General features: G+C 56.0%; 54 protein-coding genes and 1 tRNA gene (2 of these 55 cut by a window edge). 38 read left to right on the forward strand and 17 right to left on the reverse strand.

Features of this window, described 5'->3' with window-relative positions:
- From RUESEDTHA_RS15820 to RUESEDTHA_RS15830, 3 genes are all read right to left on the reverse strand, one after another.
- On the reverse strand, window positions 1-1216 hold the 5' portion of the coding sequence (locus RUESEDTHA_RS15820) for a TRAP transporter large permease subunit (RefSeq protein WP_170486367.1). 149 nt of this gene lie to the left of the window's left edge; 1216 of the gene's 1365 nt are visible here — the first part of the coding sequence; the start codon lies at window positions 1214-1216; its stop codon lies beyond the left edge, outside the window.
- The gene (locus RUESEDTHA_RS15825; protein ID WP_170486366.1) at window positions 1209-1817 is read right to left on the reverse strand and encodes a TRAP transporter small permease subunit; all 609 of its coding nucleotides are present in this window, start codon (window positions 1815-1817) and stop codon (window positions 1209-1211) included. The genes RUESEDTHA_RS15820 and RUESEDTHA_RS15825 overlap by 8 nt, the downstream gene beginning before the upstream one ends.
- Window positions 1818-1898: 81 nt before the next feature.
- Window positions 1899-2993: a TRAP transporter substrate-binding protein gene (locus tag RUESEDTHA_RS15830; protein WP_170486365.1), complete on the reverse strand. Its 1095-nt coding sequence runs from the start codon at window positions 2991-2993 to the stop codon at window positions 1899-1901.
- Between the two features lie 231 nt (window positions 2994-3224).
- On the opposite strand from RUESEDTHA_RS15830, the gene RUESEDTHA_RS15835 reads away from it, so the two are divergent.
- A complete protein-coding gene (locus RUESEDTHA_RS15835; protein ID WP_170486364.1) occupies window positions 3225-4058 on the forward strand; it encodes an IclR family transcriptional regulator in 834 nt (277 codons plus the stop codon).
- Window positions 4059-4176: 118 nt separating this feature from the next.
- Here RUESEDTHA_RS15835 and RUESEDTHA_RS15840 read toward each other — a convergent pair whose 3' ends face one another.
- Together RUESEDTHA_RS15840 and RUESEDTHA_RS15845 are read right to left on the reverse strand one after the other, a co-directional pair.
- Window positions 4177-4977, reverse strand: coding sequence for a glutathione S-transferase family protein (locus RUESEDTHA_RS15840; RefSeq protein WP_180887714.1), 801 nt, complete (start codon window positions 4975-4977; stop codon window positions 4177-4179).
- A 4-nt stretch (window positions 4978-4981) separates the two neighbouring features.
- On the reverse strand, window positions 4982-5425 hold the full coding sequence (locus RUESEDTHA_RS15845) for a cupin domain-containing protein (RefSeq protein ID WP_170566140.1): 444 nt from the start codon (window positions 5423-5425) through the stop codon (window positions 4982-4984).
- 43 nt (window positions 5426-5468) lie between these two features.
- Here RUESEDTHA_RS15845 and RUESEDTHA_RS15850 point away from each other — a divergent pair, with 43 nt between their 5' ends.
- The 10 genes from RUESEDTHA_RS15850 to arcC all read left to right on the forward strand — a co-directional run bounded on the left by RUESEDTHA_RS15850 (window position 5469) and on the right by arcC (window position 17070).
- Entirely contained in the window at window positions 5469-6470 is a 1002-nt protein-coding gene (locus RUESEDTHA_RS15850; RefSeq protein WP_255431783.1) for a LysR family transcriptional regulator, read from the forward strand.
- A gap of 376 nt (window positions 6471-6846) precedes the next feature.
- Window positions 6847-8265 (forward strand): circularly permuted type 2 ATP-grasp protein, encoded by a 1419-nt coding sequence (locus RUESEDTHA_RS15855; protein WP_180887715.1) that lies wholly within the window; start codon window positions 6847-6849, stop codon window positions 8263-8265.
- 2 nt (window positions 8266-8267) lie between these two features.
- The gene (locus tag RUESEDTHA_RS15860) at window positions 8268-9209 is read left to right on the forward strand and encodes an alpha-E domain-containing protein (protein WP_180887716.1); all 942 of its coding nucleotides are present in this window, start codon (window positions 8268-8270) and stop codon (window positions 9207-9209) included.
- A gap of 3 nt (window positions 9210-9212) precedes the next feature.
- On the forward strand, window positions 9213-10010 hold the full coding sequence (locus tag RUESEDTHA_RS15865; protein ID WP_180887717.1) for a transglutaminase family protein: 798 nt from the start codon (window positions 9213-9215) through the stop codon (window positions 10008-10010).
- 11 nt (window positions 10011-10021) lie between these two features.
- Window positions 10022-10771, forward strand: coding sequence for a peptidase (locus tag RUESEDTHA_RS15870; RefSeq protein ID WP_170654239.1), 750 nt, complete (start codon window positions 10022-10024; stop codon window positions 10769-10771).
- A 202-nt stretch (window positions 10772-10973) separates the two neighbouring features.
- Complete coding sequence (locus RUESEDTHA_RS15875) at window positions 10974-12461, forward strand: YfcC family protein (protein WP_180887718.1); 1488 nt, start codon at window positions 10974-10976, stop codon at window positions 12459-12461.
- Window positions 12462-12470: 9 nt separating this feature from the next.
- Window positions 12471-13850: an amino acid permease gene (locus RUESEDTHA_RS15880; protein WP_171125955.1), complete on the forward strand. Its 1380-nt coding sequence runs from the start codon at window positions 12471-12473 to the stop codon at window positions 13848-13850.
- Window positions 13847-15073: an arginine deiminase gene (locus RUESEDTHA_RS15885; protein ID WP_180887719.1), complete on the forward strand. Its 1227-nt coding sequence runs from the start codon at window positions 13847-13849 to the stop codon at window positions 15071-15073. Before RUESEDTHA_RS15880 ends, RUESEDTHA_RS15885 begins: the two co-directional genes overlap by 4 nt.
- A gap of 56 nt (window positions 15074-15129) precedes the next feature.
- On the forward strand, window positions 15130-16128 hold the full coding sequence (gene argF, locus RUESEDTHA_RS15890) for an ornithine carbamoyltransferase (protein ID WP_170654231.1): 999 nt from the start codon (window positions 15130-15132) through the stop codon (window positions 16126-16128).
- Between the two features lie 3 nt (window positions 16129-16131).
- The gene (gene arcC / locus RUESEDTHA_RS15895; protein WP_180887720.1) at window positions 16132-17070 is read left to right on the forward strand and encodes a carbamate kinase; all 939 of its coding nucleotides are present in this window, start codon (window positions 16132-16134) and stop codon (window positions 17068-17070) included.
- A gap of 246 nt (window positions 17071-17316) precedes the next feature.
- Here arcC and RUESEDTHA_RS15900 read toward each other — a convergent pair whose 3' ends face one another.
- The 3 genes from RUESEDTHA_RS15900 to RUESEDTHA_RS15910 all read right to left on the reverse strand — a co-directional run bounded on the left by RUESEDTHA_RS15900 (window position 17317) and on the right by RUESEDTHA_RS15910 (window position 21991).
- Window positions 17317-20055, reverse strand: a complete 2739-nt coding sequence (locus RUESEDTHA_RS15900; RefSeq protein ID WP_180887721.1) for a cation-translocating P-type ATPase — start codon at window positions 20053-20055, stop codon at window positions 17317-17319.
- Between the two features lie 452 nt (window positions 20056-20507).
- On the reverse strand, window positions 20508-20957 hold the full coding sequence (locus RUESEDTHA_RS15905) for a hypothetical protein (RefSeq protein ID WP_180887722.1): 450 nt from the start codon (window positions 20955-20957) through the stop codon (window positions 20508-20510).
- An 8-nt stretch (window positions 20958-20965) separates the two neighbouring features.
- Entirely contained in the window at window positions 20966-21991 is a 1026-nt protein-coding gene (locus RUESEDTHA_RS15910) for an SEL1-like repeat protein (protein WP_180887723.1), read from the reverse strand.
- A 507-nt stretch (window positions 21992-22498) separates the two neighbouring features.
- Here RUESEDTHA_RS15910 and RUESEDTHA_RS15915 point away from each other — a divergent pair.
- Window positions 22499-22801, forward strand: coding sequence for a hypothetical protein (locus tag RUESEDTHA_RS15915; protein WP_180887724.1), 303 nt, complete (start codon window positions 22499-22501; stop codon window positions 22799-22801).
- A gap of 602 nt (window positions 22802-23403) precedes the next feature.
- Here RUESEDTHA_RS15915 and RUESEDTHA_RS15925 read toward each other — a convergent pair.
- Window positions 23404-24276 (reverse strand): amidohydrolase, encoded by an 873-nt coding sequence (locus tag RUESEDTHA_RS15925; protein WP_171124874.1) that lies wholly within the window; start codon window positions 24274-24276, stop codon window positions 23404-23406.
- On the reverse strand, window positions 24273-25274 hold the full coding sequence (locus RUESEDTHA_RS15930; protein ID WP_255431784.1) for an ester cyclase: 1002 nt from the start codon (window positions 25272-25274) through the stop codon (window positions 24273-24275). The genes RUESEDTHA_RS15925 and RUESEDTHA_RS15930 overlap by 4 nt, the downstream gene beginning before the upstream one ends.
- Before the next feature lie 163 nt (window positions 25275-25437).
- On the opposite strand from RUESEDTHA_RS15930, the gene RUESEDTHA_RS15935 reads away from it, so the two are divergent.
- The 15 genes from RUESEDTHA_RS15935 (at window position 25438) to RUESEDTHA_RS16005 (ending at window position 39908) form a co-directional block, all read left to right on the forward strand.
- Window positions 25438-26484, forward strand: a complete 1047-nt coding sequence (locus RUESEDTHA_RS15935; RefSeq protein WP_180887727.1) for an ABC transporter ATP-binding protein — start codon at window positions 25438-25440, stop codon at window positions 26482-26484.
- Window positions 26485-26558: 74 nt separating this feature from the next.
- Window positions 26559-27770 carry an ABC transporter substrate-binding protein gene (locus tag RUESEDTHA_RS15940; RefSeq protein ID WP_171124868.1) on the forward strand — a complete coding sequence of 404 codons (1212 nt, stop codon included), beginning with the start codon at window positions 26559-26561 and terminating at the stop codon, window positions 27768-27770.
- Between the two features lie 67 nt (window positions 27771-27837).
- Window positions 27838-28860, forward strand: a complete 1023-nt coding sequence (locus RUESEDTHA_RS15945; protein WP_171124866.1) for a carbohydrate ABC transporter permease — start codon at window positions 27838-27840, stop codon at window positions 28858-28860.
- A 1-nt stretch (window position 28861) separates the two neighbouring features.
- Window positions 28862-30016 (forward strand): carbohydrate ABC transporter permease, encoded by a 1155-nt coding sequence (locus RUESEDTHA_RS15950; protein ID WP_171124864.1) that lies wholly within the window; start codon window positions 28862-28864, stop codon window positions 30014-30016.
- A 127-nt stretch (window positions 30017-30143) separates the two neighbouring features.
- Window positions 30144-30674 carry an ester cyclase gene (locus RUESEDTHA_RS15955; RefSeq protein ID WP_171124862.1) on the forward strand — a complete coding sequence of 177 codons (531 nt, stop codon included), beginning with the start codon at window positions 30144-30146 and terminating at the stop codon, window positions 30672-30674.
- Window positions 30675-30684: 10 nt separating this feature from the next.
- Entirely contained in the window at window positions 30685-32016 is a 1332-nt protein-coding gene (gene hisD, locus RUESEDTHA_RS15960) for a histidinol dehydrogenase (RefSeq protein ID WP_171124860.1), read from the forward strand.
- Entirely contained in the window at window positions 32013-33068 is a 1056-nt protein-coding gene (locus RUESEDTHA_RS15965) for an ester cyclase (protein WP_171124858.1), read from the forward strand. The genes hisD and RUESEDTHA_RS15965 overlap by 4 nt, the downstream gene beginning before the upstream one ends.
- Window positions 33065-33829: an SDR family NAD(P)-dependent oxidoreductase gene (locus RUESEDTHA_RS15970; protein ID WP_171124856.1), complete on the forward strand. Its 765-nt coding sequence runs from the start codon at window positions 33065-33067 to the stop codon at window positions 33827-33829. The genes RUESEDTHA_RS15965 and RUESEDTHA_RS15970 overlap by 4 nt, the downstream gene beginning before the upstream one ends.
- On the forward strand, window positions 33829-34872 hold the full coding sequence (locus tag RUESEDTHA_RS15975) for a LacI family DNA-binding transcriptional regulator (protein ID WP_180887728.1): 1044 nt from the start codon (window positions 33829-33831) through the stop codon (window positions 34870-34872). The genes RUESEDTHA_RS15970 and RUESEDTHA_RS15975 overlap by 1 nt, the downstream gene beginning before the upstream one ends.
- Window positions 34869-35858: an ester cyclase gene (locus RUESEDTHA_RS15980; protein ID WP_171124854.1), complete on the forward strand. Its 990-nt coding sequence runs from the start codon at window positions 34869-34871 to the stop codon at window positions 35856-35858. Before RUESEDTHA_RS15975 ends, RUESEDTHA_RS15980 begins: the two co-directional genes overlap by 4 nt.
- Before the next feature lie 154 nt (window positions 35859-36012).
- A complete protein-coding gene (locus RUESEDTHA_RS15985; RefSeq protein WP_171124852.1) occupies window positions 36013-36972 on the forward strand; it encodes a cupin in 960 nt (319 codons plus the stop codon).
- Window positions 36969-37325: a trans-aconitate 2-methyltransferase gene (locus tag RUESEDTHA_RS15990; RefSeq protein ID WP_180887729.1), complete on the forward strand. Its 357-nt coding sequence runs from the start codon at window positions 36969-36971 to the stop codon at window positions 37323-37325. The genes RUESEDTHA_RS15985 and RUESEDTHA_RS15990 overlap by 4 nt, the downstream gene beginning before the upstream one ends.
- Before the next feature lie 74 nt (window positions 37326-37399).
- Entirely contained in the window at window positions 37400-38524 is a 1125-nt protein-coding gene (locus tag RUESEDTHA_RS15995) for a cobalamin-independent methionine synthase II family protein (RefSeq protein ID WP_180887730.1), read from the forward strand.
- Entirely contained in the window at window positions 38521-39216 is a 696-nt protein-coding gene (locus RUESEDTHA_RS16000) for an alpha/beta fold hydrolase (protein WP_171124848.1), read from the forward strand. Before RUESEDTHA_RS15995 ends, RUESEDTHA_RS16000 begins: the two co-directional genes overlap by 4 nt.
- Window positions 39213-39908: an RraA family protein gene (locus RUESEDTHA_RS16005; protein ID WP_171124847.1), complete on the forward strand. Its 696-nt coding sequence runs from the start codon at window positions 39213-39215 to the stop codon at window positions 39906-39908. The genes RUESEDTHA_RS16000 and RUESEDTHA_RS16005 overlap by 4 nt, the downstream gene beginning before the upstream one ends.
- Window positions 39909-40287: 379 nt before the next feature.
- Here RUESEDTHA_RS16005 and RUESEDTHA_RS16010 read toward each other — a convergent pair whose 3' ends face one another.
- Entirely contained in the window at window positions 40288-41883 is a 1596-nt protein-coding gene (locus RUESEDTHA_RS16010; protein ID WP_180887731.1) for a GMC family oxidoreductase, read from the reverse strand.
- 107 nt (window positions 41884-41990) lie between these two features.
- On the opposite strand from RUESEDTHA_RS16010, the gene RUESEDTHA_RS16015 reads away from it, so the two are divergent.
- The 4 genes from RUESEDTHA_RS16015 (at window position 41991) to RUESEDTHA_RS16030 (ending at window position 46110) form a co-directional block, all read left to right on the forward strand.
- Window positions 41991-43229, forward strand: coding sequence for a TRAP transporter substrate-binding protein (locus RUESEDTHA_RS16015; protein WP_170778352.1), 1239 nt, complete (start codon window positions 41991-41993; stop codon window positions 43227-43229).
- Between the two features lie 66 nt (window positions 43230-43295).
- Window positions 43296-43961 (forward strand): TRAP transporter small permease, encoded by a 666-nt coding sequence (locus RUESEDTHA_RS16020; RefSeq protein WP_180887732.1) that lies wholly within the window; start codon window positions 43296-43298, stop codon window positions 43959-43961.
- Window positions 43961-45319: a TRAP transporter large permease gene (locus RUESEDTHA_RS16025; RefSeq protein WP_171120860.1), complete on the forward strand. Its 1359-nt coding sequence runs from the start codon at window positions 43961-43963 to the stop codon at window positions 45317-45319. The genes RUESEDTHA_RS16020 and RUESEDTHA_RS16025 overlap by 1 nt, the downstream gene beginning before the upstream one ends.
- Window positions 45320-45330: 11 nt before the next feature.
- Complete coding sequence (locus tag RUESEDTHA_RS16030; RefSeq protein ID WP_180887733.1) at window positions 45331-46110, forward strand: IclR family transcriptional regulator; 780 nt, start codon at window positions 45331-45333, stop codon at window positions 46108-46110.
- 378 nt (window positions 46111-46488) lie between these two features.
- Here RUESEDTHA_RS16030 and RUESEDTHA_RS16035 read toward each other — a convergent pair whose 3' ends face one another.
- Window positions 46489-47436 (reverse strand): alpha/beta hydrolase, encoded by a 948-nt coding sequence (locus RUESEDTHA_RS16035; RefSeq protein ID WP_180887734.1) that lies wholly within the window; start codon window positions 47434-47436, stop codon window positions 46489-46491.
- A 117-nt stretch (window positions 47437-47553) separates the two neighbouring features.
- Between RUESEDTHA_RS16035 and RUESEDTHA_RS16040 the strand changes: the two genes are divergently transcribed.
- On the forward strand, window positions 47554-48144 hold the full coding sequence (locus RUESEDTHA_RS16040; protein ID WP_180887735.1) for a TetR/AcrR family transcriptional regulator: 591 nt from the start codon (window positions 47554-47556) through the stop codon (window positions 48142-48144).
- 401 nt (window positions 48145-48545) lie between these two features.
- Here the strand turns inward: RUESEDTHA_RS16040 and RUESEDTHA_RS16045 are convergent.
- A tRNA-Ala gene (locus tag RUESEDTHA_RS16045) sits at window positions 48546-48621 on the reverse strand.
- Between the two features lie 143 nt (window positions 48622-48764).
- The gene (locus tag RUESEDTHA_RS16050; protein ID WP_180887736.1) at window positions 48765-49091 is read right to left on the reverse strand and encodes a TIGR02300 family protein; all 327 of its coding nucleotides are present in this window, start codon (window positions 49089-49091) and stop codon (window positions 48765-48767) included.
- A gap of 100 nt (window positions 49092-49191) precedes the next feature.
- Between RUESEDTHA_RS16050 and RUESEDTHA_RS16055 the strand changes: the two genes are divergently transcribed.
- The 3 genes from RUESEDTHA_RS16055 to RUESEDTHA_RS16065 all read left to right on the forward strand — a co-directional run bounded on the left by RUESEDTHA_RS16055 (window position 49192) and on the right by RUESEDTHA_RS16065 (window position 51804).
- The gene (locus RUESEDTHA_RS16055; RefSeq protein ID WP_180887737.1) at window positions 49192-49887 is read left to right on the forward strand and encodes a M48 family metallopeptidase; all 696 of its coding nucleotides are present in this window, start codon (window positions 49192-49194) and stop codon (window positions 49885-49887) included.
- 30 nt (window positions 49888-49917) lie between these two features.
- The gene (locus tag RUESEDTHA_RS16060) at window positions 49918-50565 is read left to right on the forward strand and encodes a GntR family transcriptional regulator (protein WP_171125422.1); all 648 of its coding nucleotides are present in this window, start codon (window positions 49918-49920) and stop codon (window positions 50563-50565) included.
- A 111-nt stretch (window positions 50566-50676) separates the two neighbouring features.
- On the forward strand, window positions 50677-51804 hold the full coding sequence (locus tag RUESEDTHA_RS16065; RefSeq protein ID WP_180887738.1) for a lytic murein transglycosylase: 1128 nt from the start codon (window positions 50677-50679) through the stop codon (window positions 51802-51804).
- Between the two features lie 5 nt (window positions 51805-51809).
- Here RUESEDTHA_RS16065 and RUESEDTHA_RS16070 read toward each other — a convergent pair whose 3' ends face one another.
- On the reverse strand, window positions 51810-52772 hold the full coding sequence (locus RUESEDTHA_RS16070) for an acetyl-CoA carboxylase carboxyltransferase subunit alpha (RefSeq protein ID WP_180887739.1): 963 nt from the start codon (window positions 52770-52772) through the stop codon (window positions 51810-51812).
- Window positions 52773-52884: 112 nt separating this feature from the next.
- Complete coding sequence (locus RUESEDTHA_RS16075; protein ID WP_180887740.1) at window positions 52885-53481, reverse strand: LysE family translocator; 597 nt, start codon at window positions 53479-53481, stop codon at window positions 52885-52887.
- Between the two features lie 73 nt (window positions 53482-53554).
- Here RUESEDTHA_RS16075 and RUESEDTHA_RS16080 point away from each other — a divergent pair, with 73 nt between their 5' ends.
- Both RUESEDTHA_RS16080 and RUESEDTHA_RS16085 read left to right on the forward strand, forming a co-directional pair.
- A complete protein-coding gene (locus tag RUESEDTHA_RS16080) occupies window positions 53555-54007 on the forward strand; it encodes an Lrp/AsnC family transcriptional regulator (RefSeq protein WP_180887741.1) in 453 nt (150 codons plus the stop codon).
- 116 nt (window positions 54008-54123) lie between these two features.
- Entirely contained in the window at window positions 54124-54702 is a 579-nt protein-coding gene (locus RUESEDTHA_RS16085; RefSeq protein ID WP_180887742.1) for a PA14 domain-containing protein, read from the forward strand.
- Window positions 54703-54735: 33 nt separating this feature from the next.
- Here RUESEDTHA_RS16085 and RUESEDTHA_RS16090 read toward each other — a convergent pair whose 3' ends face one another.
- Window positions 54736-55698 (reverse strand): L-malyl-CoA/beta-methylmalyl-CoA lyase, encoded by a 963-nt coding sequence (locus tag RUESEDTHA_RS16090; protein WP_180887743.1) that lies wholly within the window; start codon window positions 55696-55698, stop codon window positions 54736-54738.
- A gap of 295 nt (window positions 55699-55993) precedes the next feature.
- On the opposite strand from RUESEDTHA_RS16090, the gene dgcN reads away from it, so the two are divergent.
- Window positions 55994-56624, forward strand: the 5' portion of a protein-coding gene (gene dgcN, locus RUESEDTHA_RS16095; RefSeq protein WP_180887744.1) for an N-acetyltransferase DgcN. The gene runs 371 nt beyond the window's last position; only the first 631 of its 1002 coding nucleotides appear in the window; its start codon is at window positions 55994-55996; its stop codon lies off the right edge, out of view.

Below are 56624 nucleotides of genomic sequence, written 5' to 3' on the forward strand. Positions count from 1 at the left end.
CCCCTTTTAGGTAGTACGCTGACATGGCCATCGGCGGCGTCAGAAACGAGGTCTGCAAGTTGAGAGCAACCAGCATCGCGAAGAAATACGGGTTGACCCCAAAGGTCTCCAGCATAGGCAGAAAGATCGGCACGAAGATGATGAGGATCTCGGACCATTCAAGCGGCCAGCCAAGCAGGAAGATGATCAACTGAGCTAGTACCAAGAACTGCCAAGGTTGCAGATTCATGCCAACGACCCAATGCTCGATAACGTCATGTCCACCGAGATACGAAAAGATCGACGCAAAGGTCCATGAACCCACGAACAACCAGCACACCATTGCGGTGGCCTTGGCAGTTAGGAAAACGCTTTGTTTAACCTTGTCCCATGTGAGCGACCTGTAAAGCATCGCTAGCACCAGTCCGCCCAATGCGCCCATTGCAGCTGCTTCAGCCGGGGTCGCCAAGCCTCCTAGAATTGAGCCAAGTACCAGCATGATCAAAACGGTTAAAGGTACAAATGATACCAACAGGTCCATATAGATCTGGCGTTTTGGAGGAATGTCGTCCTCTTGCGGCTTCGGTGCCAGCGATGGATTCAACCAAACGCGTACCATCACGTAGACGATGTACAAACCCGCCAGCAGCAATCCCGGAAAAACCGCCGCAGCATACAAACGCAATGGCGAAAGCTCAGCAATTGCGGCATAGACGATCAACATAATCGAAGGCGGGATCAGAATGCCCAAAGTACCGCCCGCGCAGATAACGCCAGAAGCGAAGCTACGTTGATACCCTGCATTTGCCATCGCTGGATAGGCCAGCAGGCCCATCAGGGTAACAACCGCGCCAACAATCCCGGACGCCGTTGAGAATACAGCACAGGTCAGAAGTGCGGCGATTGCCAGTGACCCGGGTAGGTTTCGGGCAGCCATATACAGTGAGAAGAACAGACGATCGACGATGTTCGCTCGCTCAACCACGTAACCCATAAATAAGAATAATGGGATTGCAACAAGCGTGTCGTTCTCCATCACCGAGTAGGTGTTTTGGTTGAGAAGATAGAAGATGTTGTTGTTGAAAATATCCGCGATGCTCTCTGGCGCGGACTGGTAATAGGCGTAGTACCCAAATCCAACACCCATAGCGAGCAGTGTGAATGCGATTGGAAAGCCCAGCAGCACCAAAACAATGAAGAGGCTGAGCATCAAGATGGCGACCTGAGGATCAGTCATCGTTGCGGCCTCCTTCTTCGGTGCCCGTAGTCCGAATTTTGTCGATAGTCTCTTCCATCAACATGTCCTCGGTCTCGCGCACGTCATCTAGCCGCTCAAGCCAGACACCATTTCGCATTGCCAGCCAGCATCGCGCCATTTCCGCAAGTCCTTGCAACATCAACAAGAAACCAGCAACTGGGATCAGAGTTTTGAAGAAGTAGATTTGGATTCGGGCGGGGCTGTTCCAGCTGACCTCTTCATAGCGCCAACTGTCTTTCGCTATCTCCCATCCGTACCAAAACAACGCGAACATGCCGGGGAAGAAGAAGAGGATGTAAAGAACGAAATCGACACGGGCCTGCCAGCGGACAGAGAACAATCGATACAGAACGTCGCCCCTGACATGAGCATCTTGAGCCAATGCATATGCCCCGGCCATTAGGAACAAAGCGCCGTACATTTGGACCATCATATCGAACGCCCAGACGGTTGGCTTGTTAAGCACATAACGGACGAACACTTCGTAGGACACGGAAAGTGTCAATATTAGGATGCACCATCCGAAGGCTTTGCCGACCCATTGGCTTAGCCCTTCGATGGCGTGGATTGTCTTGATCAAGGTCAGTTCCTCGCCTGTTCTGCCCGGAGTTTAGGAAGCCGCACAGCTGCGCGGCTTCCAATCTTCAGAGATCGTCAGACCTCAACCGAAATAGTGCTTGTAAGCCAGTTTGTAGTCCGGCTGGTTCAAGTTGAGGTAGTTCATCACTGTTTTTGCGTAGGCCTTCTGGCTATCGACAACTTTGGCAAAGAATGGATCTTCATTTGAGATCCGATCGACCACAACGTCCCAAGCCTCCAGTTGCGCCTGCATCACACTGTCGGGCGTGCGATACACGTTCACTCCTTGCTCTTCGGCCAGCGTTACCAAGTCATCTGCGTAACGCTTTGTGTTGTTCCAATAGAAGTTGGAGTTTTCGGCCTCTGAAGCATACTTAAGGATTGCTTGAAGCTCGGGCGCCAGAGCGTTGAACTTGTCTTTGTTGAAGGTAACTTCGAAGAACTCCTGACTTTGGTGGAAGGATGCCAGGTGATAATGCTTCGACACGTCCTGCATGCCAAAGTCGCGGTCGGATGTCGGGTTGTTGAACTCGGCCGCGTCGATAAGGCCAGATTTCATTGCGGGCTGGATTTCGCCGCCAGGAAGCTGCACTACCGACATACCCATCTCAAGCAAAACATCCGCCGCAAGTCCAACGGTACGATACTTCAAGCCGTTCATTTGATCAGAGCTTGTGATCTCTTCTTTGAACCAGCCCAACGGTTGTGCCGGCATTGGCGAGTTAAAGAAGGACACGACGTTCAATCCGAGGATTCCCATCAACTCGTCGAACAGTTCCTGCCCGCCGCCGTAGTTTACCCAACCCAGGACTTCTTGGCTTGACCATCCAAAGCACGGACCAGTCCCAAACAGCGACGCTGTCTTGGATTTAGAGTACCAGTAAGCCGGTACATAGTGCGCTGCATCCAGTACGCCGCGATGGACCGCGTCCTGCATTTGACTAGTTTTCACGACCGAGTTCACAGGCAGTAGCTCAATCGTCAGCTTGCCGCCGGACATTTCGTTGACGCGATTTACGTAAGACTGTGCATTTTCAAGAAAGATGCCGCCGCCCCAGGCAGCTTGCATCTTGAGGTTTGTTCCTTCCTGCGCATGGACCGCCGGGGCCGCGAGCGCACCAGCGCCCACAACAGCAGAGCCACGCAGAAAATTTCTGCGGTTCAAAGATTTTGTCATGTTTCCTCCCTTGACTGCGCCATCTCCGTTTTCTGCTTCGGTGCTGGCGCCAATCCGCTGTTAAGCGAATGAGGACAACGATAAATCAGATTCCAAAATTTTCAAAATATTTTGGAATAACCTTCTTTTTTCAGTTTAAACTGCTATTAAACTACTGAAATAAATTGATTAATATTTTTCATTTTTTTACTGTTACTGCCGAGCTAGAATCTTAAGCTAAGAAACAGCGCATTGGTTTCACTGATTATGAACGAACATAAAACTGCCAATCGTCGAGGACGTCCGCGACTGAAGTCGAATGAAGAGAACATCGGCGCACCACCTGTTGGGGCACTTGATCGCGGTATTCGTGTCTTGATCTACATAGCCGACACACGCTCTACTACGCTTGCTGAGATTTCAAAGGTTACACAGATACCGCCTGCAACGGCACACAGGCTTCTGACAACACTTCAGCAGCGTGGCATGGTTACTCATGATGTTGAGCAAGGCAAATGGCGTATAGGCCCGCAAGCTTATCGCATTGGCAGCACCTTTGAAGAAGGGTCAAACTTGCTGGAAGTTGCACCGCCAGTTATGAGGGTGCTGTCAGAAGAAACTGGAGAGACTGCAAATCTAGCAATCGAGGAAGGTGGGCAATTGCTCTACCTTACCCAAGTCGAATCCGACAATCCGATAAGGGCCTCTTTCAAGAACGGGACAGCGGCTTTTTTTCACACATCCGGTGTGGGTAAAGCCATCATGGCCTTTATGGACAAGGATGAGTTAGAGAGTATTTTGACGCCGCTAACACTGGTAAGTCAGACACCAAATTCAATTACTGACATAAAGGAGTTACAGGAAGAGCTCCGTAAATCCAGGCATCGGGGCTGGACGTTGGACGACGAAGAACGTTTCCCAGGCATGCGTTGTATTGCAGCACCTGTATTCGACTCTTTGGGAAAGGTTGTGGCTGGCGTTTCGATCTCGGGACCAATTACAAGATTTCCAGACAGTAAGCTCGAAACTCTGGCGGCATCGGTCGTCAAGGCAGCGACAGATATCTCAGAAAGACTGCAAAGCTAGTCTTTGGGAGATTAACTTCCCGCTAATGAGCATCCCTTTTTTAGGTGTCTGCATTGAGCCCATTTTGTCCGATGCCGCGCGGCGCATGAATTTCCGGTACTGGGCATTTAATCGATGGTTAGGCGACAAGGCCCAGCTCTTTGTCGGTGGCTGTCGCTGCATACTTTTCCCTTGGGGGCATGGGTCTCGATTGCCAAAGCGGTTCGAAGGTGAAACTTGAAACGCTGCGACCGTCAGGTAGGGCGCCGTTTCCGGCCCCGAGCGCGTAGTCGTAGTAGAGTTTGACGATCTCTTCTTCAGTCACCTGCGATGTTTCTGGATGCGCCATGCATGCATCACGCCACACTCGTACCCGGTCATAGTCTTTGCCAACGGGTAATTTGAACCCTTCGTAGTAGTCAAGGAACCAAAACCGCTTGAACATCGGGGTAAAAACTGCCTCTGCCAAACCGAAGTCCTCGAACAGGAATGGGCCAGTCGGATTATGATGACGTAGGAAATCATCAAGGTCTCGATAGAGCGCGAGGAGTTTATTCAAATGCTCATCTCGGCGCGCCTGATCCTGATTCATGACAAAGAGATAGCCCGCCATTGTGAAGGGTCCTTCGCGGGCGATCAGCATCGACTCAATGGCATGTTCGGCAGGATCACTGCGGCGTAATGGTGCCCCCGGCAGAGCCTCGTCAAGATAGCGCAGGATCACGAGGCTTTCTTTCAATATACGACCGTCGCTGGTTTCCAGCACCGGCAAGGCTGTCGTCCCCCGGGTCTTGGCCAGCAATTCCGGATCGCGTGGCTTGGTGATGTCTACGACACGAAATTCTACGGCATCCGGCAGTCCCCGCAAAGCCAGTAGGATTTCCAGTCGCTGCGAGAAGGGACAGACGGGGATATGATAGACGATGTGTTTCTTAGTCATGTGTTCAATCCAACGGCGGGCCGGTGAAGGCCATGTTGTGCCGCTTGGCGCTCTCCTCAATGGCGGGCATGTCCTCTGGGATACGGCACTGACCGGCTGCCATGTCGAAAAAGAAACCTTCGAATCCGCCGGGCGTCAGGATCACGAGATGGCGGCAAGGTTCGTCGTCTGTCACCTTGAAGGTATGTTCCTTGCCACGTGGGATGAATACGCTTTCGCCGACCCCTGCGGAAAACTCCTCGCCTTCCAACCAGAACCTGCATGTGCCGGTGACGATTACGAAGGTTTCGTCTTCGTTTTGATGCACGTGGCGTGGAGGGCCGCTACCAGCAGGAGACCAGCTGTCCACAATAGACATAGTGCCACCCGTCTGTTCTGAGGCGAGGATGGTTTTGTATTTTACGCCGAGCCATTCGATGGCTCCGTCGATTTGGGCCAGGTCCTTCATCGTTTCTCTCCATTAGCATTGGATTGAAACGAAAGCGCTTCCGTTGACAGAAGCCTATCCGAAGGCCAACCTATCAGGCAAACCGCAATATCTAATAAAGGATATCGGCCAAGTGAATTTCGCTACACTGGACCTCAACCTTTTGCGCGTGTTGGACGCCCTCTTTAGCGAAGGCTCAACTGTGAAGGCGGCCGACAGGCTAGCGATGTCGCAATCCGCAGTTTCGGGTGCATTGTCGCGTCTTCGTCATGCTTTGGACGACCCCCTTTTTGTCCGGCAGGGAAACCGTTTGGTTGCTACCGATTATGCATCCAATATTGAATCCGGTTTGCGGGAAGAACTCGAACGTCTTGAGGCTTTGCTAGCTCCGCCAGCTACCTTTGATCCGCGAACCGCTGAAGGCACTTTCCGGATCGCTGCCAGCGATTTCTTCGCGGAACTCCTGATGCCACCTTTGGGTGATCGCCTGCAAAAGTCAGCGCCCAATCTACGAGCGCAGCTGGTTGATCTGGTTCCGAATGACTATGTGGCCAGTCTAGAACGACGTAACGCTGACATTGCGCTGATCCCAGATTTGCTCCTGCCGGACTGGGTCAATCGGGAGCCACTCTTCCATTCGCCGTTCCACGTGATAGCTCGCAAGGGAAATCCAAAGCTTGAGGGGCTTCAGGAAGAAACGCAGATGCACATGGATACGTTCTGCGCACTCCACCACGTCTTGTTTTCCCCAGAAGGGAACCTGGCTGCGATGGGTGATGCTGCCCTTAATCGCGTCGGAAAAGAGCGACAGGTTGCTATGACAGTACCGGTCTTTAGTGGCGTTTGCCGTGCGGTGAGCGAAAGCGACCTCATCGCGCTTGTACCCGCTCAGCTTGCAAGGAAATTGGCCAAGACATTCGAACTGAACGTGTTCGAACCACCGATGCATATTGAACCAGCGTTGATCATCGGCATCTGGCACAAGCGTTCTGACAACGCCCCGATGGCGGCTTGGATGCGTAGCCAAGTCTTTGAATTAATGAAGGGTCTGGAGTTTGACAGTTAGTTAAACTTTTCCACGTAGAACCCGTCGGATAAATACAAGTTGATGTTTGAAAGACTAAATCGGATTACACGAAACAGCCAATGCAGACATTCGCTCAGCCGCAACGAACGACAGCTTTGTCCGCAGAGCGGTCATTAAATCGGAACGCAGCGAACGGCTGCTCTGAGCCCAATGCGGACGTTCAAATGCAGCAAAAACCAGTTACTGTTGAGCGCAAAACATTGAATGTGACTTCAACTGGAAACACAAATAACGCCATATTGTTAAGATCATCACGTTATCCAGTTAGCCTGAAAATTAGACGCTCCTTCCAAAGGCAGTTTTTAACCAAGCCTGAATGACTTGAAAAATCTGATCTATGCGTAAAACTTAAAGAATGAGTGAGTATTTTGACGAAATGTTCAATGGCGATGGATCACTCAGAGGTCCATACGAAGAGATCGGCCGCTGGTTCAACGCGGAAGACGTATCACGACTGAGGGCGAAACAGCGCGAAGCCGAAAAAGTTTTTAGGCTGACGGGCATCACTTTTAACGTTTATGGCAAAGCCGAGGCCGAAGAACGTCTGATACCTTTTGATATCGTGCCACGAGTTATTTCAGCGCGGGAATGGCAGCGGTTGGAACGCGGTATCGAACAGCGGGTGCGGGCAATCAACGCATTTCTACATGACATTTACCACCGTCAGGAAATTGTCCGGGCCGGGCGTGTACCTGCTGAAATGATTGCCGGAAACGAGGCCTTCCTGCCGCAGATGCTTGGGGTCTCACCACCCGGTCAGGTCTATACGCACATTGTCGGCGTCGATCTGGTGCGAACCGGCCCAGACGAGTTTTTCGTCCTGGAAGACAATGCTCGTACGCCATCCGGGGTCAGCTATATGCTGGAGAACCGGGAGACGATGCTAAAGATGTTCCCCGAGCTTTTTAGCGCGACAAATGTTCGGAATGTTTCCGACTACCCCCGCAATCTGAGGCGGTCTCTTGCGGCCTGTGCGCCAGCTTGCGCAGACGGAGAACCCACTGTCGCGGTGTTAACCCCCGGCATCTATAACTCAGCCTACTATGAACATGCGTTTCTTGCTGATCAAATGGCCGTGGAATTGGTCGAAGGCCACGACCTTCGCGTTGTCGACGGGCGCGTCTGCATGCGCACCACCAGAGGCTATAAACCCATCGACGTGCTTTATCGCAGGGTTGATGACGACTTCTTGGATCCATTGAATTTCAACCCTGACAGTGCATTGGGTGTGCCAGGCATTCTGGACGTTTATCGCGCAGGCGGCGTCACGATCGCGAACGCACCCGGAACGGGTATTGCCGATGACAAGGCGATCTATTCCTACATGCCCGAGATCGTCGAATTTTACACGGGCGAAAAGCCTCTGCTTCAAAATTGTCCAACCTGGCGATGCAGCGACCCTGTCTCGCTGTCTTACGTCATGGACAACCTGTCCGAGCTTGTTGTGAAAGAAGTGCATGGGTCTGGCGGTTACGGTATGTTGATTGGCCCGACCGCCAGCAAAAAAGAGATTTCTGCTTTCCGGGACAAGCTCAAAGCGCGGCCAGCGAACTATATCGCTCAGCCGACACTGTCTCTTTCAACGGTTCCAATCTTCGCACGTTCAGGGCTGGCCCCCAGACATGTCGACCTTCGGCCGTTTGTTTTGGTGTCTCCTGACGGGATCAAAATCACACCCGGTGGATTGACCCGCGTAGCGCTGAAAAAAGGCTCGCTGGTCGTAAACTCGAGCCAGGGCGGCGGGACCAAAGACACCTGGGTTCTGGAGGACTGACCATGCTGGGAAAAACTGCTGGCGGGTTGTTCTGGATGTCCCGATACCTGGAGCGCGCGGAAAACACGGCCAGGCTGCTGGAGTCAGGTCAAAGGATGGCGTTGACCCGGACTAAGAACTCCGCCGAGGAATGGGGGTCAGTTCTGAAAACGGCCGGAGTTCTGGATGGATACCACGCCAAGTACGATGATATTACCAAGGACAACGCTGTTGATTGGGTGCTGCGGGACGCGGACAATCCATCCTCGATCAAGTCGGTTATCAAGCAGGCACGAGACAACGCGCGCCTTGTTCGGACAGCACTGACCCACGATGTGTGGAGTGCTGTAAACGCGACTTGGATGCAGATTGACGAGGTCATGAAGCGCCGCGTGAATGAGCGGGATTTGCCTGCGACGCTGGAACTCATTCGTCAACAGGCGGCTCTGGTGCGCGGTGCCACCTTGGGGACGATGCTGCGCAATGACATTTTCGACTTCACCCGCATTGGCACTTTTGTCGAGAGGGCAGACAATACCGGGCGCATTCTGGACGTGAAATACTATGTTCTTCTGCCCACAGCCTTCTCGGTTGGCTCGTCACTGGACAACATCCAATGGGAAAGCATCTTGCGTTCCGTCGGCGCTGGTGGAGGGTATCGAATGACCCATGGTGAGAAAACCCGGCCGTCTGACATTGCGCAGTTTCTGATCTTGGATCAGCGGATGCCTCGCAGCCTTCACTTTTGCTGCAGAAAGATTCAGGAGAACCTGTCATACCTGAAGAAAGACTACGGCTTTGCCGGGCCTTCGGGCGAGGCGTCTAATGCTCTCTACGAAAAATACCTGGATCAGAAGATCTCAGATATCTTCGAAATCGGACTTCACGAATACATTCAGGACTTTCTAGCCGACCTCGGCAACTTAAGCCGTCAGATCGAGATTGATTACCGGTTCTACGAGTAGACAATGAAACTGCACATTCGACACGAGACACGATACGATTTCGACGCACCAGTTCCCTTCGGGTTGCAACAGCTCAGGAAGACACCAAAGTCCTTTCGCAATCAAAGCATCGAAAGTTGGAACACAGAAATCACCGGCGGGCGAAAAGAACTGACGTTTGAAGACTACCACCGTAACACCGTGGAATTGATCAGTTTCGACGCAGACACCCAAAGTATTTCGTTGATCTCTGAAGGCGTTGTTGAGGTGGAAGACATCCACGGCGTCTTGGGGCGTCACGAAGGGTCGACACCCTTGTGGCTGTTCAATAGGGGTACCCCGCAGACAACGCCGGGGAAAGGGGTTGCTGAACTGATAGGCGCGTTACCCAAAGGCGAGCCGCTGGAACAGATGCATGCCCTGTCCGAAAACATTCGAACTCAGGTCGCGTATGAAATTGGAAGTTCGCAACCGAGCTGGAGCGCAGAAGATGCCCTCAAAGCTGGGCGTGGCGTGTGTCAGGACCACACTCATATCTTCATTACATGCGCGCGACAGATCGGAGTGCCAGCACGCTATGTATCGGGTTACTTGATGATGAGCGAAACGGAACTGCAGGACGCGACCCATGCCTGGGCCGAAGTGCATTTGGACGGGCTTGGCTGGGTCGGGTTTGACGTTTCAAACGGGATCTCGCCTGACGATCGATACGTCCGCGTTGCAACCGGGCTGGACTATGCCCAAGCCGCACCGGTAATAGGGAATAGAATTGGGACAGCGGGCGAGCAATTGACAGTGCAGTTGCAGGTCGCACAGCAGTAACGGAGAAATTGATGACCTATGCTGTGGGCATGCGGCTGAATCGCGGGCTGGTGTTCATGTCCGATACGCGCACGAATGCAGGCGTGGACAATGTTTCGACCTTCAACAAGATGTTCAATTGGACGGTAGAAGGGGACCGTTCGATCACAATCCTAACGGCTGGAAACCTTGCGACTACTCAGGCCACAATAAGCCTTTTGGAAGAACGAACAAAAGCGCCGGCAGATCGTTCACCATCGATTTTAGAGGCACCGACAATGTTTCAAGTTGCGCAACTGGTCGCGGCTACTCTGAACGACGTCATCGAGGAGCATGCCCGGTCCGGTCAGCAAGCTGACAGCGCTTTTCACGCGACGCTCATTGTTGGAGGCCAGATCAACGGCGGCCCGTCTCGCCTGTTTTTGATCTACCCTGAAGGCAATTTCATCGAGGCCGGCGACGACACCCCGTTCTTTCAGATCGGTGAAACAAAATATGGCCGTCCTATTCTGGTGCGAGCCTACGATCCGGAAATGAGTTTTCCAGAAACCGTGAAACTCTTGCTTGTCAGTTTTGACTCCACGATTAAGGCCAATCTGTCTGTCGGTGCTCCGCTCGACCTGCTTCTCTACGATGAAGACAGCCTTGACGGCGGTACGCGGTCAAGATTCGAGTCCGACGACCAGTACTTTCGCATTGTTTCCGACGGATGGGGAGATGCGTTGAAGTCGGCCTTGGCCAAACTTCCAGAATACAAATCGGGGCGAAAGTCAAACGATTGAGCGTCCGCATTTTCCGCATAGCAGTCATACAAGCCGAGTGCAGCGAATACCTGCTTTGAGCCCATGGCAGACATTGTTCAATGTGTTCGACAACCTCACGTTTTACGAAAGTGACAAGTCACCGCGTTAGTACTAAGTTGAGACATAAATATTCAAATGTTTAACTGCCCAGTTTCTCAGCTTCACCCAGCGCGAGTTTCATATGTCCAAGTTCAAATTTCCTACCGCCTTTACCATTCTGTTCATACTGATTGCCGTCGTGGCCGCCCTTACATGGGTTATTCCGGCCGGTGAGTACGACCGTCAGATGAACGAAGCTCTGGGCAGCGAAGCGCCTGTCCCGGGCACCTACCACGAAGTCGAGCCGAACCCCCAAGGACTTACGGCAGTTATCCTTGCCCCGATTGCAGGTATGTACGATCCCGGTCTTCTGGGAAGTTCATCCAGCGCGGCGATTGATGTCGCTTTGTTTGTTTTAGTCATCGGCGGTTTCCTGATGGTTGTCACCAAGACAGGAGCTATCGACGCCGGCATCGGTTGGTTGCTGCACAGGTTGGCCGGGCGGGAAATCCTGATGATCCCAATCCTGATGGTCGCCTTTGCCTTTGGCGGGACAAGCTATGGCATGGCGGAAGAATCCCTGGCGTTCTACGCTCTGATTATTCCGGTCTTTATTCGGGCAGGGTACGACTCCTTGACCGGGGTCGCGGTGATCATGCTTGGCGCAGGCATTGGGACCCTGGGCTCAACCTTCAACGCATTTGCAACAGTTGTTGCCTCGCAAGGTGCGGGTATTCCGTTCACGAACGGGATCGTTCTTAGGTTCATTATCCTTATTCTTTGTCTTGCTGCAGGCATCGCATTCGTCATGCGATACGCATCACGCGTGAAAGCCGACCCGTCATTGTCCGTGGTGGCCGATCAGGTCGAGGAAAACCGGGCGCATTTCCTAAAGGGTTTGGAAGGCAATGATACGTTCCCCGAGATGACCAAGACGCGTTCGATCATTCTGGTTCTTTTCGGGATTACCTTCGCCATTATGATCTATGGTGTTGTCGCGCTGGGGTGGTGGATGGCGGAAATGTCCGGTCTCTTCCTGGTGATGTCCATCATCGTTTGGTGGGTCGGGAAAACGGATGAAGGGTCTAGAATGGACGAAGGGACTTTTGTGGAAACCTTCGTCGACGGAGCGCGCGATTTGCTGGGCGTTGCCCTGATCATTGGCGTCGCGCGCGGCGTGGTCGTGATTATGGACGCGGGCAAAATCACCGACACAATCCTCGCCGGAGCCGAGGGGTTTGTCTCGGGGCTGAGCGAGTTCGCCTTTATCAACGCGATGTTTGGCATTCAGATCTTGATGTCATTCCTGGTGCCGTCCTCGTCTGGGCTGGCCACGCTTTCGATGCCGATCATGGCGCCACTGGCAGACTTTGCAGGCGTCGGTCGTGACCTTGTGGTTACTGCGTACCAGTCAGCAAACGGATGGGTGAACCTGTTCAACCCGACATTTGCCGTCGTCATGGGTGGGCTAGCCATTGGCCGTGTCTCCTATGACCGGTGGCTACGTTTTGTTTTCCCGCTGCTCGTAATTCTGGCCGTGATCATCTGCGCCGCACTTACCGTTGGGGCCATAACTGATCCGGGGATCGACGGGCCCACAACCGAGACTTCAGACACAACATCGAACTGAGCCGTCGCAATGACCGATCGCTCCGCTCCAGAGACGACTTCGACATCGGGTGCGCTAGGGCTGACGGCCTGTATCGCTTTGGTTGTCGGAAACATGATCGGGTCGGGAGTGTTCCTTCTACCAGCGTCACTTGCACCGTACGGGCCAATCGCAATTGGTGGGTGGATTCTGACTTCGGCAGGGGCGCTTGTTCTCGCGATCATTTTCGGAAGGCTGTCTCGCGTCGTTTCGAAACCCGGTGGCCCCTATGCCTATTCGCAAGAAGCATTCGGAGACTTTGCAGGCTTCATAATTGCCTGGGGGTACTGGATCGCACTTTGGACTGGGAACGCAGCTGTTGCTGTCGCGTTGGTGGGATATCTGGGATTCCTGTTCCCGATTATCATCGAAGTGCCAATGTACGGCCTATCGACCGCGTTGGTTGCAATCTGGACGCTCACCTTGGTTAACATCCGAGGGGTCGAAGGGGCTGGTTTGGTTCAGATCGTGACCACCGTGCTCAAGCTCGCTCCGCTGATATTGATTGGCATATTGGGTATCTTCTGGATCAACACTGAGAACTATGTTCCGGTCAATCAAAGCGGCACCACGGCGTTTACGGCGATTTCCGCCGCGGCTGCTCTGACGCTTTGGGCTTACTTGGGCCTTGAATCTGCAACAGTTCCCTCTGGCGATGTTATCGAGCCGGAAAAGACCATTCCACGCGCCACCGTGATCGGCGTGATTATCGCGGCAAGCGTCTATATCTCGGTAACCGCCGTTTCGATGGGCGTCATTCCTGCCGAGTTGCTCGCTGTTTCCGCCGCACCTCTGGCAGCCGTCGGTGAAGTGATGTTTGGTCCCGTTGGTGGTGTCCTTGTTGCAGTGGGTGCGGTGATTTCGACCTTTGGCACTTTGAACGGCTTTACACTGCTCAGTGGCCAGGTCCCTTACGGTGCTGCCTTGGATCGCGTCTTCCCTGCAGCCTTGGGCCAAAAATCCAAATTTGGAACGCCAGCCAATGCGTTAATCCTGTCAAATGCGCTGGCTTCGGTTCTGATCATCATGAACTATGCGCAAGGGCTGGTCGCCGCATTCAACTTTGTCATTCTGCTCGCCGTTGTCGCCAGCCTGTTGCCTTATGCCATCTGCTCTGTGGCGGAGATTATGATCCGGCTGAAAGGAGGGCAGGTCCTGCACGGCCCGGAATTGGCCAAGGTCGTCGTGCTGGGCGCACTTGGGTTCATTTATTCGGTCTGGGCCTTCATCGGCTCAGGCGCTGAAACCGTTTTGGTTGGCTCGGTCCTGTTGCTTATGGGCGTGCCAATCCATGTCTGGGTCCGCTGGAGTCAGGCCAATGATATTGAAGACATTCAGAAAACAGATAGTTCGAAAGGAGAGTTGCAATGAAGCTCGGTGTTCATTCCGAGATCGGAAAGCTCAACAAGGTGATCGTCTCGCGCCCTTCACTGGCGCATGATCGTCTGACACCACGAAACTGCGAAGAGCTTTTGTTCGATGACGTGATCTGGGTCGAGCAGGCCCGCAAGGACCACGCAGAATTCTGTTCCCTGATGCGGGAACGCGGGGTCGAGGTCTACGATATTCAGGATCTGCTCGCCCAAGCTATCGCAGAAGACCCCGCAGCGCGCGCCTTCCTGCTGGACCGTCTGATCACGCCCAACATGGTCGGCCTGGGCTTTTCCGTAGAAATGCGTGCCTGGTTGGACGAGATGGATGCCAAGCTGCTTGCTCGCCATATGCTTGGCGGCATCATCTTTGCAGACCTGCCCAAGGGTATGATCGACGAACAGTTCGGTGATCTGGTTTCTCTGGGCGACTTCATCCTTCCCGCCATCCCCAACGCGCAGTTCCAGCGCGACCCCTCTTGCTGGATTTTCGATGGCGTGACGACGAACCCGATGTTCTGGCCTGCTCGTAAGCCAGAAACCCTGATTATGCGTACGGTGTATCGCCACCATAAGATGTTCAAGGACGCCGAGTTCGAGTTCTGGTGGGGCGATAGCGACGACGATTTCGGCCTCGCTTCGGTTGAGGGTGGCGACGTTCAACCGGTGGGCAACGGCACTGTCTTCATAGGTATGGGCGAGCGCACAACCCGGCAGGCCGTCGCTCAGGTTGCGGAAGCGCTGTTCACGAAGGGCGGCGCCGAACGTGTCGTCGCCTGTGCCATGCCAAAAAGCCGTGCGGCCATGCATCTGGATACCGTCTTCACTTGCCTTGACCATGACAAAGTTACTGCATTCTCGGAAGTTGCGGACCAGATCACCTGCATCTCGATCCGTCCGGGTGACCGTGGAGATTTGGATATCCACGTTGAAAAAGGGCACCTGTTCGACGTCTACAAAGAGGCCCTTGGGCTGAACTCGCTGGAAGTCATCTCGACCGGTGGAAACGAATTCCAGGCCGAGCGCGAACAATGGGATGACGGGAATAACGTCGTCGCCCTCTCGCCCGGCGTGGTCGTCGGCTATGCGCGCAACACGTTTACGAACGGCAAGATGCGCGCAGCTGGTGTCGATGTGATCGAAATCTCAGGCCAGGAACTTGGTCGTGGCCGCGGCGGTGGCCACTGCATGACCTGCCCGATCGACCGCGACCCCGCCTATTGAATTTACCAAGGGCGCGCGCCCTTGCGCCCACTGATTTTTTGTTAGGGAGAGACAAAATGGCATTCAATCTAAAAGGCCGTAGCTATCTGAAAATTGCCGATTTCAGCCAGCGTGAAATGCTGTACCTGCTGGATCTGGCCCGTGACCTGAAACGCGCGAAATATGCCCGCGCCGAACAGCCCTCGCTGACCGGCAAGAACATTTGCCTGATCTTCGAGAAAACGTCGACCCGTACCCGCTGTGCATTTGAAGTGGCCGCCTACGATCAGGGTGCAAACATCACCTATCTCGATCCGTCGGGATCGCAGATCGGGCACAAAGAGTCGATGAAGGACACTGCCCGCGTTTTGGGCCGCATGTTCGACGGGATCGAATTCCGCGGTGCGGGTCAGGACATGGTTGAGACGCTGTCTGAATATGCCGGTGTTCCGGTCTATAACGGCCTGACGGATGACTGGCATCCGACCCAGATGCTTGCCGATATGCAGACCATGATCGAGCACGCCGACAAACCCCGCAAGGACATTGTTTATGCATACTCGGGCGATTGTCGGTCGAACATGGGCAACTCGCTGCTGATGTTGGGCGCGATCATGGGCTGCGACGTGCGGATGATTTCGCCGAAAGAAACCCAGCCCCATGACGATGTGCGCGAATTGGCGATAGAGCGGGCTGAAAAGACCGGCGCACGTGTGACCATCACGGACGATACCTCGGCCGTAGAGGGCGCGGATTTCATTCATACCGATGTCTGGGTGTCGATGGGTGAGCCTAAAGAAGTCTGGGCTGAGCGGATCAAGCTGCTGAGCCCTTATCAGGTCAACATGGATCTGATGAAGAAAACCGGCAATCCAGCCGTCAAGTTCATGCACTGCCTGCCCGCCTTCCACAATCTGGAGACCAAGGTCGGTCAGGACATTCACGAACAGTTTGGCATCACCGAGATGGAAGTCACCGAGGAGGTTTTCGAAAGTGATATGAATATCGCGTTCGAGCAAGCCGAAAACCGGATGCACACGATCAAAGCGATCCTCGTCGCGACATTGGGAGCCTGATCCATGGGACGCGTTGTTGTAGCACTTGGCGGCAACGCGCTTCTCAAACGGGGGGAGGCGATGACGGCGGACAATCAGCGCAAGAACGCAAAGATTGCCGCCGAAGCCCTCGCCCCGCTCTGCGAAGCGCACGAAACCGTCATCACTCATGGCAATGGTCCGCAGGTCGGGATGCTGGCCCTGCAAGAGATCATGTATACGGATGTCGAGGAATACCCGCTGGACGTGCTGGTGGGCGAGACGATGGGGATGATTGGCTACATGATCGAGCAGGAGCTTGGGAACATCCTGCCTTTTGAGCATCACATCGCCACCCTCTTGACCATGATCGAGGTCGATCCGAGCGACCCGGCCTTTGACAATCCGACCAAGTTCATCGGGCAGGTTTATTCCGAAGCGGACGCCAAGAAAGAGGCGGCTGACAAGGGCTGGACGGTGAAACCGGATGGCGAGTACTGGCGGCGCGTGGTGCCCTCGCCCCGCCCGAAACGTATCTTTCAGGTCGAACCGATCCGTTGGATCCTGGATAAGGGCGCGACCGTGATCGCTGCTGGCGGAGGCGGCATCCCGACGATGTACCAGGCAGGCGCAGAACGGAAACTGGTCGGGGTCGAAGCCGTCATCGACAAGGATTTCGCCTCGTGCCTACTGGCGCAGAACCTTGGCGCAGATTTCTTTGTCATCGCTACAGATGCAGAAGCCGTGTTCCTGAACTGGGGAACGCCTGACCAAAAAGGTATTCGGTCGATCACTCCCGACGCGTTGGATGAGTACGACTTCCCCGCTGGATCAATGGGTCCCAAGGTGCAGTCCGCACAAGACTTTGTGCGATCCTCGGGCGGTCGGGCCGTTATTTGCGCGCTTGCTGACGTTCCTGCAGCCGTTCGCGGTGAAAAAGGTACGAAGGTATCGCTAGAGGCGGGGGAAACACAGTTTCACTAGGCCCGAAGAATAGGCTTTGTTGATTGTAATGCCTTCTATGGGACACCGGGGTCGACACTGCGCGCCGCGCGTCACTAGATAGTGCGTATGGGTTATCAGGCCATAAAATTTAACTTCCTCTGACATCCTTGTGGGCGGAATGCTGGCCAGGCACAATGCAGACCCTCTGCCAAGAAGTTGACAACGAATGGATGCTTCAGGATGTCCATTCTAGCACCTTCAGTGCCGTTCTAAGCAAAGGTAGCGTCAGAGCCATTTCAGTCCGAACATTTCCTTCAGCGCAGACAACAGAAGCGTGGGCAGTGCGGCGATGAAGAACACTCCGAGCAAATGCGACAGAGGCAGGGAAACTGTTCCAAGCACGAAATGTCCAGCGCCGGTGTAAATGGCGAGAAGAGACAGCAATATGGAAATGCTCACCGCTCCAAGCAAGGTGCGGTTGCCGAGCGGTGACTTGCGGTAGAGCGTGGAGGTCGTTCGGGCGTCGAAAATATGCCAGATCTGGGCAAAGATCAGTGTCATGAACGCTGCTGTCTGGGCGTGTTCCAAGGAGGCGCCTCGTTCGAGAAACTCCTGGAAGACATAAAAGGTCAGCAGGCCGAGCAGCGTTCCCCGGATCAGGATCCGCTCCTTCATTCCGCCGCCGAACAGATTATCGTCGCGCGGGCGCGGTGGGCGCTGCATCAGGTCGGGTTCCGCTTTCTCGAAGCCGAGTGTCAGAGCCGGTAGCCCATCCGATACAAGATTCACCCAGAGGATCATCAGCGGTGTGATCGGCAGGAGCGGGTCTGCTCCCATCAGTAGGAAGGCGAACAGGATCGTTGAGACCTCGGCCACGTTGGCGGTGAGCGCCTGCCGAATGAATTTCAACAGATTGTCGAAGATGCGCCGGCCTTCGCGGACTGCCGTCACGATGGTGGAGAAATTGTCATCGAGCAGCACGAGGGCAGCGCTGTCCTTGGCGACCTGCGTGCCGGTGATGCCCATGGCGACACCAATATCCGCCGCTCGCAGAGCGGGCGCGTCGTTGACGCCATCCCCGGTCATTGCCGCCACCTCGCCATTCTCCTGCATGGCATTGACGATGCGCAGCTTGTGCTCCGGGGTCACCCGGGCAAAGACGGCCGCGTGCTGCACCATCTCTTTCAAATCCTGATCGCTCATCTGGTCGAGCTCGACCCCGGTATGAACCGTCTGCGCGTCGCTGGTGCGAATGCCGATCTGTTCCGCAATCGCTTGGGCGGTCACGGCGTGGTCGCCGGTGATCATCACCGTTCGGATGCCGGCCCCGGTTGCCTCCGAAACGGCGATGGGTACTTCGCTGCGCGGCGGGTCCATGATGCCGTGAATGCCAAGCAGTACGATCCGCTGCTCGGGATCGGCATGGTCCAGATCCTCTTCTGCCACCTCCCGATAAGCCACGGCGAGGGTCCGGAGCGCCTTCTCGCCGAAACTGTCGATCACCGCCTCGATCTCTTCCCGCAAAGCCGGGGAGATCTCAAGCGTTTCCCCGGCCATGCGGACATGGCTCGCCCTTGACAGGATCACATCAGGCGCCCCCTTGGCGCCGAGTACAGTGCGCCCATCCGGCAATCGAGCGAAGACAGACATCATCTTGCGCGTTGAATCGAAGGGGAATTGCTGAAGCGCCTCGACCCGCGCTTCTGTCAATTTCTCGCGGGAAATCCCGACCTTGGCCGCGGCCACGACCAGAGCGCCCTCAGTCGGGTTGCCCTGGATCGCCGGGCGCCCGTCAGCCTCGACCATACGCGCATCGTTGCAATAGGCGGAGACGGCCAGCATCTGCCGAAGATCCGTTTCGGCCTCGATCTCGGCCACGCTGCCGTCTTCGGAACGGAACTCGCCATGCGGATCGAACCCCTCGCCGGTCACTTCCCAGTCCTTGCCACCGGCCCAGCATTGCATCACCTGCATTTGGTTCTGCGTGAGCGTGCCGGTCTTGTCTGAACAGATCACCGAGGTCGCGCCGAGCGTTTCTACAGAGGAAAGCCGTCGCGCCAAGGCGTTGCTGGCAACCATGTTTTGTGATCCCAGCGTCAGAACGATGGTGACTACTGTCGGCAGGCCCTCCGGGATCGCCGCGACCGACAGCGAGATTGCCGTGTTCAGCATCTCAGCCGCATCCATTCCATTGACCACGCCAATGCCGATCACGATGGCGACCACGATCAGGGCCGCCATGATCAGCACCTTGGAAAGGCCCTCGATCTTGAGTTGCAGCGGGGTCTTTGGCTCTTTCGCAGAGGACATGAGGGCAGCGATGTGACCGACCTCGGTCTCCATTCCGGTGCCCACGACAATGCCTTCACCAGCGCCGCCAGTGACCTGCGTGCTCATGAAGCCCATATTCAGACGATCGGCCAAAACGACGTCTTCGTCCTCGATCGGATCGGCATGTTTGTCGACCGGTTCGGATTCTCCCGTCAACGCGGCCTCGTCGACCTGCATCCGGCTGGCGGTGACAAAGCGAAGGTCGGCGGCCAGAATGTCACCGGCTTTTACTCGCAGAATATCGCCCGGCACGAGATCCGCCGCCGGTACCTCGACGATCTCGCCGCCGCGGCGCACGAAGGCCTGCGGTGCAGACATCTCCCGCAGGGCTGCCAAGGACTGCTCGGCCTTATATTCCTGCCAGAAGGAGATGAAGGCGTTAAAGACGGCGATCGCGAATATCGCAATCGCATCAACCCAATGCCCCGTATAGGCCGAGACAAGAGCACCTGCTATCAGGATGATCAGCAGCGGGCTTGCGAATTGCCGCAGGAGCATCTTCCATGGCGGAACTGTTGCAGTCTCTTCCAAGCGGTTTGGACCGTGTGTTGAAAGCCGCTTGGCCACCTCGTCCGGATTCAATCCCGTCTCAGGGTTCACGCCGAGGTTTTCGGCGACCGCTCTGCCGTCCAACACCCAAGGTGCGTTCGCGTTTCCAAGAACCGATGGGGTTGTCTGTGCGAAACCTGACATTCTCAACTCCGAATGAGCAATTGCGTGAACGGATTAGTCTTGGGGTGCCAGTGCCCATTCTCAGCCAATGAGCCAACCTGCGCAGTTCATTGACGGTTCTCCAATTTGTGATGCGCACGCCTTTATCCAGATACCAGCAGCGACGGAGCTTTGTCATCTGCAAAATCGAGAAGGGTCAGAAAAGCAGATGTCCGCCATTGAATGGAATACGCCCAGCCTAGAGAGACCGCGGTTAGCCGACATTTAGGCTCTTCCTGTCAAGGGCAGCAATGTCCGCATACCAGTCGTTCGCTGAATTTTGCTGAGTGTCCGCACCGAGCCCGAAGCGGAAGAAAAAGCGAGTTTCCTGTTTCATTGAGCAACGGTTCATTCGCGTCATCGCCAAAAAGGAAAAGGGCCATGCTTAAAAAAATCCGACAAACAGAGGCCCATTAAAGATCGTTACAAGTCCTTTAAGGGCAAAAAAGACGGCCCCAGAAATCATTCCTGGCTTTATCTTCAAAGGACAAGTGTCTTACTTCGCTGAGCTCAAGGAGCCTATCCCCAGTATCTGACACATGTCCGAAAAGCGTAAGCTCCACTTCTACGCCATCTTCGATGTATACAAAATGCTGCGTTGGCCCGAACACCTGAACAGGGTCAGAGTGGATAAATACAATCTCTCCTGACATGGCTATCAAGACATTCTCGATATAGAAGTCGGCCTCGGGCGCAATATCCAGAATTTCTCCATTCTCTCTGTGACCATCCCACTGGACCTCACAGAGCACAGTTTCAGCGTCAATCCTTAGAACATGAGGCTCTCGGTCTCGAATGAATGGCTCTGGAGGCCAAGCCCCCTCAGCTTGGACAGAAGCGCCAAATGAACAGACAACGGCGCACAGCTTCATAGTGTTTTTCATCTTTTTCCTCAGCAGTGTTCAAAGAAGCCCATGATGCACTCTTTGGCCATTTTCTCGGCTTCTATGACCTCTTCATGTGAAAGGGCGGATACCATCTGATGGCTAAGTCTCTCTCTCTCCGGTTCGTTCTCGCCAAACCGAAGAGAGATGATCATCCACATCAAACCTTTCTGAATGTCCCTCTCAACCCCCTTCCTGTTGGCATGCATCAAGCTGAGAAGCGCCTGAGAATTCGTATCCCCTTTTCGTGCTCCAAGAGAGAGCCACGTATGCGCCAATGCATCATTTTGCTCCATGAGGCTTGTTCCTTTGTAGGCACTAGATCCGAGGTGATAAATTGATGGGATAAAGCCAGAATTCGCAGACTCTTCAAACCAGTAAAGGGCTTGGTCAATATCTGAACCAGTGCTGCCAGGCTCCCAAGACTCTTCAAACCAGAAGCGGTCCTCGTCACTTTCTGAACCAGTCGCGTCATCTCCCCGGCTTTCAAGAAAAACAGCATAAGTAAACTGTGCCGGAGCGAAGCCTTCTATCGCCATGCCCTTAAGCACTAGCATTGGCACATCACCACCTACTTCGTTGTTATGCATGTCCACAGCGTTGCGATATGCGACTTCGTTCTCCGCTGCTTCACGGATCATATCTGCAATCTCATCTCTCACGTATGGCAGGCCTGTCAGTCCTAAGACCTCAGGATTCACGTTACCATTAGCGAAATCGAGTACAGAATATCCGAATTTATCCTTATTGAGCACACTGGCCTGTTTCTCAAGAAACATAGCGACGACTTCCTCCAATGGACCACCAGTTCGACCCATGTGCCAATGCAACGGAGTTTGTCCGTATTTCTTGTCACGGGCATGTACGTCGCCGCCTGCGAATAAGAGTGAGGATGTGAAGTAGATTGCATCCTCATCGTCCGGATCCAGCGCCCCCCAGATCAGTGGCACTCTTCCGTCTTCCATAAACCCGTTGGCATGCTCACCGTCAGCAACAAGAGGAATAACATCGAACCCGGATTCGAGACTGAACATAAAGTCTCGGGAGCAGAGTCTGTTGCACTCGGGTGTTTGTGCATGCGCAATACCGGCAAGCATAACAAGGATAGAGGAAAGGATCGTTCTTCGCATTCTTGGGCCTATTGAAAGCTAATCTGAGTTGCGATCATCTTTAGTGACCATAACAACTCACCCAACAACAAATTCTATTTCTTGAGTGTGATTGCTCTTAAAGTTATTGAAAAGACACACTTGTTCCTGTCTTTTGCTCCGTGCCGGCTCGCCGAATAAGTTTCTCCTGCTATTCACGAGCACGGTTGGCGGGCGAAGTTTCAAGGCCGCAAAAGCAATACACCGTGCTGGTGAAAATGCTGGTATTTTGCGAGACTTCAATGTCGCACCGCTTGTGCCTCAATAACATGAAGGAAGGAAGTTCCGATCGTCCTTGATCGATTGAAAGCGTTCCTGGCAAAGCCACGGAAGTCTGATGCCAAAGAACCGTTGTCGTTGAACGTTATTCTGACAGAAACACACGGAAGACTTTTGGAACTGTCGTTCGCTGAAAGTTCACCCGAGCGGCAGAACGAAGTCGCTTTCTTGCTTGAATTTATGCTCAGCGAGTTGAGTCTGACGCGCGCAGAAGCCTTTATCGAACCAAAGAACTTGGCCCATGAATTTATATCAGCGATGATCGACAAACGCGAAGACGATGCGGCTAATCTTGAATATGCAATTCTTAACTTGGTACGCGGTGCTGGTCGCAGTGAGGAACAAGTATCGAGGGTCATGATGTTCATGGTTGCTCCAAACAGAGTTAACGATCTCAGCTGGTCACCTGTCGGATAAACATCCACCTTCTGAATTTTGATTATTACTTTTGCCTGCAATGCGCAGAAGATCAGAAACCTCATCAGTCTTCATTTCGACTTTGCTAGTGTTGCCAGGCTAAACGCCAAAGGCAGCCCAGAGGCGTTCAATGTGCGACCTCGGGAATTGCGCAGTTCGCCTATCGCTGCCCGAGATACTCGGGATGGGATCACGATCAACGCTGTTTGCCCCGGCCTGATGGACACGGCAGCTTCGCGCCCGTGGTTTGAAGATATCTCGGGTGCCCTGTCCCCACAGGATGCAGCCATACCTATCGTCGATCTCTTGCTCGCGCCGTCATACAGCAGTTCGCCGAACGGTCAGCTGGTGCAGTTTGGTAAAGCGCTTCCCTGGCCTTAGATAGCTTAGCGGACATTGGTGCAGGCGCCGCGAATTCACCCTTTGTCCTGCACAGCGGTCATTGATGCACTGCGCAGCGAACGTCTGCTTTGAGCCCCAACTGGACCTTGCTTCTTGGCGCAGCATCCTCCTCAATGGGCGGAAAGCGGCCATTCGCTGCGGCTGCAAAGCTGACACTCTTGAAACTACGCGGAAGCCTTTTAGTTCGCGTGCGTCCTACCCTAATCGATGTAGTAAAAGTGCCTTGATGAGTTGCAGAAAACGTCGGTGTGGTTCTCCCTCGGGATAAGGAGTTGATATCGATGAGCAAGCTCTTCGTAAGTAGACGAAAGGCTATCAACCGGAAAATTTGATCCGAACATGCAACGATCTGCGCCGAATTTTGACAAGCAGGTCGAAACGATGTGGGAGACGCTTTCTGCGCTCCAGTTGTGGTCAAACATCCCGAGGCCAGAAAGCTTACAATAGACCTGTGGCAGGTTCGACAGTGCCGTCAGCGCGTCCGCCCATTTCTGTATCCCCGTTGCGGACCGGTCATGGGGCGAGCCAGCATGGCAGAGCGCGATCTGCGTATCCGGGGCCTTCGCAAGCACACTTGCGGTTTGTTTCATCAGCTCGGGCAACAGTTGAAGATCAAAGGACAAACCGCGCTCGCCCAGTTGCCTCAGGCCAGACAGGAACCTTGGGTCCTGAAGCAGCGCATTCGTGCCCGTTTTTGCATCTTCTCCCGGGGCGCGGCCAATGATTTGACGCACGCCGCGCACAGACGGCAACGTTTGGAGGCGGTCAAGCTGTTCGCTCAAATCACCAGCAGTCAGGTCGCAGAAAGCAATCTGAACCAACGGCCAATCCGGGGACTGATCGGCCACTGACTGCACCCATTGCGCCTCGGCCCAAGGATCGGCTGCGCCGACCTGAACGTGAACCGATGCGGTGAAGCCTTGAGCCTGGGCATCTGCGCGAAACTCCGGCAACAGATAGTCCCGTTGAATCGAGGCTGGGTCGCCGAAAAAGCGGACGGCACCTTTTTCCATGAGCCAGGGATAGGTTACGGCCGTAAGGTCCCACAGATGGTGGTGCGCATCTATTCTCATGGTGTTTCGATTCCTGTGGTGCGGCCCAGAATGTCTACCCCTTGCCCTTTCCAGAAATGCAGCAAGTCGATGAAAATCCAATTCTCGGCCAGCTTGTCGCCTGCGCGGCGATAGATATCAATCACCCTGAACTCACCGGGTTTTCTGGTGGCTGGCATCCCCATAAACCCACCCGAAGGAATTGCAGTGAAATTGGGCCAACCAAAAAAGCCGCCATAGTGCCCCTCGGCCAAACGGCAGATATGGCTGGTTTTTGTCCGGTCTGTGAAAGTGGCCCGGAAGGGGCCCGAATGTTGCCTTGCGTATCGGTCGATTGAGTAGGTCGCGCCAATCCCCTCTGGGCCCCACCAGATCATGTCATCATGCCAGGCTCGGGCCAGTTCATCCTCAATAGATAACCCGCTGTCCCATTGGCCGAGATCCGATATCATTGCGTTGATGACTGCTAAGGTCTTTTCGCCCTCGTCGACAGGTTGTTTGTTCCATAGCAGACCGTCATGGGTCATTGGTCCGGGCTGAACCAGATGCGCCGCCGTTTGTGGTGGAAAGGGGTTCTGTCCGGCCTGAACCATCAGATGCGGTATATCAAAATACATTGCCGTTTCGACAATCCTGTCACCGACAATTTTGTAAAATGCGCAATAGCGCAGGAAAGCCAACTTGCCAGTGGGGCGGATGCCCAGCCACGGCTGGTCGAACAACCCCATCAGATGCCCCATGGATACAACCCAGACATCCGCATCGTCCCGCAGCGAGTTTTGCCCTGCAAATAGGATATCTATGCGGTTTTGCAGCCGTGTCAGGCTGCTTTTCAACGGTAGCCAGAAATACCGGGCAACTTGGTTGGCACCGATGATCTGGTTGAAGGGATGAAAGCCGCGCCACAGCAAATCAGGGGCGCAGAATTCGCTCAGGACATTTGAGGTTTCTTCCTGTGTCGCGGTTTCCAGCGCGTTGTGAAATGCAGAGACAAGGCTTTTTTCTGTCTGAAAGGTCACGGTATTTACCATTGCGATCAAGTTTTACGGTTGGTTTACAGCCGTTGTGAGTCGGGTGTTCCGCGCATTCTTGCATACGTATGCAAAAATGTCTTGCCAGAATTGATAAGTGCATATTACAGTTTTGCAAACGTATGCAAAACGAATCCTTGCAGGGGGCATCATGGCGGAAATTCAATTGCGCAACATCGGCAAGCGCTGGGGCTCGTTCGTTGGGGTTCATAATTTCGACCTGACAATTGCGGATCGTGAGTTTCTGGTTCTGCTGGGGCCGTCGGGCTGTGGCAAAACCACGACGATGAGGATGATTGCCGGGCTTGAAGACGTGACCGAGGGTGAAATTCTGGTTGATGGCAGAGTCGTCAACGATCTTGAGCCCAAGGATCGGGACGTGGCGATGGTGTTCCAAAGCTACGCTCTGTATCCGAACATGAACGTCTATGAAAACATCCGCTTTCCTCTGAAAGTGCGCGGGATTGATCCCTCGACCCATGACGAAAAAGTTCGCCAGGCCAGCGCGATGGTGGAATTGGATGACTTCCTGCATCGCAAACCTGCCGAACTGTCTGGTGGACAGCGTCAGCGCGTGGCGTTGGCCCGCGCCATCGTGCGCGAGCCGAACGTGTTCCTGATGGATGAACCGCTGTCCAATCTGGACGCCAAGCTGCGGGTGTCGACGCGGGCGCAGATCAAGAACCTCAGCCATGAACTGGCGGTGACGACGATCTATGTGACCCACGACCAGATCGAGGCGATGACGCTGGCTGACCGCGTTGTCGTCATGAAACAGGGCGTAGTTCAGCAGGTCGGCAGCCCGACCGAGATTTACGACCGGCCTGCCAATACATTTGTCGCCAGCTTTATCGGCTCGCCTGCGATGAACCTCATGGACGGAGAGGTGTCGGGCGGTGTGTTCCGCGCCGAGAACGTCCAGATTCCGGTCGATGCCCCCGATGGCCCCCTGACCTTGGGTTTCCGGGCCGAAGACGCGGGCCTTGCCGAAGGACAGGGCGAAATTACGGCTCCGATCTACACGCTCGAACTGCTGGGTGACGCGACCATGATCTCGGTCCGCGTCGGTGGTGCGCTGGTGTCCGTGAAAGCCGACAAAGCATTCCGCGCCGAGATCGGCGAAAGCGTCTCGTTCTCGGTGCCGAAAGACATCTGTCACCTCTTTGAAGCTGAAAGCGGTGCGCGGATCGGGGCATAGCCCCACAACAGCCCAACCGGGCACACAACCGGTCCGGACGTCGACGACGGACCGATCCTGACAGGGAGAAACGCATGAAACTCAAAACAATCCTCTTGGCCGGTGCCATGTCCTTTGCCGCCGCAGGCGCGTGGTCGGACTGTGCCTTTGAAAACGATGTCCCGCTAAAGTCGCTCTCGGCCGGGTTTGAAGCCTGGAAAGCCGTGACCGACGCGATGGCCGAGTGCGGCAATTTCAGCGCCTCGCTCGATCAGGAATTCCGCGAAAAACAGCCCGAAGCGTTTGCGGCTGATCCCGCGCTCTACCAGATTGGCGGCGTCTCGAACGCCACGCTGGTGCCGCTGCTGAACGCGGGCACTATCCGGCCGCTGGATGATCTGGTTGAGAAATACGGACAGGACCTTCTGCCGAACCAGTTGATCAAGGTGGACGGCAAAACCATGGCGATTGCTATGATGGTGAACGCGCAGCACCTGATGTATCGCGACGACGTTCTGGCCGAGCTGGGCATCGAAGAACCCAAGACCTATGCCGACGTTCTGGCCGCAGCCGCCAAGATCAAGGAAGCGGGCGCCATGGACTATCCGATTGGCGGTACGTTCAAGACCGGTTGGAATCTGGGTCAGGAATTCGTCAACATGTACCTTGGCGAAGGCGGCCAGTTCTTTGGCGACGGCAACATGCCCGCGATCAACAACGAACAGGGCGTAGCCGCGCTTGAGACGATGAAGGCCATGACCGAGTTCATGGACCCGGAATATCTGGTGTCGGACTCGACCTATGTTCAGCAGCAGTTCCAGCAAGGCAAGATTGCGATGGCGAACCTTTGGGCCAGCCGCGCGGCTGCCATGAACGACGAAGCCGAAAGCCAGGTGGTTGGTAAGGTTACGATGGCCGCAGCCCCGATGGGATCGGCTGTTCCTGCGACCACGATTTGGTGGGACGGTATCGTGCTGGCCTCGAACATGAGCGATGAAGAGGCCGACGCCGCCTTCCGTGTCGCACTGGAAGGTATGGATGGTGACATGGTCAGCGCCAACAACGACACGGCGGTCTGGCTCAGCACTGCGTATACCCCGGGCGATCTGGCCGCCGGTGCCGCGGCCTCGGCCGAAGGTGGCGCCAAAGCCTATCCTGCGTCCGGTCCGATGGGCATCATGCACACCTCTCTGGGCAATGGTCTGGCGGACTATCTGACCGGTGCCAAGGATGCGCAAACCACACTGGCCGACATTGAGGCGGATTACATCACCGCTGCGAAAGAGGCTGGTCTGATCAGCAACTGATCCTCTCTGGGGAGGGCCCTGCGCCCTCCCGCTTTTTCCACCCGAGAACCATGAGAAAGGCAGAGCCATGAATTTCCGGACATTTGCCGCCTTTGTCGGCCCCTCTGTCTTTATGATGCTTCTCTTTATCGCGTTCCCGCTGGTCAGCGTGTTCAAGCAGAGCTTTTACGTCACCCAGCCGATCTATGAGACGGTTGAGAAGGAAACCTGCACGCCGGGCTTTCTCACGCAGACCTGCGTGACCGAGCTGGTGTCGCAGCCGAAACTGGATGAACACGGCGAGATTATCACCCAGACCCAGTATGTCGGATTGCAAAGCTACCGTAACGTGCTAGAGCCCGAGCGAGCTTGGCGCGCGATCAGCGACGGGAATTGGCAGGTTCTATCCACGATCAACTTCTGGAAAGCGCTGCGCTTCACGCTGACCTTCACGCTGATCACGCTGCCTTTGGTGGTCGGATGCGGTCTGGGTATCGCGGTTTTGATCAACAATGCGGCCCGGTCGATACGAGGCCCCGTGATCTTTATCTCGCTGCTGCCCTTCATCATCACACCTGTGATCGGCGTCTTGTCGATCAACTGGCTGTTTCGCGGCGACGGGATCATGACAGCGTTGATCGAATGGTGGTTGAACCGCGACATCGCGTTGTTTGCCCAGGCGTGGACGATCGAAATCCTGATGATGCTTTACCGCGTCTGGCACGTCGCGCCGTTTGCCGCCATCGTCTTCTATGCGGGTCTTCAGACCGTCAATCAGGACAGTCTGGAAAGCGCCGTCATCGACGGGGCAACGCGCTGGCAGCGGATGAAGTACATCGTGATCCCGCATCTGATGCCGCTGATCATCTTCGTGTCGATGATCCACCTGATGGACAGCTACCGGGTGTTTGAAGAGATCGTCGGCTTCTCGAGCCAAGGCTACGTCATCTCGCTGCAATGGCTGACCTTCGATTATCTAACGCCGGATCAGGCGGGTAACCGGTCGATCAGTCGGGCCTCGGCCAACTCGATGTTGACCATGATCGGTGTTGTCATCCTGCTTATCCTGCCGCTGCGCCGTACATGGCGCGATCACAAAGGAGGCCACTGATATGTCCTCACGCGCGCTTCGCCAGCCTTTCAGCCTGCGGCTGACCTCGAACATCTTTCTGGCGCTTTGGTGCCTGATTGCGGCCTTCCCGATCTTCTGGATCGTGGTGATGAGCTTCAAGTCACCCGTCGATGCCTTTGACAGCAACGCGCTGAACGTGATTTTTGGCCCCGCGACCTTGGGCGTCGGAAAGGGATTGTCCCTGCTGGATATCATTCTGGGTATCGCGATGATCTGGGGAACGATCACTCTGGCAACCAAAAAGCTGCCGTCGATGATCAAATCCTACACCAAGCCCAGGCAGGAGTGGTTTGGCTGGCTGATCGGCGTGCTGGCTTTGCTGGTTGGCTTCCTATTGGTGTTTTTTGTTGTACTTCCCGCCATTCTGAATGTGCTGAATCCAGTATTCGGTCCTTTGGGGCGGGACGTGCTGGGCCTGACCACCGAACATTACAAAACGGTCTGGATTGACCGGGGGTTCTCGAACAACTTCAAGAATTCTCTGATCGTTACGACCGGGGTGGTTACCGTGTCCCTGACCGTCGGAACGCTGGCCGGGTACGGTCTGGCACGGTCCGGGTCCACGCTGGCATTCTGGATTCTGATTGTGGCTTTGGTGTTCCGCGCACTGCCGCATTCGGTTCTGGTTGCGGGCTACCTGCCAGTTTTCATCAATTCGGCCGAATGGCTCAGCCCCATTCTGGGGGAAAACGCGCCGACCCTGTATGGCAAACCCTTCGCGGTCATCGCGGTTCTGGTTGCGATCAACCAACCCTTTACAATCTGGATGCTGCGGTCCTTCTTCCAGAATATCCCTGCCGAACTGGACGAGGCCGCCCGCGTCGATGGGTGCAGCCATTTTCAGGCGTTCCGCCGTGTGATCATGCCGGTGATGTGGCCGGGGGTCATCACAACCGGACTGTTCAGTTTCCTTCTGGCCTATAACGACTTTCTCGTCACCGCGCTGCTGCTGGATGCACAAAACCAGACGATGGTTCCCGCTATCGTCGGCATGTTCAACCGTGAGACCACGACCACCGATCAGGTTGTCGCCGTGGCCGCCGCCGTGTCGATCACCGCGCCGCTGATCTTCCTTGTCCTGATCTTCCAGCGTCAGATCGTCAGCGGTCTGACAGCAGGGGCGGTGAAAGGCTGATGAGCAACCACGCCCGCCATAACGCCATGTCGCGCCACCCGGCGCTGAACAGGATGCCCAGAGATTTTCTGAGTGTCGGGGGTCACGCCCCCAACACCACTCTCTGGCAACCTGAAAGGATATGGAAATGAAAGGTTCGCGCCCCGAACAAGCGGTTTTGACCCGTGACACTGACCTGAGCAAAACAGACGACACGCGGCGGGTTATCGAAACCATGGTGGATGGTCTGAATGACCATCGCATTGACGACATTGGCGAGTTTTTCGCGCAGGGCTTTCGCTGGATGGGCAATCAGGGCTGCGGCACGAAGACCGGCCTGCAGGAATTCCAGAACAACTGGCAGCGCCCGTTTCAGGCGGCGTTTTCCGACAAGGTCTGCATTGATGAGGCCCGCCTTTACATGGGGGAATGGGCTGCCGCCTTCGGCCGTCAGGAAGCAACCCATTCCGGCGAGTTTCTGGGCATCGCCGCGACAGGAAAGCGGGTCGAGATCCGGTACATGGATTTCTGGAAAGTCTTCGACGGCAAGATTGTCGACAACTGGGTGAACGTGGATTTTGCCCATGTCGCAGCCCAACTGGGCGTTGACCTGTTCAACGGTCAGGGCTGGGAAGCATTTGACCGAGGGGAAAAACTTCCACCTCGGCCCGAAAACTGAGGATTGAAAAATGGCAATCGAGTATCTCAAACGCGGTAAATCTGACGCTGACCGGGCCGAAGATGACGCCAAAACCCGTGCCGTGGTCGAAGCGACGCTGAAAGACATTGAAACCCGCGGCGATGTCGCCGTGCGCGAGCTGAGCGAGAAATTCGACAATTATTCACCGGCCTCGTTCCGGCTGTCGCAGGACCAAATCGAAGACCTGATCAGCCAGCTTTCCGACCGTGAGCTGGCGGATATCAAGTTCGCCCAAGAGCAAGTGCGTAACTTTGCGCAGGCGCAACGGGATTCGATGCTGGATATCGAGGTCGAAACCCTGCCGGGCGTTATACTGGGCCACAAGAATATCCCTGTGCAGTCCGTTGGTTGTTACGTTCCCGGCGGTAAGTTCCCGATGGTGGCTTCGGCGCATATGTCGGTGGCGACGGCGTCCGTTGCGGGGGTTCCACGCATTATCGCCTGCACGCCTCCGTTTCAGGGCAAGCCAAACCCTGCGGTCATCGCGGCCATGCATCTGGGCGGAGCACACGAAATCTATGTCATGGGCGGCATTCAGGCCATTGGCGCAATGGCGCTTGGCACTCAGACAATCAACCCCGTTCATATGCTGGTCGGCCCCGGCAACGCCTTTGTCGCCGAAGCCAAACGCCAGTTGTTTGGCCGTGTCGGCATCGACCTGTTCGCAGGCCCGACCGAAACCATGGTGATTGCAGATGAAACCGCGGCCGATGCGGAACTGTGCGCGACCGACCTGCTGGGTCAGGCTGAACATGGATATAACAGCCCCTGCGTGCTTTTGACCAACTCGCGCAAACTGGCCGAGGAGACTTTGGCCGAAGTTGATCGGCTGCTGGACATTCTGCCGACGGCGGACACCGCCAAAGTGTCGTGGGCGGAATATGGCGAGGTCATCGTTTGCGAAACCTATGACGAGATGCTGAAGGTGGCCGACGACATTGCCTCGGAACATGTGCAGGTGATGACGGATCGTGACGATTGGTTCCTTGAGAACATGACCTGCTACGGGGCGCTGTTCCTTGGGGCTCGCACCAATGTGTCGAACGGGGACAAGGTGATTGGGACGAACCACACCTTGCCCACAAAAAAAGCAGGGCGATACACGGGCGGTCTTTGGGTCGGCAAATACCTGAAAACGCACTCGTACCAGAAGGTTCTGACCGACGAAGCGGCAACTCTGATCGGTGAATATGGCTCGCGCCTGTGCATGCTGGAAGGGTTTGTGGGGCACGCGGAACAATGCAACGTGCGCGTTCGCCGGTATGGGGGCATCAACGTGCCATACGGAAAGGCCGCGCCGTATAGGGATGCGGCGGAATGAGTGACCAGCACAGTCTGCACAAAGACCTGATCGCCCCGCTGAGGGCAGCGATGTACGACTTTTCCGAAGCCGGGGTGCGTCGCGTCCTGGCTGATCTTTGTGCGCCCGATGCCTTGTTCCGCCTGTGTCATCCGTTCGGAGACATGACCGGCAGCGAAACCTACTACGATGGCGTTTACAAGGGCTTGCTGACGGCGTGGCCCGATCTGGAACGGCGCGACTATATCGTCATGGCCGGACCGGATGAGTTTGGCGCTGATTGGGTCGGTTGCGGCGGGTACTACACCGGCACCTTCACCGGACCATGGCTGGATATCCCGCCAACAGGTCATCAGGTCACGATGCGGTTCCACGAATTCTATCGGTTCGTGGACGGTAAAGTGGTCGAGATGCAGGCGCTTTGGGACATCCCCGAGGTGATGATGCAGGCAAATGCGTGGCCCATGGCCCCCAGCCTTGGCCGCGAATGGCACGTGCCCGGTCCTGCGACCCAAGATGGGTTCGTGCCCGGCCCCTATGATGCGGCCAAGGGCAAGGAAACCTGTCAGCACATCATCGACATGCTGGAATACCTCAAGAAACACCCATCAGAGGGCGGTCCCGAAGTGATGGAGATGGAGCGGTTCTGGCATCCCCGCATGAACTGGTACGGCCCGTCCGGGATCGGCACAGGGCGGGGTATTTCCGGGTTCCGCAACTGGCATCAGATCCCCTTCCTGAATGGCATGCCAGATCGCGGGCAATATGTGGATGACATCACCTATCACTTCTTCGGAGATGGAGAGTATGCGGCCGTCACTGGTTGGCCCAACATGATCCAGACTGTGACCCATGACGGCTGGATGGGCATTGCGCCTTCAGGCAAAAAGATCACCATGCGCAGCCTCGATTTCTGGCGTCTCGAAGACGGCAAAATTCGCGAAAACTGGGTGCTGGTCGATCTTCTGGATGCTTTTCGGCAGCTTGGCGTTGACGTCTTTGCCCGTCTGCGGGAATTCAATAAGGCCCGCAATCTGGGCCGTATCGAAATACCTGACGGAATGAGCCAATGACAGACCTGCCCCGAACGCCATCCTTTTCCCTGAACGGCAAAACCGCCCTGGTGACCGGAGCGTCATCGGGCATCGGGCAGGGATGTGCCGTTGCTCTGGCCGAGGCCGGGGCACATGTGGTGTGTGCGGCGCGCGGGGCAGATCGGTTGCAAGACACGGTGGCCGCGTTGCAATCGAACAGCTGGTCCGCAGAAGCATTGGTCGTGGATCAAACGGATCTGGAGGCGCTGAAAACCCTGTTTGCGTCCCGTGTGTTTGACGTCGTCGTCAATTCCGCGGGATTGGCGCGGCACAGCCGGGCGACCGAGACAACGCCCGAGGATTTCGACGCGGTCGCAAATCTGAACCTGCGATCCGCGTATTTCCTGTCGGCCTATGCAGGCAAGGCTTTGATCAACGCGGGCAAACGCGGCTCGATCGTCCATATCTCAAGCCAGATGGGTCATGTCGGCGGGATTGACCGGGCGGTCTATTGCGCGACCAAGCACGGGCTGGAGGGTATGGTTAAGTCGATGGCCATCGAATGGGGCAAACAGGGCGTACGGATCAACACCGTGTGCCCGACCTTCATCCGCACGCCGCTGACGCAATCAACCTTCGACAATCCCGAACGCGCCGCGTGGATCATGGACATGATCAAGCTGGACCGCGTGGGCGAGGTCGAGGACATCATGGGTGCCGTGCGCTACTTGGCGTCGGACGCGTCGGCGCTTGTGACCGGCACCTCCATGTTGATTGACGGCGGGTGGACGGCAGACTGATGGCTGAGAAAATTACATCCCTTCAGGTCGCGCAGCGCGCAGGCGTCAGCCAGTCCGCCGTCAGCCGCGTCTTCACGCCCGGAGCATCCGTCAGCAAGAAGACCGAGGAAAAAGTGCGCAAAGCCGCTGAGGAGTTGGGATATCGCCCAAACGTGCTGGCCCGCGCCATGGTCTCTGGCAAAAGCCGCATCATCGGTTTGGTGGTCGGTTATCTGGACAACTACTTTTATCCCGAAGCGTTGGCGAAACTGTCGAACGGTTTGCAGGAGCATGGCTATCACGTTCTGATATTCATGGCCTCTCGGTCGGCTGGCAACATAGACGACGTGATGGAGGAGATTCTGGATTATCAGGTCGACGGCGTCGTTCTGGCCTCGGTCCCGATGTCTTCCGATATCGCGACGCGGTGCCAGCAGGCAGGTGTCCCGGTTGTCCTGTTCAACCGTAGTCAGGATATCGAGGGGATCACTACCGTCACGTCGGATAACTACGCAGGCGGCCGAAAGGTGGCCGAGTTCCTTCTGGCGGGTGGGCACGAACGGATCGGCTATATCTCGGGGTGGCAGGGCGCCTCGACTCAGCGTGACCGCGAGGCGGGTTTTCGGGCGGTGTTGTCCGAAGCGGGTCGATCCGTGTTTGCGGTGCAGGACGGGATGTTTCACACCGAAAACGCCCAAGCCGCTGCGCGTCAGATGTTTGATGTAGACCCCGACGAACGCCCCGACGCGGTATTTGTGGCCAACGACCACATGGCATTGGCCGTGATGGACGTAATCCGGTTTGAACTGGGGTTGAGCATCCCCGAAGATGTCTCGGTCGTTGGTTATGACGACGTTCCTCCGGCTGGATGGCCAGCGTATAACCTGACAACGATCCGACAACGGGCCAATCTGATGGTCGCGGAAACCGTCGCGGCCCTGCTGGACCACATTCAAAATCCCGATGCAGCCGAGCCACGCAAGGTCGCGATTGACGGCCCGCTGGTCGTGCGAACCTCGGCGCGGCTGCCGCGGGGCTGGACTCCACAAAGGACAGAAACATGAAGGGCTTTGATCCGAAATTCCGGGATTTCCCGGACTATATCGTCGGTATCACCAAGGAAATCTGGGAAGATCGCGGTATCGCGACCTTGCACGACTACTACGGTGAGGACATCGTGGTCCGGTCGCCCGGTTCCGTCGTTTTGGGGAACCAGAACGTGATCGGCGCGACCATGGCGACCTTGGCAGAGTTCCCGGATCGCCAGCTTCTGGGCGAGGACGTGATCTGGTCCGGCACCCCGGAACAAGGCATGCTCAGCTCTCATCGCATTCTGTCCACGGCCACACATTTGAGCGAAGGCGTCTATGGCAAGCCCAAGGGAAGCAGGCTGCAATACCGGATCCTCGCGGATTGTCATGCGAAAGATAACAAGATCGATGACGAATGGCTGATCCGGGATCAGGGGGCGATCGTCCGTCAGTTGGGCTGGGATCCCAAGGGCTATGCGGCCGATCTGATCGCGCGGGAAAGCGGCCCTGAAAAATGCGTCCGGCCCCTGACCCCATCCAACGATGTCGAAGGTCCCTATAAGGGAAAGGGAAACGACAACGCGTGGGGCCAGCGCCATGCCGATCTGCTGACCCGGATGATGAACGCGGATATGGGCGCGGTCGAGCGTGACTATGACAGGGCCGTGCAATCCGAATACCCAGGTGGTGTGACAGGGCATGGGTGGGATCCGGTTGACCGGTTCTGGATGTCATTGCGTGCCGCGATGCCCAACGCCACGTTCACCATCCATCACCAGATCGGGCGCGACGATCCCAACATGCCGCCGCGCTCGGCCCTGCGGTGGAGCCTGCACGGAACCCATGACGGTTGGGGCACATTTGGCGCGCCGACAGGGGCCGAGCTTTATGTTCTTGGCATCAGCCATGTCGAGTGGGGAGAGCTGATTGGCGGCGACATCAGGGTTCGGCGCGAGTGGACCCTGTTCGATGAAACCGCTGTTTGGAAACAGGTGCTGCTGGCCACAGGGGACGTGTAATGCCGCAAAGCCTTGCCTTGCTCGACACCAGCGAAGGAACCCGGCGACTGCATTGTCACTGGGCGTCTTTGCGGGCAAGGCGGCTGAACAATCGTCCTCCGGGCGCAATGGGTTCGATCGACCTGCCGCACTGCTATTCGTTTCGGAGACTATCATGAGCACAATACAACACCGCATCGTTCGCTATGGCGAACTTCGGCCCTGCAAAACCGCCTTTATCGACGCCCACACACCGGGATCGGACCAAAAGGAAAACTTCACGATCATCGGCGGCGGGGTGTCCGAGTCGCCTGATCAGCACGTCCACATCACCGATAAGATCGGGTTCAACATTGGCGCGGCGGGACAGCCGCCCAAGTGCCGCAACTCGCTGCACAGCCATACAACTGCCGAGGTGTTCTTTGTTGCCAAGGGCTGTTGGCGCTTTTTCTGGGGTCGCTATGGGACAGCGGGCGAGTTCATCGCCGAAGAGGGTGATATCTTCAACATTCCCACGGGTATCTTCCGTGGTTTTGAAAATGTCGGCCAGGACTACGGCATGATCATGTCGATCCTTGGCGGGGATGATGCAGGCGGCGGGGTGACATGGGCTCCGCAGGTGATCGAGGACGCGCAGGCGCATGGGCTGATGCTGGGTGACAACGGGGTTCTTTATGACTCCAAGAAAGGGCAGGAACTGCCTCACAACGTGCATCCTATGCCGGTGCTGACCGACGAACAGTTGAAAGACTACCCTGAGGTTCCGGTCGAAGATGTGGTTGGCAAATACGTTGCTCGTTACTGGGACCTGATGGCGCTGTCAGCCAATAAACCGGCCCAAGTGATCGGTGAAAACGGTCTGATTAAGGATAAGCCCGGGTTCGAGGTCGACTTCCTTGGGCGTGGATCTAGTGTGACCGATCCGGTTGTCGCTGAGAAACCGGTTGTTCTGATGCCCGCAAGCGGACACTGGCGGGTTTCGGTCGAGGGGTTTGAAACCACAATATCAAATGGGGATACTGCCTTGGTTCTGCCGGGGGAACGCTATAGCGTTGAACCGTCGATGACCGGGCAGGCGGGTCTGTACCGGATCAAGGCGACTGACGACCCGGCAGGAGCAACCTGGACTGGATGATCGCGGATCCCGAAGATACCCACGCCGTCTACGAGCGTCAGGCCAAGGCTTATGACGATCAACGGTCGCGTGAGCGCTGGCCAAATGCTGATTGGCGCCAGGCGGACGGGCGTACTTTTGAGTTGGATCAACTTTTCGATGGGATCATTGCCTGGAACAATTTCTCCCACCTGACAGCAGACCAACAAAAAGAAGGTATCGCCCGCATGGCGCGCCATGGTGGAATGTTGTTGCAGACCGTTGGCCCCAAAGCGGGGGTAGAGCACGGCACGGTTGGAACAGAAAGCGTTTATCACGCCTCGTTGTCTCTGACCGGCTATCCCGTGTGCCTTGATAAAGTGGTCTGCGTATGACTGGGCTCCTTGCAAAGAAAAAGGAAACCGAAAGCCACAGCGTGCTGATGGCGCGAAAGAATTAGGAGGGCTCAATGTCGGTCCAGACTACTCATGTCGGGTCTTTGCCGCGTTCGCAGGACGTGGTGGATTTCATCTTTGCCAGGGAACGGGGCGAACCCTATGACGTAGCCGCGTTTGATGCCTGCATGTCCGACGCCGTAACTGAAACGGTGAGCAAGCAAGTTGAAGCCGGGGTGGACATTGTTAGTGACGGCGAGACCTCAAAGATTTCATACGCGACTTACGTAAAGGACCGTTATACAGGCTTTTCCGGTGACAGCCCGCGTAACGCCCCCGCCGACCTGAAAATGTTCCCCGGCTTCCTGCAACGGTTGGCTGATGACGGTGGCACACCACAATACGCGCGCCCCATGTGTACCGGAGAGGTGCGCTCGAAGGGGCAGGGCGAACTGGAAAAAGATATAGCCAATCTCAAGGCCGCGATGACGCAGCATGGGGTGAAGCGCGGGTTTATGAACGCTGCGTCGCCGGGCGTGATCTCGCTTTTCTTGCAGAACGATTTCTATTCGACGCGAGAGGCCTATCTGGCCGCCCTGGCCGATGCGATGAAAGAGGAATACGAAACTATCGTTGCTGCCGGTTTGGACTTGCAACTGGATTGCCCCGATCTGGCCCTGTCTCGCCATATGCTGTTCACTGATTTGTCTGATGAGGAGTTTGTCAGGATCGCCAACATGCATGTTGAGGCCCTGAACCATGCGCTGCAGAACGTGCCGCAGGATCGCGTCCGGGTGCATATCTGCTGGGGTAACTACGAGGGTCCGCATTGCTGTGATATTGCGATGGACAAGGTTTTCAGCACACTGATGGCCACCAAGTCGCGTTATGTCCTGTTCGAAACGTCCAACCCGCGCCACGCGCATGAATGGACCGTATTCCGCGACCGTAAAGCCGAAATCCCCGGTGACAAGGTTTTGGTGCCGGGCGTGGTCGATACCACCACCAATTTTGTCGAACATCCAGAGCTTGTCGCCCAACGGATCGCCCGATTCACCAGCATCGTCGGTACGGATCGTGTGATCGCAGGCAGCGATTGCGGCTTTGGTACTTTCGCCGGGTTCGGCGCGGTGGACCCGCAGATTGCCTACGCCAAGCTCATCGCACTGTCCGACGGCGCAAAGCTGACCAGTGCATGACGCCGCTTATCTTCTTACCGGGCATGATGTGCGATGCCCGCCTCTTCGGTCCTCAGATCCAGGCTTTGTCGGGCAGGGTGCCCGTGATGACCTTCCCATTGAGCCAGCACGACGATGTAGAGGCGATGGCGGCCGATACCCTGAATCATGCGCCACCAAACTTCGCCCTCGCTGGCCTGTCCATGGGCGGTATCGTGGCGATGGAGGTGGTGCGTCAAGCACAAGACCGGGTCACGCAATTGGCTCTGCTCGACACCAACCCGCTGGCCGAAAAGCCCGAGGTCAAAGCCCGCCGCGCGCCGCAGATGGCGGCTGTAAGTGAGGGTCGACTATGGGATGTGATGCGGGATGAGATGAAGCCCAACTACCTTGCTGACGGTCCCCGGCAAGGGGCTATTCTTGACCTGTGCATGGCAATGGCAACCGATCTGGGCCCGGATGTGTTTCTGCGCCAGTCGCAAGCGCTGATGGGCCGTCCAGACCAATGCGCGACCCTTTCATCCTACGCGGGCAAAACACTGGTCCTATGCGGGCGTGACGACGGACTTTGCCCGGTTGAACGTCACCAGATGATGCATGACCTACTGCCGCAAAGCACGTTGGAGATCGTCGACGGGGCAGGTCACTTGCCCACACTGGAAAAACCCAAGGAAACCACAGCGGCCTTGATCCGCTGGCTGGAGGACACATGACACCATCCCTATTGTCTCTGCTTCGCAAGGTCGACACGCCCACCGTCTGCAACGCCATTGAGGTGGCGCAGGGCAAACGCGGGTTTGACCGGTTCACGCGTGGCACCATGCTCAGTTCGGCACCGAACGAACCGGCAATCGTCGGCTATGCGCGCACCGCTAAAATTGCAGCGGTCCATCCGCCGACCGAGCCGCAGGAGGTCATCAAATGCCGACGCATGGCCTATTATAAATATATGGCCGAAGGCCCAAACCCATCAGTCGCGGTGATTGAGGACGTGGATTACCCGGACTGCATCGGAGCTTATTGGGGTGAGGTCAACACTACGGTTCACAAAGGCTTTGGCATGTCTGGCGTGGTGACCAATGGTGTCATGCGCGACCTCGGAGACCTGCCCGAAGGTTTCCCAGTTGTCGCCGGTTCGATCGGGCCGAGCCATGGTTTCGTCCATGTCCGCGAGATCGACACGCAGGTCTCGGTATTCGGTCTGACGGTCAATTCGGGAGAACTGATGCACGCCGACCGACACGGTGCTCTGGTGGTTCCCGAGGATGTCGTCGATCAATTGGAAGCCGCAATCCAAAAGCTATTGACAACAGAGCACATTATCCTCGACGCGGCGAGCCAGCCGGGATTTGATTTTGAAGTATTCGAAACCGCTTGGTCAGCCTTCGAGAAAGCGAGGGTATGAATTTAGGTCACTTCGTCTTTGCGTCAGCAATGGTTTGCCAAAAGTGAGCCTAAGTGAGGGTTAGTACTGAGGCTATCAAAAACCACTTTAGAATTAGAGCATGCCGCGCTGCGGCAAAAGCTGAAACCCGAAGGTCGGCTTTGGGCCGTTTTCATACATCCCAACAAGCTGACTTATCGGCAGCTTTGTCCGCATAGCGGTCGTTCGGTTGCGCTGCCTTGATTGTCCGCTTTTGGAGTTTTGAAGGCCGATCTGGAAACACACATAGTACAATGAGGAGGGCCTGAAGACTTCTCCAAAGGCGTCTGAAGGAATTTCCATACTTTGAGAGCCAAAGTGGGCTAGCCGCAAAAGAGAACGGATCGCACGTGCCGAGTGGTCAGGTATCGGCAAGTATCAAATCGCTCGCCTTTTCACCGATCATGATCGCAGGCGCATTGGTGTTTCCGCTGACGATTTCGGGCATGATCGAGCAATCAGCGACCCGCAGGTTTTCTATTCCGTTGACCTTCAAATGGGGGTCTACAACCGCATCGCCCGACGCGCCCATCGCGCAGGTGCCTGTCGGGTGGTAGATCGAAACAGAATTCGACCGTGCCCAGTCCAGTGTGCCTTCGTAATCATTGCAGGATAGCTGAGCGTCAGGCCGGAACTCTTCCGAGATTTTTGACGCCAACGGGTTATGCCGTGCGATCTTTCGGGCGATGTTCACTCCGTCTACGATCGTCCGGCAGTCGGTTTCCGTTGACAGGTAATTCGGAACGATTTTGACATATTCAGAAGGATCAGGCCCATTCAAGAGCAGCTCGCCTCGGCTTTCAGGGCGCAGTTGGCAAACCGACATGGTAAAAGCAGAGAAAGGGTGCACGCCTTCGCCAGGGCTGTCCGCAGACCACGGCTGGACGTGAAACTGGATATCGGGCGTATGCACTTCGGGGCGCGTTTTCAGAAACCCGGTGGCAAGGCTAGCAGCCATGGTCATGGGCCCAGCGCGAAACAAGGCATATTTTAGCGCAATGCGGGCCTGATTGAGCAGGCTGCGCACTTCGTCGTTCAGCGTGGGTTCGTTGCATTTGAATACAAGGCGCGCCTGCAGGTGATCCTGCAACCCTTTGCCAACGCGAGGTAAGGCGTGTATCGGCTCAATCCCATTGTCTTTCAGGTGATCGGGATTACCGATGCCCGATAGCATCAATATCTGTGGCGAGTTGATTGCCCCTCCAGACAGTATGATTTCCCGGCGCACCTTAAGAGTCCGTGTCTCGCCAGAGCGGTCGCGATATTCCAGCTTGGTGGCCTTCTTTCCGTCGAGTACTACTCGCGAAACCAGAGCGTGGGTGATGATGTTCAGATTGCCTCGGTCGCGGATCGGTTTGAGATAGGCCACTGCAGCGCTGCACCGGCGCCCGTTGCGCGTCGTCAGCTGAAAATATCCGACGCCTTCCTGTTCCGCACCGTTGTAGTCCGGGTTGAACGGATAGCCCGCGGACTGCGCGGCGGCGACCCAGGCGTCACAGATCGGACGTTGTATACGCATATTCGACACTGAAAGCGGGCCGCCTGTGCCATGAAAGGCATCCTCACCGCGTTCTTGATTTTCGCTGCGCTTGAAGAGGGGCAGCACGTCTTCCCATCCCCAGCCTACATTGCCCATCTGACGCCAGCGGTCGTAGTCTTCTTTTTGTCCGCGCACGTAAAGAAGACCATTTAGCGAGGACGAACCACCCAAAACCTTTCCGCGCGGCCAGTCAATAGAACGACCGTTTAGCCCTGGGTCGGGCTCGGTGCGGTAACACCAGTCGACCGATGGGTTGTGCATGGTTTTGAAATACCCAACGGGGATGTGAATCCATGGATTCGTATCTGGCCCACCCGCTTCAAGCAGGGCGACTTTAATGTTTGGATCGGCGCTCAGACGGTTGGCAATGACACAGCCAGAAGACCCCGCCCCTACAACCGCATAGTCCACCTCCATGACCGTCTCCTCCCAAAGTCGTTAAAAAACTCTATGCAAATTGCCAGAACTATACTAGCCTTTTTTGATACAAAACGTCTCAATAATTGCGATACGGGAGGATAGCAATGGAGATCGGACGGAAACTGAGTGGCATTTCAAGGCGGGATTTCTTCCGTGTGGCAGGTCGCTATGGCATGAGCTCGACTCTGCTGGCAGCTGGTGGGTTCGGCGGCGCGATGAGCCTCGCCAATTTGGCGCAAGCCGCTGAATCAAATTATGAAAAGCGGTTCTCAAAAGAACCCAAACACACGCTGAAATTCGGTGCGGCCGGTTTCAATACCCGCAACCTGCTGATCGAACGGGCAGGGGCCATTGAGTTCGCCCGCGACCTGGAAGAACGCACAGACGGTGAGATTCGCATCGAATTTATTGGCGACAATCAGATCTGCGGTCAGCTTAGCTGTGTTGAGAAGACTCAGCAGGGAATTGTGGATATCTACGCCGCCTCAACCCAGAACTCCGCGGGCGGTGCACCGTATCTTAACGTGCTGGACTATGCCTATATGTTCCCAAGCCGCGCGGCGCAGTATCATTTCTTCTACAGCCCCGAAAGCCAGCGCATCCTGCGTGACCCATTGGAAAAACGGCATGGCCTGAAGTTCCTGTTCACCCACTGTGAACTGCGCGGCCTACAGATGGGTTCGACTTTTGCGGACAAGCCTACTGTGACAAAACTGGAGGAACTGTTCGGCACCAAGAACCGGGTCACCGGCACACAACTTGGCCGGATCGCGATGCAGTTGCTTAACCTCAACCCGGTGCCGGTGGCGTGGGAAGAAACGTTGGACGCGCTGAAGACCGGTTTGATCGACGGGGCCGAAACATGGGCGTCTGCTGTTGCCTATGCCAACATGGCCCCTGTTGTTTCGCAATCGGTGAACCTTAAGTTCTTCTGCGGTACCGAACATACTTCGATGTCAGCGAAAGTTTTCGACAGCCTGAGCGGAGAGCTTCAGGATGCCGTCATGGAATCCTCGTACTTCACACAAGCGCTGATTCAGGGTGCGAACGAGGCTGCACTGCTGAACACCGTGGGGTTCTCGGACCCGCAACTGCCTAACACGATCTTTGCAGAGAACGGCGTTCGTGCGGCCTTCCTGCCGGACGATCAGATCAAACTGGCCGAAGAGATGTGTGCCCCGAACTACAATCCCGAACCGTGGGCGCAATGGCGTGAGCGTCTGAACAACTGGGCGGGCGGCATCGATACCTATCAGGAAATCTACGATATCGCGCGCGAGATTCCGGCAGACATGCTGCCCGAAAATGTCGAGCCCCGTCGTTGGTGGATGGGCACTGCCTGATTAAGCTGAACGAACTGGCCCCAAGCGGGCCAGTTCCAAAAAATACCCACTGGGAGGACGGGGTTCATGTCGTTGTGGGCAGATATCGGCGCGATTTTTAGCGCTTTACTCAGCCGGGATTCATTCGAGATTCAATCTGCGTTGCGCTCGGACGCGGCCTGGGTGATGGGCACGGTGGTAGCGGCTCTTGGCGGATTGCTGATCATGATGATTTACCGAAAAGTGCCATTTATCGAACACCACCTTGAGCGCTCGGTCATGGTGTATTCGTATCTGGCGATCGCGCTGATTATCTTCTGGGGAGTCATAGATCGGTTCGTGTTCAATGATCAGGAACCATGGTCTACCACCATCCCCCCCCTGTTATTTATGGTAATGGCGTGGTTTGGCGCGTCTTACAACGTGCGCCTGCGCACTCATCTCAGTTTTTCCGAGTTCCGCACAGCAATGCCGCGTGGCGCTCAGTTGGCGTGCCTGATCTTGGACGCGGTGTTATGGTTCATCTTTGCTGTCATCGTGATCGTGACCACGACACGACTGGTGGCGTTATCCGCATCGAATTTCCAGATTGTTCTGGGCACAGACAACATTATGCAATGGTGGTTCCTGCTGGCTGCCCCCCTATCGTTTTTCTTGATGGTTGGGCGGGTATTTCAGAACTTGGCCGATGATTTCCGAAACTGGAAAACAGGCAAGCCTTTGTTGCAACAGGCAGTGATAGGTTCAGACTGATGGCAGACGGAACCTGGGTAACTCTGATCTCGGTGGGGGTCACATTTCTGTTCATGCTTGGTGTGCCTGTTTTGCTGGTCATCAGCTACTGGGTGATTGGCTGTTCCTTTGTCCTCGGCCTTACGCTGGACAATATGGGTGCCGAGCTGTTGAACGTCTTCAATAAGGGTTTCGCCCTGCTGGCGATGCCACTTTTCATTCTGACTGGCGACCTAATCAACAAGTCCGGTATCGCCCGCAGGTTAAGTGACTTTGCTTACGCCTGTCTGGGTTGGATACGCGGCGGGCTTGCGATGGCATCATTGGGGGCCTGCGGATTGTTCGCGGCGATTTCGGGATCGAACTCGGCCACGACGGCGACGATCGGGTCAATGCTGCACCCTGAGATGGTCAAGGGCGGATATGACGAAAGGTTCAGTGCGGCAACTGCGGCAGCAGGGGGTACGGTTGGGATCATCATCCCACCTTCGATTATTTTCATCGTTTATGGTTTCCTGATGAACCTGCCGATTTCCGAACTGTTCGTAGCAGGCATTCTGCCCGGTGCGCTGATGGTAATGGGCATGCAACTCGCCTGTTGGATCATCTGCCGCATGAATGGATGGGGCTACCTGATCCCTCTGCAACTGAACCGTATTCTGAAAACTGCCTTTGGCGCATGGCTCGGGTTCTTTGCCATTGGGCTGGTTCTTTGGGGTATATACACGGGTAAATTCTCGCCGACCGAAGCGGCAGGAGTTACCGTGGGATTCTGCGTGATCGCTGGGCTGGTCAGCTATCCGATCAACCGCATCATGGGCGCACGCAACAACATTCCGCCCACCGAAAAGACATATGCCGAGATGTTTGTGGTAGAGGGTTTTACCATTCCAGAAATCCCATCGATCGTGATCCGTTCGGCACAGATCACCGGTATCCTTGCGCCGCTGATCGCGGTGTCGGTCGTGATGCAGCAAATCCTGTCTTTGCTTGGTGCGCAGCAGACTATTGGCGATTTCGTCACGTCGATGGGCGGGTATCATGCGGTGCTGTTCACCTCGATGGTGATCGTATTCTTTTCCGGCATGGTTTTGGAGAGTCTCCCGGTAACGATTATTCTCGCTCCCATTCTGGCCCCTATCGCAGCATCGGTAGGAGTTGATCCGATCCATTTCTCGGTGATTTTTCTTGTGGGGGCGTCCATCGGATTCATCACTCCGCCCTATGGGCTGAACTTGTACGTGGCTTCAGGTGTAACAGGTGTTCCGTATTTCCGGTTGTTACGCTACACGGTGCCGTATCTGGTTGCCTTGCTATCAGTTTGGATACTTGTTTCGTTGGTGCCCGATCTGGCCTTGATCCTGCTGCCCAACAACTAGAAGGTAGCGGGATGGCGAATTTAGATGTACCAGACAAAGATTCTCAGATACCGACGAACCTGCGCCTGTTGCTGATCCTGGAAGAAGTCGCTCGTCGCGGAGTTGCTGTTAGACCCTCGGATCTGATTGAAACGCTGGGTCTGGCAAAACCTACGATTCATCGCTTATTGCAAACTGCTGAGACCGAAGGTTTCCTTCAGCGTGATCTGGATGGGCGGTCTTTCGGACCGGGCCCCCGCCTGCGTCAGCTTTCGGTGAATACAGTGTCGTCCGAACATTTGCGTACTGCGCGACTTAGGATTTTGCGCAGCGTGGCAGATGAAATCGGTGAAACATGCAATCTGGCAATCCCCGACCGCGAAGGGATGATCTATCTTGACCGGGTCGAGACAAAGTGGCCTTTGCGCATTCAGTTGCCGGTCGGGACGCAAGTGCCGTTTCACTGCACAGCTAGCGGCAAGATGTACTTGTCGACGCTTAGGCAACAAGTTCTGGACGGTTATCTGGCCGCTGGAAGGCTGGACGCCCAGACGCAGCATACACTGACCGAACCTAAGGCATTGCGGGCCGAAATGAACCGGATTTCTGTCAGCGGTTATTCGACTGATGACGAAGAATTCATGTCCGGCATGACCGCTGTGGCCGTTCCAATTCAGGACGAGACGGGCAGGTTGGTCGCCACTTTGTCGGTTCATGCCCCAACGCAAAGGCATAAACTGCAAGGGTTGCTCGAATTCCTTCCTCTCCTGAATGGAGGAGCCGAAAAGTTGTCGAAGCTTCTATATTCTTGATTGGCTCTTTGCTGAGCCGTAGCAAAGTGTTCTGCCTGCACCGGCATTGTTCGCGATCCTGTCGATATTTCGGATCTCAAAACTTTCATCAGCTTACGCTGGCATAAGGAAAGTCGGTTATAGGAAGTTATGTCGTTGCCGAGATTCCCAAAAATCCAGTCGGGTTTCTTTGTCAGGTTTTCCGTAGGCGTCGGCAGGAATTTCCAAATATTGAGTTCTGACCTAACTTAGATCCCGCTATCCCGTAAGCGGACATTGATGGACACCGCGGCGAACGACTGCCTTGAGCCCAAACTCTCAAATGCTGCGCTACGGACCAATGTCTGTTTCCCGGTATGAGGTAGGCAGAGGCCTTTTTGTGGCCTCTGTCTCGTTGGTTCACTTGTTGAAGAACTCGGCGGCGGCGTCGGTCGACGCTTTCACGGCATCTGGCTTGTAGTAGAAGTCCACGTGGCCGAATTCGTCGAACGCCAGTTCCTCATGCTCGTTCGTCAGCTTTTCGATAAACTGGGTGGAGCAAGGCGCAGTGAATGCCGTGCTGGAGTAGATCGTCAGCGTAGGCTGCGTGATCTTGTCAGCATAGGCTTCACCAAGTGAGAACAGGGACTGCATGCTCTGATCGGCAATATGCATGTTTGAGAAGTTCGGAACTGCTTCTGGCCCCTTGGCCCCTGTGCGACCGTAGTAGTCATAGCTGGCCTCAGCCATCGACGGGAACGGAGCGGCTGCGACAAAATCTTCGCGGGAAATTTCGTCATCCAGGCCGAAAGTGTCAACGTAGACCGGCTCGCCGGTCTCATACATCTTCTGCATCGCCGCATTGGACGCTGCGATCATCTGGTGCGCCATGTTGGGATCGGCCCACTGGAACCCATCTGCGGCCATCATTCCAGAGACCAGAGCGATTTTCTTGATGCGGTGGTCGGTTACGGCGGCGGAGGCGATGATCGAGCCGCCCTGGCACACGCCCAGGCCGTGGATTTCTTCCACGAATGGAAGGGTGCCGAGGTATGACACAGCGTCCCAAGTGTTCTCGATCAGTCGGAACATATAGCGCGATTTCATGTGCTCTCCTGGCAGCGCGGGGCTGTCGCCCATGCCCAGATAGTCAAAGCCCAGATAGATGAAGCCGCGAGCGGCCATTTCCGGGCCGTAGGTCGCGGGGATCTGATCTTTCACCTGCGGGAAGGGGCTAGCGCCGACGATGGCTTTGTATTTCTTCGACGCGTCAAATCCTTCGGGAAGGTAGAGGTCGCCTGCCAAATCCACACCAAAGGACTTGAAGGTCACTTGGTTTTTGCCAGCGCTAAGGGTTTGGGTTGTCATGGTCTTGGTCCTTTCGGGTTGGAAGACGCTTGGCCTTGCAAAAGTAAATTGTGAAGTTTACTTATGGGGTGGTAAGGTGTTTGTAAACACAACTTTTTACTTATTGAGGTGGAACCTGTGAAACGTACTGAAAAGAAACGGAAAGATATCATCGACGCAGCCATCGATGAGTTCCGTGAGCAAGGGTTCCTGGGGGCAAAGACCACCTCAATCGCGAAAAAAGCGAACGTATCGAGTCGCACGCTTTACAATCACTTCGAAAGCAAGGAGGCGCTGTTCGACGCGATCTCAGAGATCATGTTGGAACAGAGCCGCAGCATGCAGCCGGTATCCTATGATCCGGATCGCGACTTCGCCGAGCAACTGAAGGATGCTCTTTGGTACTACGTCGGAGTGATCACGGAAGAAACAGCCATCGGATTAAATCGCATGGTCCTGTCAGAGCTGATCCGTGACCTTGATCGGTCCCGGCGGTTCTTCACTCAGACCGAAACCCACGATTATCCGATGACGCGGTTGATTAGTGAGGCTATGGACGCTGGCGTTATACGAGAAGCTGATCCTGCCTTCGCAACGAACCAGCTTTTGGGGCTCGTCAAAAACTTCTTCTTCTGGCCGGAGTTCTTTCTTGGCGAGAACCCGACACCAAAAGACGTCCTGGACGATTGCGTCGCTATGTTTTTGGCGCACTACAAAGCGGACGTTTGATTGGACATCACCAATTGCGGCTTCGTCCGCAGAGCAGACGTTCAAGCAAGTTGCAGCGAATGACCGCTCAGACTTCCAAAGCGGTCGTTCGCGCTTGGTGCAACAAATGACCAAAAGGCTTATGTACTCTCGGCGAAACGCACTAGTAGCTGCACGGATGGCCTTGTCTCATCTGACATAGCAGTCAAAAAGCCCGGACATTCCGCGCTTGCTATGTGTGGCCTATAAACAAAATCGCGCGGCGTCCGGGTGAGGCCGGGGGGGGGAGGGGTGCGACAATCCGACTCAATGAAGGGCGCAGGGGAGTCCGAAAATAAGGGAGGGGTATCGACGAACTTTCGGGGGTAGTTCGGGTGCAGGAGAAAATGCTTCCAGATTTATCCAGCAAAATCAATGGATTTTGGTGGAGCCTAGGGGAGTCGAACCCCTGACCTCTTGCATGCCATGCAAGCGCTCTCCCAACTGAGCTAAGGCCCCAAAAAGGTACTGCCGAAGCAGTGGACGGACGTTTATGAGACAGTGGCGGTTAGCGCAAGTCCAAAAACAGGCTGAGTGGTTAAAAACTTTTAGCCCGCCGTCCGGGACGGTTCGAGGCGGCGCAGGGCCGCCTCTGACCGGTATTAGTTTTCGTCCTCGGACGACATGTCGGTGATGTCGTCCAGCGACACGTTATCATTGTTGTCGTCATCGTCGTCCAGCAGATCGTCGTCCAGTTCAACGTCGACGTTGTCGTCATCATCCAAAACAATATCTTCATCCGACGCGTTCTCACGCGCTTTGGCCGATGCTGCGTCTTCCGCATCCGCGGCGATCATCCGGCTTTTGCCGGTTTCAAGCTCCACGATCTCGCCGGTATAGGGGCTAACGATCGGGTCCTTGTTCAGGTCATAAAACCGCTTACCGGTTGTCGGGCAAACGCGCTTTACACCCCATTCTTCCTTGGGCATGTCAATTCCCCTTGATATCAGGTGAGTCGTATCAACGATTCAGGTCACGTGCCACATGCGGCGGGTACTGTCAAAGCCTTTGAGCAGGAGAAACAGGCATATGGGAGATCACGCACTGCCCGGGACACCTCCGGTGCCGCTGACATTGCGCAAGTCAGCACGGGCGCGACGGATCAGCCTGCGAATTTCCCAATTGGATGGACGCGTTACACTGACTTACCCGCAAGGCGTGCCAGAGGCCGAGGCGCTGAACTTTGCACGTATGAAAGAAGACTGGATCCGGCAACATCTTGAGGACAGACCGGAGCTGTCGGTTGTCCAGTTTGGTCAAAGCATCCCGGTCGAGGGCGTCGCACGGCGAATCGTTCCCGCCAGCGGACGTCGTGTGCAGTTGGGCACTGATGAAATCGCAGTCCCAAAGGGCGCCGAGGCGCGGCGCTTGGTCAGGTTTCTCAAGGAATTGGCGCGGGACCGTCTTACCGGGGCGTGCGATGACTATGCGGCCATGTTGGGACGTCCTTATTCCAGCCTGACGATCCGGGATACGCGGTCTCGCTGGGGGTCGTGCAGTTCGGCTGGTGGTTTGATGTTTTCTTGGCGGTTGATATTGGCCCCGTCCGACATCTTGCATTACGTGGCGGCGCATGAGGTTGCGCATTTGGCGGAAATGAACCACTCACCCGCGTTTTGGGCGCAGGTCGAACGTATTTTCGGGGACTACAAAGACCAAAGGCGATGGCTGCGCGACAACGGGGCGCAGCTTCATCAGTATAGATTCGATACTGCCATGAGTTGACCGCAGGTCAGTTTGTGATCACATGGGGGCATGTTAAGCGCTCGTCCTTCAGAAACCCAAACTGCAACACATGACCGGGTTTACCGTGCCCTGCGCGCCCGTATCATGCACGGTGAGATTTCGCCGGGTCAGGCCCTGACTTTGCGCGGGATCGGCAAAGAGTTTGGCGTTTCGATGACCCCGGCGCGCGAAGCGGTGCGGCGTCTGGCAGCGGAAGGCGCGCTGTTTCTGTCGTCATCCGGCCGCGTCTCGACGCCCGAGTTGACGAATGACCGGATCGAAGAACTGGCAGCCCTGCGTGCCTTGCTTGAGGTGGAGCTGGCAAGCCGCGCTTTGCCTCGGGCGCACATGGCTTTGATCGACCGGCTGCAAAGCATTAATATGAACGTGGCTGAAATGGTCACCAAACGCGACGCCGTCGGCTATATTCGGACCAATCTTGAGTTTCACCGGACCCTATACCTGAGGGCGCAGGCGCCCGCGATGCTGGCCATAGCCGAAACCGTTTGGCTGCAATTGGGACCGACAATGCGCGCTTTGTATGGCCGTCTGCGCCGGACCGAGCCACCGCATTACCACAAGTTGATCATTGCGGCACTCAAGGCTGGGGATGAACCCGGTTTGCGCCTCGCGGTGCGTTCGGATGTCACGCAGGGCCTGAGGATGCTGGTCAGCTAGGCGACTTGTCGCCGAGCGCCCGGCGCCTGCTCTGACCTGGTTCGTCGTTCTGGTTTAGGGCGCGGCTCTGTTGTACTCTGGACCAAATCACAACAAGAGCAGATTTCAGCCATGATCAATCGTCGAGTATTTTCTGTCGGCCTCGGGTCCACCCTTTTGACTGCATGCTCCGCAGGGACTCAGTCCACCGCACCTGCATCGCGAATGCGTGCCGTTCCGAACTCGGGCTGGGATGCCTGGGTGACCGGTTTCAAAGGTCGCGCGGCCTCGCAGGGCATTTCGCAATCCACAATCAATCGAGCCTTTCAGGGGGCGGGGTATTTGCCTGACGTGATCGAACGCGATCGCAATCAGGTTGAGTTCAAGCGCTCGCTCGAAGACTATCTGGCAATCGCCGCCTCGGATGAGCGGATTGAGACGGGTCAGCAGATGATGGTCCGCCACGCCGGGACGTTGTCCAAGATTGAGGCGCAATACGGTGTCGACAAAGAGGTTATCGTTGCGGTCTGGGGGCTTGAAAGCCGCTATGGTGCCCGCCGTGGTGACGTGCCCGTGATCTCGGCGACCTCGACACTGGCTTATGACGGGCGGCGGGGTGCATTCTTTGAAAAGCAATTGATCGCGGCCCTGCAGATCATTCAGGAGGGCGACACGACGCCCGACAAGATGACTGGAAGCTGGGCAGGCGCAATGGGTCACACCCAGTTCATTCCAACCTCGTACCTTGCTTATGCGGTGGATTTCACCGGCGATGGACGGCGTGATATCTGGTCTGATGACCCAACGGATTCACTTGCCTCTACTGCGGCATATCTGGCCCGCGCGGGTTGGGTGCGCGGGCAGCCTTGGGGTGGTGAGGTTGGAACAGTCTCGGGCACGCCGGTCGCGGTTCTGCAGCCGCAAAAGCCGGGACCGCGTATTGCTGTTTTCCGAAATTTTCAGGTGATCAAGCGGTACAACAATTCGGACAGCTATGCGATTGGCGTCGGGCACTTGTCCGACCGGATCGCGGGCGGTGCGCCGTTCCAGGCATCATTCGGGCCGGATGCCACTGGTTTGACGCTGGAGGATCGCAAGGAATTGCAACGCCGACTGACTGCCGCCGGGTATGATACGCAGGGCGCAGACGGTGTGATTGGGAACAACACGAAATCCGCCATCAGCGCCTATCAGGGCGCCAAAGGCCTGCCAGTGACGGGCGAGCCCTCGGTGGCGCTGTTGCGGCAGTTGGGGGGCTAGGCGCGTTACGCGGCCAGCCCTTTTGATCCGATATCGAGGAATTTTTGACGGCGGTCGCGGATCAGCGCGGCCGCGTCTTTGCCGTCCAACTCGTTCAGCATTGCGGCAATCGCTGCGCGAACCGAGTCAACCGCAGCCGCCCGATCACGATGAGCGCCACCTTTGGGTTCGGTAATGATGCGGTCGCAGACGCCCAGTTTGTAAAGGTCTTGCGCGGTCAGACGAAGGGCTTCTGCCGCTTCGCGCATCTTTTCCGAATCTTTCCACAAAATCGACGCACAGCCTTCGGGCGAGATGACCGAGTACACAGAATGCTCCAGCATCGCCACGCGGTTTGCCGTAGCAAATGCCACCGCCCCGCCCGAGCCGCCTTCGCCTATGATGACCGAAACCAAAGGTACGCCGATTTTCAGGCACATCTCGGTTGAGCGGGCGATCGCTTCTGACTGGCCGCGCTCTTCCGCGCCTTTGCCGGGGTAGGCCCCAGCCGTGTCGATTAGGGTGATGACCGGCAGCCCAAACCGCCCTGCCATTTCCATCAGCCGGACGGCTTTACGGTATCCTTCGGGCCGGGCCATGCCGAAATTCCGCTCGATCCGCGACTTGGTGTCCGAGCCTTTTTCGTGCCCGATCACCATGACGGGCTGGTCGTCGAAACGCGCTAGACCACCGATCACGGCCAGATCATCAGCAAAGTTTCTGTCCCCGGCCAGCGGAGTGAATTCGGTGAACAGTTCCTTGACGTAGTCCTGACAATGTGGCCGTTCAGGGTGCCGTGCAACCTGACATTTGCGCCACGGGGTCAGATCCGCGTAAAGCTCGTCCAGCAGCTTGGCGGCCTTGGCGTCCAGTGCAGCGGCTTCTTCGGCCACGTCCATCTCTTCGTTGGCGCGGGCCAGCGCGCGTAATTCCTCGGCCTTGCCTTCAATCTCGGCCAGGGGTTTTTCGAAATCCAGATACTGGGTCATGACGCCTCTCAACGCGGAATTTCCCTGCTATATGACCTGACGTCGCGCCGGATGCAACTCGGGCAATGCGATCGGCCTTTGTTGCCGCCAGATTTCTTCACCAAGAAGCTGGTTACGTCGGCCATAGAACAGGGTACAGCGAGGCCACCAGCAATATCGCCATGGTCCAGTTGAACACCGACAACCGTTTCGGGTTAGTCAACACGCGCGCCATCTGCTGCCCCAGAACCGTCCACGTACTGACCGAGGGCAGGTTCACCGCGCCAAAGACCAACGCAACGACAACGATGGCGTTCAGAGTTTGCTCGGGCGTGTAGGCGGTTGTGGCGGTCAGGGCCATGACCCATGCCTTGGGGTTGACCCATTGAAAAGCTGCGGCCTGTAGAAAGGTCATCGGCGTGCCCGAGGTCTCCCCCGCCTTGGCTTGCGCTGCATGCGCGATTTTCCAGGCAAGAAACAGCAGATAAAGCACCGAGGCGGTTTTCAGGATCGTATAGCTGATTGGAAATCGGTCAAAGACCTGCACCAAACCAGCCCCGACCAGCAGAACCATCACCGTAAAGCCCAATCCGATCCCCAACATGTGCGGGACCGTCCGGCGAAAGCCGAAATTCGCGCCGGACGCCATCAGCATCAGGTTGTTTGGTCCGGGCGTGATAGACGAAACAAAGGCAAACGTGACCAGGGCCAGAAGAATCTCATATGTCATGAAGGGGATAATTACTGCGCATAGGGCAAATGAAATTGCGTTTTTGTGCGTTATTGTCATAGTTTTGCAATCAATGGCCAAGATAGATCAAATAAATCAGCAAATATTGCACGAGCTTTCGCGTGATGGACGGATCAGCAATCTGGATCTGGCCGAACGTGTCGGGCTTTCCCCGTCTGCCTGCCTGCGCCGCGTGCAAGAGCTGGAGCGTTCAGGGGTGATCGCCGGATATCGTGCGGTGCTGAATCCGGCGGCGGTTGGAGTGGGGTTCGTGGCGTATATCGGCGTGGGGCTGGGTGAACATACCAAAGCCGCGCAAGAAGGGTTCGAGCGTGCCCTTCAGCGTGCCCCCGAAGTGGTTGAGTGTCACAACATCACCGGCACCATAGAATACCTGCTGCGCGTCGAATGCGCGGACCTTCCGGCATATAAGACCTTTCACACTGATGTGCTGGGAACACTGCCCCATGTCACGTCGATTACGTCTTATGTCGTCATGGATTCGCCCAAAGATATGCGTGCTTAGCCTTGCGATTGTGATGTTTAACCGTCTTGCGGGGTTAATTTTCACGCCCTAGTGTCAGTTAATGACCTAATTTGACGGGGAACATACCCCGCGGGATGACTCTCAGGGAGGAGAAAATGAAACTCTTCAGAACAGGGGCGCTTGTCGCAGTATTCGCGATGATTGCCGGCGCGGCCATGACAGCGCCGCTCAAGCTGCAACCTGCCAGCCCCCAGCCCAGCCCAAAAGCGGGGCTTGACGTAAAATACGCATGGGAGGGTAATCCTCCGCGCAAGATCCAAAACCTGTCCAAGGTTGATTTTCTGCTGAAAAAGGCCAAGCCGGGGCAGCCGCTGCGCGGGTTGGACTATCGCGATACGTCAGAAGGCGACCCGGTGCTGACGTTCAACGAAGCCTTCAATGTCGCGGCAGAGATCACCGGTTACATCAAGTTCAACGCGCCCGGCGTCTACGAACTGGAGACCTGGTCTAATGACGGGATCGACGCTTGGGTCGGCGGGCAGCAGATCGGCTATTTCAACGGTCGGCAGGGCTGCGACGCAAACCAGCGGACCGAGGTCGAAGTCCCGCAGGCGGGATGGTACCCTCTGAAGATCAAGTATTTTCAGAAATACGGAACGTCTTGCCTGATGATGAAATGGGGCAAGAAGGGTGAACGATTTACCTGGACGCCCAATGACGTCTTTGGCCGTTAATAAAAAGGCGCCCTTTGGGGCGCCTTTTCAGTTTTAACCGTTTGCGGCGATCAATTCGGCCTGTGCCACGATGACCTCGGCCTGTTTGATCGACGCGATGTCCACCAAACGTCCCTTGTAAACCGTTGCGCCTTCGCCGTTGGCCTTTGCCTGCTCCATCGCGGCAAGGATTTCGCGGGCCTCGGACACGGCCTCGTCCGACGGGGTGAAGACCTGATTGGCGAGCGCGATCTGCTTGGGATGGATCGCCCATTTGCCGACCATGCCCAAAGTGGCCGAGCGTTTGGCCTGCGCGATATACCCTTCGTCATCTGAGAAGTCGCCGAACGGGCCATCCACGGGCAACACGCCATGGGTGCGGCAGGCCGCGACAATGGCGGCCTGTGCCCAGTGCCACGGATCGGACCAGTGCTTTTCGCCCTCGCGCAGCATGTAATAGTTTTCCTGCGTGCCACCGATGCCGGTGGTCTGCATCCCCATCGACGCGGCAAAGTCCGCAGCACCAAGGCTCATGGCTTGCATGCGAGGCGAGGAGGCCGCGATTTCTTCGACATGGGCGATGCCAGCGGCGGATTCGATGATGACCTCAAAGCTGACGGGCTTGGTGCGGCCCTTGGCGCGCTCGATTGCTGTGACCAGCGCGTCTACGGCGTAGACATCTGCTGCGCACCCGACTTTGGGGATCATGATCTGATCCAGACGATCGCCTGCCTGTTCCAGCAGGTCGACGACGTCACGGTACCAGTAAGGTGTGTCCAGCCCGTTGATGCGGACGGACATATACTTGCCGCCCCAGTCGATGGTGTTCAGCGCTTCGATTACATTTGCGCGGGCTGCATCCTTGTCAGAAGGTGCGACCGAGTCCTCAAGGTCCAGATTAATCACATCGGCTGCAGACGCGGCCATTTTCGGGAACAGTTTGGTGTTTGATCCCGGCCCGAACAATTGGCAGCGGTTGGGGCGCGCGGGGGCGGTGGGTTGGATGCGAAAGCTCATCTGGACCTCGTGCGAGAAAGGAAATTGCGATTTTCTTGCCTCCTGAGGTATTAAATTGCGCGATGCTGTGCAAGCGCCTTTGTGCAGATGCGGCAATGCAATCGCAGCATTCACCGTAATACGCTGCGTCGCTGGAGGTTAAAGTTTAATCGCTTTGAAAACTTGGGATGATTTTGCGCGTTTGGTGAATACTACGCAAGATTATCCCCTTGGACCCTGCGTCCTTGCAGGAAAACGCGAAACACTCGTTCGGGCGGTTTAATAATCTGCGCCGGAATCAAAGGAGTGCACCGCAATGATCGAGACACCGTATCTGTTGTTTTTGGGCGATGCGCCCGACCAGTTGGCGGCAAAGGTTGCCATCGGAATCCGCGACTGGCGACCAGACAACGCCGTGGGTCAATACCGCATGGACGGCTGTAAGGCCGATCTTGGCATGACGGATATGACGCTTGCCGAAGCCAAGGCCGCCGGGGCAAAGACGTTGGTGATCGGCGTTGCCAATCGCGGCGGTGTGATCAGCGCAGCTTGGAAAAAGGTGCTGATCGAAGCGCTGGAGATGGGCTATGATCTGGCGTCCGGCCTGCACAACCTGCTGCGTGATGAGGGTGATCTGGTCGCTGCTGCTCAGACTCATGGTTGCACGTTGCATGATGTGCGGGTGCCGACCGTTGGGTATCCGATTGCAAATGGTCGCAAACGCACAGGCAAGCGCTGTCTGGCCGTGGGCACCGATTGTTCCGCGGGCAAGATGTATACCGCCATGTCGATGGACGCCGAGATGCGCAAGCGGGGGATGAAGTCTACCTTCCGAGCCACGGGGCAGACGGGCATTCTGATCACCGGGCAGGGCGTTCCACTGGATGCGGTCGTGGCCGATTTCATGGCGGGTGCGGTTGAATACCTAACGCCCGAGAATGACGCAG

Origin of the sequence: Ruegeria sp. THAF57, assembly GCF_903914075.1 — a bacterium.
In the GTDB taxonomy this organism is placed as follows: Bacteria; Pseudomonadota; Alphaproteobacteria; order Rhodobacterales; family Rhodobacteraceae; genus Ruegeria.

Coding starts and splice junctions, on each gene's coding strand:
- RUESEDTHA_RS15830 (WP_170486365.1), bottom strand. CDS start 2,993: ATGACAAAATCTTTGAACCGCAGAAATTTTCTGCGTGGCTCTGCTGTT.
- RUESEDTHA_RS15840 (WP_180887714.1), bottom strand. CDS start 4,977: ATGACTAAGAAACACATCGTCTATCATATCCCCGTCTGTCCCTTCTCG.
- RUESEDTHA_RS15845 (WP_170566140.1), bottom strand. CDS start 5,425: ATGAAGGACCTGGCCCAAATCGACGGAGCCATCGAATGGCTCGGCGTA.
- RUESEDTHA_RS15855 (WP_180887715.1), top strand. CDS start 6,847: ATGAGTGAGTATTTTGACGAAATGTTCAATGGCGATGGATCACTCAGA.
- RUESEDTHA_RS15860 (WP_180887716.1), top strand. CDS start 8,268: ATGCTGGGAAAAACTGCTGGCGGGTTGTTCTGGATGTCCCGATACCTG.
- RUESEDTHA_RS15865 (WP_180887717.1), top strand. CDS start 9,213: ATGAAACTGCACATTCGACACGAGACACGATACGATTTCGACGCACCA.
- RUESEDTHA_RS15870 (WP_170654239.1), top strand. CDS start 10,022: ATGACCTATGCTGTGGGCATGCGGCTGAATCGCGGGCTGGTGTTCATG.
- RUESEDTHA_RS15875 (WP_180887718.1), top strand. CDS start 10,974: ATGTCCAAGTTCAAATTTCCTACCGCCTTTACCATTCTGTTCATACTG.
- RUESEDTHA_RS15880 (WP_171125955.1), top strand. CDS start 12,471: ATGACCGATCGCTCCGCTCCAGAGACGACTTCGACATCGGGTGCGCTA.
- RUESEDTHA_RS15885 (WP_180887719.1), top strand. CDS start 13,847: ATGAAGCTCGGTGTTCATTCCGAGATCGGAAAGCTCAACAAGGTGATC.
- argF (WP_170654231.1), top strand. CDS start 15,130: ATGGCATTCAATCTAAAAGGCCGTAGCTATCTGAAAATTGCCGATTTC.
- arcC (WP_180887720.1), top strand. CDS start 16,132: ATGGGACGCGTTGTTGTAGCACTTGGCGGCAACGCGCTTCTCAAACGG.
- RUESEDTHA_RS15900 (WP_180887721.1), bottom strand. CDS start 20,055: ATGTCAGGTTTCGCACAGACAACCCCATCGGTTCTTGGAAACGCGAAC.
- RUESEDTHA_RS15905 (WP_180887722.1), bottom strand. CDS start 20,957: ATGAAAAACACTATGAAGCTGTGCGCCGTTGTCTGTTCATTTGGCGCT.
- RUESEDTHA_RS15910 (WP_180887723.1), bottom strand. CDS start 21,991: ATGTTCAGTCTCGAATCCGGGTTCGATGTTATTCCTCTTGTTGCTGAC.
- RUESEDTHA_RS15925 (WP_171124874.1), bottom strand. CDS start 24,276: ATGAGAATAGATGCGCACCACCATCTGTGGGACCTTACGGCCGTAACC.
- RUESEDTHA_RS15935 (WP_180887727.1), top strand. CDS start 25,438: ATGGCGGAAATTCAATTGCGCAACATCGGCAAGCGCTGGGGCTCGTTC.
- RUESEDTHA_RS15940 (WP_171124868.1), top strand. CDS start 26,559: ATGAAACTCAAAACAATCCTCTTGGCCGGTGCCATGTCCTTTGCCGCC.
- RUESEDTHA_RS15945 (WP_171124866.1), top strand. CDS start 27,838: ATGAATTTCCGGACATTTGCCGCCTTTGTCGGCCCCTCTGTCTTTATG.
- RUESEDTHA_RS15950 (WP_171124864.1), top strand. CDS start 28,862: ATGTCCTCACGCGCGCTTCGCCAGCCTTTCAGCCTGCGGCTGACCTCG.
- RUESEDTHA_RS15955 (WP_171124862.1), top strand. CDS start 30,144: ATGAAAGGTTCGCGCCCCGAACAAGCGGTTTTGACCCGTGACACTGAC.
- hisD (WP_171124860.1), top strand. CDS start 30,685: ATGGCAATCGAGTATCTCAAACGCGGTAAATCTGACGCTGACCGGGCC.
- RUESEDTHA_RS15965 (WP_171124858.1), top strand. CDS start 32,013: ATGAGTGACCAGCACAGTCTGCACAAAGACCTGATCGCCCCGCTGAGG.
- RUESEDTHA_RS15970 (WP_171124856.1), top strand. CDS start 33,065: ATGACAGACCTGCCCCGAACGCCATCCTTTTCCCTGAACGGCAAAACC.
- RUESEDTHA_RS15975 (WP_180887728.1), top strand. CDS start 33,829: ATGGCTGAGAAAATTACATCCCTTCAGGTCGCGCAGCGCGCAGGCGTC.
- RUESEDTHA_RS15980 (WP_171124854.1), top strand. CDS start 34,869: ATGAAGGGCTTTGATCCGAAATTCCGGGATTTCCCGGACTATATCGTC.
- RUESEDTHA_RS15985 (WP_171124852.1), top strand. CDS start 36,013: ATGAGCACAATACAACACCGCATCGTTCGCTATGGCGAACTTCGGCCC.
- RUESEDTHA_RS15990 (WP_180887729.1), top strand. CDS start 36,969: ATGATCGCGGATCCCGAAGATACCCACGCCGTCTACGAGCGTCAGGCC.
- RUESEDTHA_RS15995 (WP_180887730.1), top strand. CDS start 37,400: ATGTCGGTCCAGACTACTCATGTCGGGTCTTTGCCGCGTTCGCAGGAC.
- RUESEDTHA_RS16000 (WP_171124848.1), top strand. CDS start 38,521: ATGACGCCGCTTATCTTCTTACCGGGCATGATGTGCGATGCCCGCCTC.
- RUESEDTHA_RS16005 (WP_171124847.1), top strand. CDS start 39,213: ATGACACCATCCCTATTGTCTCTGCTTCGCAAGGTCGACACGCCCACC.
- RUESEDTHA_RS16010 (WP_180887731.1), bottom strand. CDS start 41,883: ATGGAGGTGGACTATGCGGTTGTAGGGGCGGGGTCTTCTGGCTGTGTC.
- RUESEDTHA_RS16015 (WP_170778352.1), top strand. CDS start 41,991: ATGGAGATCGGACGGAAACTGAGTGGCATTTCAAGGCGGGATTTCTTC.
- RUESEDTHA_RS16020 (WP_180887732.1), top strand. CDS start 43,296: ATGTCGTTGTGGGCAGATATCGGCGCGATTTTTAGCGCTTTACTCAGC.
- RUESEDTHA_RS16025 (WP_171120860.1), top strand. CDS start 43,961: ATGGCAGACGGAACCTGGGTAACTCTGATCTCGGTGGGGGTCACATTT.
- RUESEDTHA_RS16030 (WP_180887733.1), top strand. CDS start 45,331: ATGGCGAATTTAGATGTACCAGACAAAGATTCTCAGATACCGACGAAC.
- RUESEDTHA_RS16035 (WP_180887734.1), bottom strand. CDS start 47,436: ATGACAACCCAAACCCTTAGCGCTGGCAAAAACCAAGTGACCTTCAAG.
- RUESEDTHA_RS16050 (WP_180887736.1), bottom strand. CDS start 49,091: ATGCCCAAGGAAGAATGGGGTGTAAAGCGCGTTTGCCCGACAACCGGT.
- RUESEDTHA_RS16055 (WP_180887737.1), top strand. CDS start 49,192: ATGGGAGATCACGCACTGCCCGGGACACCTCCGGTGCCGCTGACATTG.
- RUESEDTHA_RS16060 (WP_171125422.1), top strand. CDS start 49,918: ATGTTAAGCGCTCGTCCTTCAGAAACCCAAACTGCAACACATGACCGG.
- RUESEDTHA_RS16065 (WP_180887738.1), top strand. CDS start 50,677: ATGATCAATCGTCGAGTATTTTCTGTCGGCCTCGGGTCCACCCTTTTG.
- RUESEDTHA_RS16070 (WP_180887739.1), bottom strand. CDS start 52,772: ATGACCCAGTATCTGGATTTCGAAAAACCCCTGGCCGAGATTGAAGGC.
- RUESEDTHA_RS16075 (WP_180887740.1), bottom strand. CDS start 53,481: ATGACATATGAGATTCTTCTGGCCCTGGTCACGTTTGCCTTTGTTTCG.
- RUESEDTHA_RS16080 (WP_180887741.1), top strand. CDS start 53,555: ATGGCCAAGATAGATCAAATAAATCAGCAAATATTGCACGAGCTTTCG.
- RUESEDTHA_RS16085 (WP_180887742.1), top strand. CDS start 54,124: ATGAAACTCTTCAGAACAGGGGCGCTTGTCGCAGTATTCGCGATGATT.
- RUESEDTHA_RS16090 (WP_180887743.1), bottom strand. CDS start 55,698: ATGAGCTTTCGCATCCAACCCACCGCCCCCGCGCGCCCCAACCGCTGC.